Consider the following 56,677-nt stretch of genomic DNA (forward strand, 5'->3'; position numbering starts at 1 on the left):
CGGGCAATGTCTGCGGGAAACGCATCTCTTTGATATGGGCGATACGGCCGGTGTCAAAGCGCCAGAACGGGATGACATAGCGCCCGGCGGTCAGCACCCGGTCCAGCGCCCGCACTGCGGCGGTGAAGTCCTCCGGCTCTGTGGTGGTCAGCATCGCATCTATCATGGCTTCCGCCGCCGGGCTGTTCATGCCCATCAGGTTTCGGCTGCCGGGCTGATCGACCCCCGTGCCGCCCCAGTAAAACCGCTGTTCGTTGCCGGGGCTCAGCGACAGCTCTCTGCGGAACCGAGTGAGATCGAAGTCATAGGCGCTTTCCCGTTCGGCGTATTGGGCATTGTCCACAGTCTCTGCCGTCAGGGTGATGCCCAGCCGTTCCAGCGCGCGGGCGTAGATTTCCGTGACAGTTTTCATTTCACCGTCACCCTGCCGGATCAGCACGCTGAGCGTCAGCGCCGTGCCGTCCCCATTGCGCAGCACCCCATCCGTCACGGTCCATCCGGCCTCTGTCAGCAGGTTCACCGCCTTGCGCAGATTGCCGCGGTTGCGCTTGCTGCCATCGCTTTGGGGCAGGGTGTACCCTTCCAGGGTGCCGGGCAGCAGGCTGTCGGCATAGGGCTCCAGAAACGCGCGGACCTTGCCGCTGGCGGCACCAGGCCGCATTCCCAGCACAGAGCCGGAAAAATAGGAGGTGATCCGCTGCTGTGCGCCGCCTGTCAAAGTGCCGTTGATATATTCAAAATTGAACGCCAGCAGCAGCGCCTCGCGCACCCGCCAGTCATCCAGCGGCGCGCGGCGGGTGTTCATCACCAGACCGGTCATGCCAGAGGGGCGGGAATGCGGGATCTCGCTTTTGACCACATCGCCGCGGCTAACGGCGGGAAAGCCATAGGTGCTGTCCCATTTGTCGGCGTTGAATTCGCGCACCGCGCTCAGCTCTCCGGCCTTGAAGGCCTCAAACAGGACGGTTGCGTCACCAAAGAAGTCGATACGCATCTCGTCAAAATTTCCGGTGCCGCGGCGCAGGGGCAGGTCCTTGCCCCAATAGTCCGGGTTGCGGCTGAGAGTGACAAAACGGCCAGGTTCAAAGGCGCTGACCACATAGGCGCCAGTTCCGATCGGGGCGCCTTCGATCTTATCGCTGCCGAAGTCCTTGCCGTCCCACTGCGCTTTCTGGAGGATCGGGCGCAGGCCTGCAAGCAATGCCAGTTCGCGGTCCTCAACATTGAATGTCAGGCGAATGCGGCGCGGACCGGTTTGTTCGATCTTCTCCACTTTGGTCCAGAACCCGCGGTACCGCGGGTGGCCTTTGGTTCCCAAAGTTTCATAAGACCAAATCACGTCCTCTGCCGTCACCGGGTTGCCGTCAGAGAATCGGGCCTCCTTCCGGAGGGTGAATTCCACCCAGGACCGGTCCTGTGACACCTCAATCGATTCGGCCAAAAGACCGTAAAGCGTGAACGGCTCGTCCCAGGACCTGCCCATCAGACTCTCATAACTCCAGAACCGGAGCTGCCACGGAGTGGTCCCTTTCAGGGCAAACGGATTGAGACTGTCAAAGCCTCCGGTGTTGCCGAACACCACCTTGCCGCCCTTTGGCGCGTCCGGGTTTGCATAGGGTAAAGACACAAAATCCGGTGGCAGCGCAGGTTCGCCGTACATAGCTATGCCATGGGCCGATTCTGCTTGCGCGAAATTCGCGGCAAACATCAAGCTGATTCCAGCTATCACCTTGTGAAGAATCCGGAAATTTTCTTTTTGCAATTTCACAACAATCCCACTCTGCCCTTATTTTCTTGCCTCCGCACGCTACGTGCGCTTTTTCGTCTTTTCAAACTTTTAGCTTGGACGAAAGCCGGAAATTGCTTATAAAGGGGTCACTGCTCGATAGGTTTCTTGCCTGTATGAAACCTGCCTCAATAACTAACGCCCGCCTTGTGCGGGCGTTTTTTTTATGCCTGTTCCTTCGCTGCAGCCGGGCCGGATCAGCGCTGCCGTCGCGGGGCGGCTGTCCGTAGTCTTACGCGTTTCTTTTGCAGTTGCAGCATGGCACAGTGGTGGCAGTTTTTCAGCCATGGGGTAGGACGCGATGACATTGCAAGGCAAGACAGCCGTTATCACCGGATCGAATTCGGGCATTGGCCTGGGGGTTGCACGCGAGCTGGCGCGGGCCGGAGCCAATGTGGTCCTGAATTCCTTTACCGACCGGGACGAGGACCACGCGCTGGCAGCGGAGCTCGCGCGCGAGTTCGGCATCAAGGCCCAGTATGTTCAGGCCGATATGTCCAGAGGCGACGATTGCCGCGCTCTGATCGAGAAGGCCGGAGCCTGCGACATCCTGGTGAACAACGCAGGCATTCAGCATGTGTCGCCGATAGAGTCGTTTCCGCAGGACAAATGGGACGCGATCATCGCCATCAACATGAATTCAAACTTTCATACCATGGCAGCCGCATTGCCCGGGATGCGCGCGGCTGGCTGGGGCCGGATTGTAAATATTGCGTCAGCGCACGGACTGACCGCCTCGCCCTACAAAGCGGCCTATGTGGCGGCCAAACATGGTGTCGTGGGCATGACCAAGACAGTGGCGCTGGAAACCGCGCAAGAGCCGATCACCTGCAATGCGATCTGCCCTGGCTATGTGTTGACGCCGCTGGTGGAAGCGCAGATCCCCGATACCATGGAAAAATACAGCATGGGCCGGGAAGAGGTGATCAAGAAGGTCATGCTGGAGCGTCAGCCGAGCCGGGGCTTCGCCACGGTGGAGCAGCTGGGCGGGACCACGGTGTTCCTGTGCTCGGAGGCGGCAGCGCAGATCACCGGCACCACGATCAGCGTCGATGGTGGCTGGACGGCGCTGTAAGTCCTTGGGGAGAGGGCGGGAGGGGCCGGCCCCTCTTGCCCCTGCCGGGGCAATTCACCCCGGAGTATTTTTGCAAAGGTGAAACAGGCAGGTGGCATTTGGCAGTACGGATTAATCTGGCCCTTCAGGGTGGCGGCGCACATGGGGCTTTTACCTGGGGTGTTCTGGACCGGTTGCTGGAAGAGCAGGAGGTTGAGGTGGTCGGTATCACCGGCACCTCTGCCGGGGCGCTGAACGGGGCCGCGTTTAAGTCTGGAATGGTGCACGGCGGGCGTTCGGGCGCCAAGGCGGCGCTGGACGGTCTGTGGAAACGGATGGGCGCCGTGGGCGACATGCGGTTCAATCATTGGCTGACGCGGTTTGATGCGGTGGCCTGGGCTGGCGCGGTGGAGGCCCTGATGCCGTTCTCGCCGCTGGAAAGCCTGAGCCAGGCAGTTTCCCCCTATCACTATGGTCCGTTCTACAAGAACCCGCTGCGCGAGGTGGTCGAGCAGTTCAACTTTGCCGGGGTCTGTTCGGGGGAAGGTCCGGAGCTGTTCATCTGCGCCACCTGCGTGCGCAGCGGTAAAATCCGCATCTTTGAAGGCGAGGAGATCAGCACCGACGCTATTCTGGCCTCTGCCTGCCTGCCGGAGCTGTTTCAGGCGGTGGAGATCGAAGACCCGGAGACCGGCCGTCTGGAGGCCTATTGGGACGGCGGCTATACCGGCAACCCGGCGCTGTTTCCGTTGTTCCGGGAGGGGCTGCCGGGGGATGTGGTGATCGTCAACATCAACCCGCTGGAGCGCGAAGAAATCCCAAAGACACCGCAGCAGATCCGCAATCGGGTGAATGAGATCAGCTTTAACTCGTCGTTGCTGCGCGAACTGCGGGCGATCAGTTTTGTGCAGCGCCTGCTGACGGATGGCACCCTGGAACGGGGCCGGATGAAGCAGGTGCGGGTGCATATGATTGCCGATGACGACCTGATGACGCAGCTGTCGGCCACCACCAAGCTGATCCCGGTGCCGCAGATCCTGGCGCGGCTGAAACAGGCGGGGCGGGATGCTGCAGAAGGCTTTCTGTCCCGGCAGAGGCAGAACCTTGGTGTGCGCTCTTCGGTCGATCTGCCTGCAATGTTCAGTTAGGCGTCTTCTGTTTCCAGCACCTTTGGTTTTGCGTTGGTTTCCAGCGGCTTGCTGGGATCTTTGGGGTTTGGATAAACCAGCCCGGCTGAAATCACCAATTTGGCGGAATCTTCGACGGACATGTCCAATTCGATCACGTCTTCTTCTGGCACAAACAGCAGGAAACCCGAAGTCGGGTTCGGCGTGGTAGGGAGAAAGACGCTGACCAGCCCTCCGCTGGTTTCAGCGCGCTTGGCGATTTCGCCCTTGGCATGGGTGGAGATGAAGCCGATCGCCCAGATACCCTTGCGCGGGTATTGCACCAGACAGGCCTTTTCAAAGCTGCGCTCAGACTGGGCAAAGACGGTCTCGGAAATCTGTTTGATGCCGGAATAGACCGTGCGCACAACTGGCATCCGTTCCACCAGGCTTTCGGCAAAGCTGATCAGCGAGCGGCCAAGGATGCCTTTGGCGATCCATCCGACAATGATTGTGAACAGCAGGAAGATGATCAGCCCGACACCGCGCAGGTTGATGCCGATATACTGTTCGGGGCGGACGGTGTGCGGCACCAGCGGCAGCACTACGCTGTCGATCCAGCCCATCACCGACCACAGCAGCCAGATGGTCAGGCCCACCGGCGCGATAACGACGATGCCGGTCAGAAAGGAGGCCCGCAGGCTGGCGAGCAGGCCGCGGCGGCGTTGGGGTTCTTCGTCGAATGGCGTGGTCATAGATCCGTTTTCCGGGAATTCCGCCTCGTACCTAGGCACTGTTGTGGGGCGGAGCAATGGTTTCCGCCCCAAAAATCAACTCATTGTGCGAGATTGTTGAGTTCCTGTGCGATCTGTGCCGCCAGTCGGGCATTGTTGCGCACCAGCGCGATGTTGGCGGTAAGCGAGCGGCCTTCGGTCAGCTCGAAAATGCGGGACAGCAGGAAGGGGGTCACATCCTTGCCCGAAACACCCTGCGCGTCCGCTTCGGACTGGGCCTGGGTGATGACGGGGGTCAGTTCTTCTGCGGCGATCTGGGCATCAGCCGGGATCGGATTGGCAATCAATTGACCGCCGGGCAGGCCCATCGCCTGGCGGGTGGCATGGGCGCGGGCGATCTGCGCCGGGGTATCCATCCGCAGCGGCGCCTTCAGCTCTGACTGGGCCGACCAGAATGCCGGAAAGCTGTCTTGACCATAGGCAATGACCGGCACACCCTGAGTTTCCAGAACTTCCAGTGTTTTGGGCAGGTCGAGGATCGCCTTGGCGCCCGCGGCAACAACGGTTACCGGGGTCTGTGCCAGTTCCATCAGGTCGGCGGAGATGTCAAAAGAGGTCTCGGCGCCCTTGTGGACCCCGCCGATGCCGCCGGTGGCAAAGACAGAGATACCGGCCAGCCGCGCCGCGATCATGGTTGCCGCCACGGTGGTTGCACCGGTGCCTTCGGTGGCGATGCAGGCGGGCATGTCCGCGCGCGAGATTTTGGCGACACCTTTGGCCTGACCCAGCGCCTGCAGCTGATCGGGCTCCAGCCCGATATGCAGCACGCCTTTGATCACTGCCATGGTGGCGGGCACAGCGCCGACATTGCGGATGTCCTGCTCCACTTGTGCGGCGACTTCGACATTCTGCGGATAGGGCATGCCGTGGGTGATAATGGTGCTTTCCAGCGCAACGATGGCGCGGCCCTCGGCCTTGGCGGCCTGAACCTCGGAAGAGTACTGAATATCGATCAAAGCGGGGGTTCTCCTGAAACATAGGTTGCCGCGGCCTTGAGAGCAGAGGCCAAAGCAGTCTTGCGGTCTTCGCCCCGTGCCTCGGCAACAATATGGGCGGCCATGAAAGTATCGCCTGCGCCGGTCACCCGGGCGACGGTAACGCGGGGCGGGACAAGCGTGATGCTGCCTTTGGCATCGGCCATGGTGGCGGAAGCGCCGCCATCCGTGACCAGCACCCGGGCGGCACCGCGGTCCAGCATGGCTTGTGCTGCGGTTTCGCTGTCGGTGAACTCTGCCTGGCACAGGATGCCGGCCTCTTCCAGGTTCACATACAACGTGCCGCGGGTGCGGGTCAGGAACGGACGCAGCCGTTCCGCTTTGCCCGGCGATGCCGGGGCAACACGCAGATCGGCCTTGGCAAAGGCCGGGCTGGCGGTGATGTCGTCCAGCAGCGACAGAGTCAGGTTGCCGTCCAGCGCAACCAGGCCCTGATAGGGCGTGTCCTTGGTACCCAATGCGCCATCGGACAGCGGGCGCAGGATCTTGTCCCCGGCGGCCTCCAGTGAATGGGCGTCGGCAATGGCCGCAATCAGCCCGTTGGCGCCTTCCACTGCCATATAGCGGTCCGTGGGCAGGTCTTCGGAACGGTAGATGTGATCAGTGATCAGGCCAAAGTGGCCGCAGGCATGGATCAGCTCGTCGCCCTCGGGGTCCCGGCCCACTGCCGTCAGCAGGGCCGGGTTCATGCCAAAACGCGACAGGGTCATGGCAATGTTCATGGCAACACCGCCGGGCAGCCGGGTGATGCGGCCGGGCATGTCAGACCCGCGCTGCATCTCGCTGGTGCAGCGGCCAATGATGTCCCACAGGACCGATCCGATACACAGGATGGCGGGTGTCTGGGAAAGTGAAGCTTGTGTCATATGGATCTATTGCCGCCTTTAAGAGGCTGCTGCAAGCGGCTTCACCGTGCAGGGACGGCGAATGTCAGAGCAGCCCAAAGACTTTCCCAGGCGTAATCGGCACCCTCTGGGGGCGGGCGCAGAACCACGGCGTCCAACAGGTAATTGTATCCCGGGACCACACTGACAAGGGCCTTCCCTTCTGCATCCGTGGTTTGAACCGTGACGGAAACGGTTCCGTCTGGCGCTTTGGCAAAGACTTCAACCTGTGCGGCCGGCCGCGGATTGCCCTGATAGAGCACCCGGACAGGGAGCCCGGATGTCAGATCATCTCTATATGGGTTGGCCAGAGCAACGATCTCTGTTTCCAGCCCGGTGACGCTGTCTGACCCGTTGCCTGCACCTATTGCCACCAGCGCCTTGGCATAGCGGGTGTATTGCTCCGTGAACCCGGCCTCCGGCAGGCCGCGTGCCTGATGCTGTGCGGGGATGCCAACAAAGGCCTTGTGGTCGACAAAGGCCCGAAACTCTGCCCAGCTGTCATAGGTGATGGTCTGCGGCTGTGTCTGATGGATCAGAACTGCCAGCCCCTCCTGCAGTGCTGCAGCGGTAAAGGCGGGCATATCCCCCATCCGGCCCTTGTATGGAGAGGCAGCGCCGTCCTGCATGACGTCGTAGCGGGCAATGCGGTGGTCCAGATAGGGCTGCTCTGCCCCGTTGAATTCCTGCCCGTTGCGCAGAGTTGCCACCAGCGTTTCACCGGAATCGACTTGATATTTCCCAGGCTCAATCCAAAACTCGTGGGATAACCCCGGAGCGCCCCCAAAAGGCAGCCCGGCGCAGAGCATTGAGCAGAACAGGCGGTATTGCATGGAAATGTCCTTGGCTTTCAGACGCGTCGTCACTTGGCTGCGCGGCCTATTTGCGCTGTTGTTCTGCGCCGTTGCAATAGCTCCGGTACCGGTCCGCGCACATGAGGTCACACCGGCAATTGCCGATTTCAGCGTCAAGGACGGGCAGATCATGCTTGCGTTGCGTCTGAACGTGGAGGCGTTTGTTGCGGGTATCAACCTGGATGGGGTGACGGACACCAATCAGACCACCCGGTCCGCTGACTATGATGAGCTGCGTGCGCTGGAGGCTGGCGAACTGGAACCGATGGTGCGGCTCTTTGCGGAAGACTGGCTGGAGACGTTTTCCATCCATGCCGGCGGGCCGGTTGTATTGACTGTCACAAGGATCGAAATCCCGGCGGTCGGGGATGTAAACCTGCCGCGGGCGTCCTTTCTGGATCTGACCGCAGAGATCCCGCCCGGGGCAGGGAGCCTGCGCATAACCTGGCCAAAAGGTTCCGGCGGTGTGGTGCTGCGGCAGAACGGGGTCGAGGAACCCTATACCGGGTATCTGCAAGGCGGAGAGACGTCCCCTCCGATCCCGCTGAGCGGCGGCGCCGCCAAGACGCCTGTTGAAGCCTTCATGGAGTATATCCCTGTGGGCTTTACCCATATCCTGCCCAAGGGGCTGGACCATATCCTGTTTGTGCTGGGGCTGTTCTTCCTCAGCCCGCGGGTGAAGCCGCTGCTGTTGCAGGTGAGCCTGTTCACGGTGGCCCATACCATCACGCTGGCGCTGGGGGCGCTGGGCATGGTGAATGTGAACCCGGCCATTGTCGAACCGCTCATCGCGCTGTCCATCGTGTTTGTTGCGGCAGAGAATGTCTTTGCCCGCAAGCTGCACAGCTGGCGCAGTTTTGTGATCTTTGGCTTCGGGTTGCTGCACGGGCTGGGCTTTGCCTCCGTGCTGGGAGAATTCGGATTGCCGCCAAGCCAGTTCCTGCCCGCGCTCATCGGGTTCAATGTTGGTGTCGAACTGGGGCAGCTGGCAGTGATTGCGGCCGCCTATTTGGGGGTGCGCCTGTGGTTCGGGCGGCATCCGAAATACCGCGGCCGGGTGGCGATCCCGGCCTCTGTTACCATCGCGATGATTGGCAGTTACTGGTTTGTGGAGCGGGTGTTTCTGTAACGCCCGCTACCGGTCTGGAAGGGAGGGCAGGGACGCTCAGCCCATCGCCCGCATCAAAACCGTCAGTGCGGCCAGCGGGTCCTCTGCGTGCCAGATCTCATCACCGATGCCAAAGAAATCTGTAAAGGGCGCAATGCCGCGCACCAGATCCTCGGTCAAACCTCCCTCGGCGACCACTGGAACCTCGATCATCTGGGACCACCACTGAAACAGATCAGCTTCCGCCTGCGCTCCGTCGCCCAGGCCGGATGTGCCCACCGGGCCGAAACTCACATAATCCGCACCCGCTTCGCCTGCGACGATGCCGTCATGCTGCGAAGCGCCGCAGAAACAGCCGACAATGGCATCCGGCCCCAGCGCTTTGCGGGCGGTGCGCACCGATTTGGACGCATCGGTCAGATGTACGCCGTCCAGCCCCAGCCGTTCCGCCAGGATCTGGTGGTCGGAAATCACCAGCGCCACGTCACGCTCCATGGTGACCTCACGCAGGGCATCACCGGCGCGGCTCAGCGTGTCCTCGTCGCGGCTTGCCAAATCCAGGCGCACGCAGGCCACGTCGATCTCATCAAGCACCCGTGCCAGCTGGCCGGGGAATTTGCCCAGCTCGAAACTCGGCGGGGAGATCAGATAGATCTGCGGCTGCTCGACGGTTTCTTCAGGGCTTCCCATCGTGGTGCTCCATTGTTCAGGCGGTTTGACGGTGTTTAGCCGATTTCCGGCAGGACGCAAGGATTTGCGGCGCAGAAGCCCCGGTAAATGCGGCCCAAAACCGTGCAGGACCTTGCCCCGCAGCCGCGCGGGCAGTACAGCGGTGCCGATTTTGCCGGAGAACACGATGCCCACCGATACGCCCCAGCCCGCCTTTGTCCTTGTCCGCCCGCAGATGGGCGAGAATATCGGCGCCGCTGCGCGGGCGATGTGGAACTTCGGTCTTGACCGGATGCGCATCGTGGCGCCGCGTGATGGCTGGCCGAACCCCAAGGCAGTGGCGATGTCCTCGGGTGCCGGCCGCCTGCTGGATGAGGCGCAGCTGTGCGCGGATGTGCCGGAGGCGCTGGGCGACTGCACCTATGTGTTCGCCACCACCGCCCGCCAGCGCGGGCTGACCAAACCGGTGTACAGCCCCGAACGCGCCATGCAGATCGCAGCCGAGAAGATCGCAGCCGGAGAGAAGGTTGCAGTGATGTTCGGGCCGGAACGTGCGGGGCTGGAAAACGAGGATATTGCCAAGGCCAACGCCATCATCTCGGTGCCGGTGAACCCGCTTTATGCTTCGCTGAACCTCGGCCAATGTGTGCTGCTGACCGGTTATGAATGGATGCGGCAGTCGGGCGACGTGGTGCATGAAACCACGGATCTGGGCCGCAAGGGCGACTGGGCCACTGGCGTCGAGGTCGAGAAACTGGTGGAGCATTACGAGGACCGGCTGGACGCGGCGGGCTTCTTTTTTCCGCCGGAAAAGGCCGACAGCATGAAGACCAACCTGCGCAACCTGTGGTCCCGGATGCGGATGACCCGGTCTGACGTGCAGATGCTGCATGGCATCATGCGGCAGATGGTCCGCTGGAAAGAGCGCGGTGGCGAATAAGCCGCACTGGACCTTTAGATGACCCGCCCCTAGCTTGGCAGCAGAGATAAAGAGGCACGCATGAGCAAGCGCAGCATTTTCGAAGAGGTCGAGGGCGAGAAGACAGACGCGCCCGCAGTGCAGCCGGGTCTGATCGACCGCGGCCGTGGCGGTGCCCGCAAGGCGATCCGTGCCTGGCTGATGGTGCTGTTTGCGCTGGTGGTGGCTATGATTGTGGTGGGCGGGCTGACGCGTCTGACCGACAGCGGCCTGTCGATTACTGAATGGCGCCCGGTGACCGGGGCCATTCCGCCGATGTCTGAGGCCGACTGGCAAGCGGAGTTCGACAAGTACAAAGAAATCGACCAGTGGCGCATCCAGAACCAATGGATGGAACTGGCGGATTTCAAATCGATCTACTGGTGGGAGTGGGGCCACCGTCAGCTGGGCCGTGTCATGGGCGTGGTCTGGGCGCTTGGGTTCTTCGGCTTTCTGGCGGCGCGCAAGATCCCGGCAGGCTGGACCCGCCGGCTGCTGCTGCCCGGTATTCTTGGTGGCGTGCAGGGCGCCATCGGCTGGTGGATGGTGGCTTCTGGCGTGACACAGGGCGAGGGGATGACCACTGTTGCCTCTTACCGTCTTGCCGTCCATCTGGGGCTGGCCTTTGTGATCCTGGGCTTCATTGCCTGGTATATGCTGATGCTGGGCCGGGAAGAGCGCGAGCTGATGCAGGCCCGCCGCGCCAAAGAAGCCAAATTGTTCAGCCTGTCCACCGGTCTCATGCATTTCGCCCTGTTGCAGATCCTGCTGGGGGCGCTGGTGGCGGGTATCGACGCCGGCCGCTCTTACACGGACTGGCCGATGATGGGCGGGCAGATGATCCCGCCGAACCCATTCATGCTGGAGCCTCTCTGGAAGAACTTCTTTGAAAACCCCGGTCTTGTGCAATTCATCCACCGGGTGGCGGGCTATCTGCTGTTTGCCTTTGCCGTGGTGGCCTGGCTGCGCGGGCGCGGCTCTGCCCATGCCCGGACCCGGTTTGCCTTCAACGCGGTTTTTGCGGCACTGTCGGTGCAGGTGCTGCTGGGGATCATCACGGTGATCTACGCCGCACCGCTGCATGTCGCGATTACGCATCAGCTGGCGGCGGTTGGCGTCTGGGTTCTTATCCTGCGCGCCCGCTTTCTGTCTGCCTATCCCATTGCAACCTCGATCAAGGATCACTGACCCATGAGCGCATTTGATGATTTGACGGCTTTCCAGCGCGAAACTCAGGCGCTGGGGCAGATTGCGGGCCGTCTGGGCTGGGATCAGGAAACCATGATGCCGCGCGGGGCGGCGCCGCAGCGGGGGGAGGAAATGGCCGCGATCGAGGCGGTGCTGCACGCCCGCCGCAGCGACCCGCGGGTGGCGGAGTGGCTGGAGCAGGCGGTGGCCCCCAATGAAGCCGGCGCAGCGCAGCTGCGCGAGATCCGCCGCAGCTATGAGCGCACCGCCAAAGTGCCTGCCGATCTGGCCAAAAAGATTGCTCAGGTGACATCTGTGGCGCAGGGCCAATGGGCCGCCGCGCGGGCAGATGAGGACGTTGCCGCCTTTGTTCCGGTGTTGGAGGACGTCGTTGCGCTGAAGCGCGAGGAAGGGCAGGCGCTGGCGGCGGGCGGAGATGTCTATGATGCCATGGTCCAAGACTATGAGCATGGCATGACCGGTGCCGCAATCGCCGAAATGTTCGACGCCATGCGTCCCGGATTGGTGGAGCTGCGGGCAAAGGTGCTGGAGAAACCCGCCCCCAAAGGGCTGACCGGCGCCTTTGACGAAGCCGCGCAGATGAAGCTGACCCGCAAGCTTGCCAAACAGTTCGGTTATGACATGTCGCATGGCCGGGTCGACAAGGCGGTGCACCCGTTCTGTTCCGGAGGGGGGCTGGATGTTCGGATCACCACGCGGACCAGCGAGAGCGATCCGTTCAACTGCTTCTATTCCACCATCCATGAGGTCGGCCACGCGGCCTATGAACAGAACATCAGCCGTGATTACCTGCTGACGCCGCTGGGCAGCGGAGTGTCGATGGGGGTGCATGAAAGCCAGAGCCGGATCTATGAAAACCAGATCGGCCGCAGCCGGGCCTTTACCGGCTGGCTGTTTGAGGAGATGAAGACTGCCTTTGGCGATTTTGGCGTCGCGGATGCGGATGCTTTCTATGCCGCTGTGAATGCGGTGCATAAAGGTTACATCCGGACAGAAGCGGATGAGCTGCAATACAATCTCCATATTATGATGCGGTTCGGTCTGGAGCGCGCGCTGATGAGCGGCGATCTGGCGGTGAAGGACCTGGAAGCAGCCTGGAACGACCGGTTTGAAGCGGATTTTGGCTATGGTGTCGACAAGCCGTCCAATGGCTGTTTGCAGGATGTACACTGGTCGGTTGGCCTGTTCGGCTACTTCCCGACCTACACATTGGGCAATGTTTACGCCGGCTGCCTGTACCAGGCACTGCGCCGGGATGTGTCAGGGCTGGATGCCGATCTGGCTGAGGGTGACACAAGCGGTGCAACCAGCTGGCTAAAGGAAAACCTGCAGCAATACGGTGGTCTTCGCAGCCCGCGCGAGACCATCGTGCATGCCGCCGGCATGGAGCCGAGCCACGCGCCGCTGCTGGCCTATCTCGAAGAGAAGTTCAGCCAGCTTTACGATCTCTGAGTCTACTCTGATACACGGCTAAGGCCTTCTGGCGGCAGCGGAAACCCTGCTGCGCCTGAAATTCCATATCTTAACAGTATTCTCTTATTCCTAGGGGGAGTAAGAGAGTGAACTGAAGCATACCGCCGTTGCCGATCTGATTTTGCCAGTTCCGTGTTGGGTTCCACCCCGGTCTGAGCCATATGCCTGTCAGATCAGCGCCATCCGTTCCGCCCGTTCTGGATCCGGGAAGGGCCGGTAAAGGCCGATGTCTGCAGTGGCGATCAGGGTGGTCACATTTGTGTAGAGGCGTTCGACCTCTTCATCGTGTTCGCCAAGTACCCGGAAGGCACGGTCCAGCTGGGGCATGTCCTGAAATTCAATTTCCAGCAGGAAATCCCGGCAGCTGTCGCTGGCAAGATTCAGTTTGCGGCGCAGCAGGCGCCAGCTTTGGACAACGCCGCGTTCCTGCAGATAAATCATCCATTGATCAACCGCACTGGCAAAGTTGAGCGCCTTGGCCTCGTGATGCAGGTCGATGGAGCAGTGGTACAAGTTCATTTGGGAATCCCCTTCATGAGACATCAGAACTTGCCGTAACAATACCTAAGATCCGTTAGGGGAGCGTTAACAAAGCGAACGCCGCCCCGGCAACGGGACGGCGCGTCAAGTTTTCCAGGAGACGGGGCTTATTCTTCGCCGCCGTCTTCCGCGTCCTCGCCGTTTTCAGCGATCCAGGCGACAGAGACCACTTCCTCTCCCTTGCCGGTGTTGAACACCCGCACGCCGCCAGCCGAGCGCGAGCGGAAGGAGATGCCGTCAATCGGTACACGGATCGACTGGCCCTTGGAGGTGGCCAGCATGATCTGGTCATCCATCTCGACGGGGAAGGAGGCCACAATTTCGCCGCCGCGCATGGCCTTGTCCATGGCCGTTACGCCCATGCCGCCACGGCCGCGCACCGGGTAATCATGCGAGGACGAAAGCTTGCCGGAGCCGCCTGCAGTGATGGTCAGGATCAGCATTTCTGCTGCCGACATCTCCACATATTTCTCCTGGCTGAAGGTATCGCTTGCCGGTACGTTCTCTTCGTCCGATGCATCCTCATCCGTGAGGCCAGCCACGGCACGGCGCATCTTGAGATAGGCAGCACGGTCTTCGGGCGTTGCCTCAAAGTGGCGGATGACGGACATCGAAACAACGTGATCCTCTCCGCTGAGCCTGATACCGCGCACGCCTGTCGATTCACGCGAGTTGAACACGCGCACATCGGTGGAGCGGAAGCGGATCGCCCGGCCGGAATTGGTGAACAGCATCACGTCGTCATCTTCCGAGCAGATGCGCACGTTCACCAGCTTCACGGAGCCGTCCTCGGGCAGTTTCATCGCGATCTTGCCGTTGCGGCGGACGTTGGTGAAATCCGACAGGCGGTTGCGGCGCACATCGCCGCCGGAGGTCGCAAAGACCACCTGCAGGTTTTCCCATTCTTCATCCGGTACGTCGACCGGCATGATGGCGGCGATGGAAACACCTGTGGGGATCGGCAGGATGTTGACGATCGCCTTGCCTTTGCCAGTGCGGCCAGACTGCGGCAGGCGCCAGGTCTTGAGCTTGTAGACCATGCCATCTGTGGTGAAGAACAGCAGCTGGGTATGGGTGTTGGCGACAAAGAGGGTGGTGATCACATCCTCTTCTTTGGTCTGCATGCCTGAAACACCTTTGCCTCCGCGCTTTTGTGCGCGGAAGTCGGCCAGCGGAGTACGTTTGATATAGCCGCCAGAAGTCACGGTCACCACCATGTCCTCGCGCTCGATCAGGTCCTCGTCCTCCATGTCGCCGGACCAGTCGACGATTTCGGTGCGGCGCGGCACGGCGAAATTGTTGCGCACCTCGCGCAGCTCGTCGCCGATAATGCCCATGATCCGTTCGCGCGAAGACAGGATTTCAAGGTATTCCTTGATCTTGCCGGCCAGTTCTTCCAGCTCGTCCGTGACTTCCTTGACACCGATCTGGGTCAGGCGCTGCAGACGCAGCTCCAGGATGGCGCGGGCTTGGGTTTCTGACAGGTTGTAGGTGCCGTCTTCATTCGCCGTGTGGGTCGGATCATCGATCAGCCTGATGTATTCAAGGATCGGCTGGGCGGGCCAGCGGCGGGTCATCAGTTTTTGACGCGCTTCCGCCGCATCCGAGGATTGGCGGATAGTGGTGACGATTTCATCGATGTTGGTAACCGCAACGGCCAAGCCGCACAGAATGTGGCTGCGCTCGCGCGCTTTGCGCAGAAGATGCGCAGTACGCCGTGCAACCACGTCTTCGCGGAAATCGATGAAGGAGGTCAGGAACCGGCGCAGCGTCAGCTGTTCCGGGCGGCCGCCGTTCAGCGCCAGCATGTTGCAGCCGAAATAGGTTTGCATCGGGGTGAAACGGAACAGCTGGTTCAGCACCACCTCGGGGGTTGCGTCGCGTTTGAGTTCCACAACAACCCGCACGCCGTTGCGGTCGGATTCATCCTGCACATGGGCGACGCCTTCGATTTTCTTTTCGCGGACCTGCTCGGCGATCTTCTCGATCATCGCGGCTTTGTTCACCTGATAGGGGATCTCATCCACGACAATGGCATAGCGATCCTTGCGGATCTCCTCGACACGGGTTTTCGAGCGGATCACCACACTGCCGCGGCCTTCGAGATAGGCCTTGCGGGCGCCGGAGCGGCCCAGCATCACGCCGCCGGTAGGAAAGTCGGGGCCGGGGACGTAATCGATCAGCTGTTCGCTGGTCAGGTCGGGGTCTTCGATCAGCGCCAATGTGGCATCAATCACTTCGCCCAGATTGTGCGGCGGGATATTGGTGGCCATGCCAACCGCAATACCGCCGGCACCATTGACCAGCATGTTCGGGAACCGGGCCGGGAGCACGGTCGGCTCGCGGTCCTTGCCGTCGTAGTTGTCCTGGAAATCGACCGTTTCCTTGTCGATGTCCGACAGCAGGAAGGCAGCAGGCTTGTCCATGCGCACTTCGGTGTAGCGCATGGCCGCCGGGTTGTCGCCGTCCATCGAGCCGAAGTTGCCCTGGCCGTCCAAAAGCGGCAGCGACATCGAGAAGTCCTGCGCCATCCGCACCAGCGCGTCATAGATCGCACTGTCGCCGTGCGGGTGATATTTACCCATCACGTCGCCGACCGGGCGGGCCGATTTGCGGTAGGACTTGTCATGGGTGTTGCCGGATTCGTGCATCGCATAGAGAATGCGGCGGTGAACCGGCTTCAGACCGTCCCGCAGGTCCGGGATGGCCCGGCTGACGATGACCGACATCGCATAGTCGAGATACGAGTTGCGCATCTCAGTTTCGATGGAGACGGTCGGCCCGTCATAGGCCGGGCGTTCCGGCAGATTTTCGTCCATGTTTTCAGGAGTTTCCGGCGTATCGCTCACGTTGGCTGCCCGCTCTTTCTTCTGGGTCTATATATTGTGTATGCACCCTATCAGAGACCGTATATGAGGCGCAAGCACGCAGCCTCCGAAAGCCGGATCGCAGCCGTTCACGCATTGATAACGCACTGTTTTTGAGGAAATTAACCAATTGCACCCTAGCATCAACAGAAGGGGGGACGAAAAGGAGGCTAGAGATGGAGACCAGCGAAACCGAGCTGATGCTCAAGGGATACGGGCTGACTACGGCGGAATTCACCTATCACATGCCGGATCATATCCATGTATTGAACACCTTCGTCTGGCAGCAGTACGACCTTGCGCCGGACCACCCGCGGCTGTTTGAATTCATCGAATTCTGGCAGCGCGAGATTGACGGGCCGCTGCATTCGGTGCGGTTCAATCACCGCAAGATGATCGGCCCCGGCGAGTGGCGCAATGTTGTCGGCGAGTTTCAGATCCACTGACCCGGATCAGTGTCTGGCATCGCCAACACGGCCGGTCGCGCCGTTGGCGGTGAAGACCTGCCTGACGACATCCGGCTTTTGTATTCCTCGGCCGTGGGCTGAAGGGTTTGAAAGGGTGAAAGCAGATTTTTTGCAACAGGAGGCGGAAGGACACCTGGTCTGCGCCTGAAGCTGTTTAGCAGTCCGATGCCCAAAAGGTGAAGCCGGGTGGTATTTCTTGGGAAATGGATTGTTGACGCGGATCCAGCGCCAGGAAAGTCGCGTTCCTAAGGCCGCCGAGCCTTCCCAAGTTGCTGCCAGAATACCTGCGAGCAAGAACCGCTTGTCCCATTGTTTTTCATGTGTCGCGGCATTGCGGCGGCAATGAAATTCCATCCGGCCGGGTCATGCTGGCTTTGCCCGGGAAGCTCAGTTTCGTCGGGCACCCTTTGCGGTTGCGGGAAGAGTGGTGCAGCCTTAAAGCTTATGCGTGTTGAGTTTGGTGGCGAGCCCACGGGGCTTCAAATCCGTCAGCGAGTGCTGGGCAGGCAACAACAGGCAAAGAGACAATCAAAAATGCGCACGACAATTGTTAGAAACAACTTTGACAACTTTTTGGGGGCCACAGGGACCATTCGTGAAAGCTGGTATGGTAAGGGCGGGGATGATACGTTCTCCATCTATCACTATAACAGCGAAATCGACTTTCCGTCCCTTCCTGATCTTTCAGACCGCTTTTTCGGCGGTTCAGGTGATGACCTGATTGAGACGCTCTATTTCGATCTCAATGTCGGAAGCGGGCTCAGCAAATACAGCCAACTTAGCTTCGATGGTGGGAAGGGCTACGATACGGTGTCGTCGCACGCTGCAGTTGAGATGGTCGCGGGCTTCAAGCTGGAACTGGATAAAATCGAGACAAATGTCATTTCAGTGGAGCATTGGAAATATGACATCGAGCTGTTTGGCGGCACCGAAGGGGGCAGGTTCACTCTGATTGCCGGGGCGCAAGATGACACGTTGAATATCAGTCAAATGGAACAAGTGGTTGCTGACGGTGTTCGTGTGAAAACGCAGGGCGGTAATGACAATGTCACCTACCACGCCGGAGAGGACCTTAGTAATCTGGAGGTGAACACTGGTAAGGGCAATGATTACTTTGAGTTCACCAGCGCACGGGATGTAACTGCCAACCTGTCGATTGTGACTGGCAAGGGCAAGGACACCGTGGTTATCAACGGGTCCAGCAATTCTTCTCCAGACGGGTTGACCGCTGACATCCGCACTGGCAGCGGGGGTGACAAGATTGTGCTGGAAGGGATGCACGCCGAACGGCTTCGTGCCGGGACGGGCAGCGACGATATCTACATTCTGACCGGCAGTTTTTCGAATGCAGCTGATACGGTGTCCACAGGTGGAGGCCGTGATAGGTTGTTTATTGAACTGGACGACTATTCGACGGTTGCGATTGTTGACGATTTCTCAGCCAGTAAGGACATCTTTGTCTTTGACGCAGCGGAAGCCGTGTCTGCTGTTCCGCGCGATACCGAAGTGACTTTCGATCAGGCAGAATGGCGGGCCTCTGACGAAAGTCTGCTGTTCATGAGCAACGAAGAGAACAGGCTGTACTTCGGCGACAACGTGCTTGTGGAGTTTTCCACTGACGTAGAACTGTCCTCTGCCAATTTCACGACGGATACCTGGGGCCTCTGACGAGGCCCAAAGTCCGTCAAGCTGAGCAGCTGGCCCCTCCAAGAACGCAGAATTTGGCGCAATGGGGGTGGTTCAGCTGCACCGGGCGCTCGGCCTCGGCCAGGGTCGCGCCCAGCTCAAACTCTGGGGCGTAGGGCAGGAGAGTGCAGGCCAGAACGGCAGGGCTGTCCGCGCCTTTGCGCTTTACCACCATACGGGAGGACGCGCACATCACGCTGTCGGGCGTCTTGTCCAGGATATCCCAGCAAGCCGTTGTGATCTCGGGCACTTCCACGGTTTCGTCCATCTCTGGGAACAGCACGGTCTGGCCCGGGTTCTGGGCGTCGATGGCAAAACCGTGTTTGCTGTACAATGCTGCATATCCGGCGCGGGCCTCGGTGTCGTTTTCCCCCCAGACAGTGCGGCCTGCAACGGCCATCTGCAAGCCGTTGTCGCGCAGCCATTGCATGCCTTCGATGGTCTTGGCAAAGCTGCCTGCGCCGCGCTCTTCGTCGTGCAGCGCTTCGCTGTGGTGGTCGACCGAAATGCGCAGCGTCAGCTTGGCGCCGAAGTCGTCACGCAGCGCCAGAAGGCCCGCCTTGACCGTTTTACGCATCATCGGGCGCATCGCGTTGGTGAGGATCAGAACCTCGAATCCGCGCTCAAGCGCGGCGCGGGCCATCGCGATCATCTGAGGATTCATGAAAGGTTCGCCGCCAGTAAATCCGATTTCCCGGATAGGCCAGTTGCGATCCGCGATCTGATCCAGATAGGTTTCAACCTCGGCAGTGGTCAGATAGACCAGAGCGTCATTCGTCGGAGAGCTGAGAATATAGCAGTTGCCGCATTCGATGTTGCAAAGAGTGCCGGTGTTGAACCAAAGCGTTTCAGGGCGGCTGAGCGGAACGGAGGCGCGGTCTTGACCATTCGCCGTCACAAAGGCGTCTTGGAACTTGCCTAAGTTCGCGGCAGATTTTTGCAGGTCTTTCATGCGGATGTCCTTCGGGGCAGTTCCTTTCGTGGCAGGCTACCTTATACTGGGCAGGAAATGAAAGCAGCCGGTCAGGCACATGACAGGGATGTGAGCGGCGGTGGGCCGCGCCTGCCCCGGCGGAGACAGGAAGAACAAAAATGGTTTCGCGTGTGATACCGGTCGACCCGTTTGACCTGGTGATATTTGGCGGCACTGGCGATCTGGCGCAGCGCAAGATTCTGCCAGCGCTGTTCCGCCGCCATTGCGCCGGGCAGCTTTCGGCACAAGAACGGATCATCGGTGCCGCACGGACCAGCCTGACCTGCGAGGAATACCGCATGGTTGTGGCCAAGGCTCTGCGTGCACATGCGGGACCAAAAGCCTGCGGCGGCGGTGCGCTGGAGGCGTTTCTGAAGCGTGTCAGCTATGTTGCCTTGGATGCCCTGGGGGAAGAAGGCTGGCAGGAGTTGAGCCACCAACTGCGCCCGGCAAAGGACGTTCCGGTTCGTGTGTTTTACTTCTCGGTTGGTCCCAGTCTGTTCGGGCCGCTGGCCGAGCGGCTGCAACGGCATGGGCTTGCGAATGCGGAGACACGGATCGTGGTGGAGAAGCCCTTTGGCCACGATCTGGCGACTGCACGGGAGCTGAACCGGACCCTGGCGGGCCATTTCGACGAAGGCCAGATCTACCGGATCGATCATTATCTGGGCAAGGAGACGGTGCAGAATCTGATGGCGGTGCGGTTCGGCAACATGCTGTTCGAACCATTGTGGAACAGTCAGTATGTGGACCACATTCAGATTACCGTGGCGGAAACCGTCGGGGTGGAGGGGCGCGAAGAATATTATGAACGCGCCGGCGCCATGCGCGATATGATGCAAAACCACTTGATGCAGCTTTTGTGCCTGATCGCGATGGAACCCCCCGCGAAATTCGACCCGGACGCGGTGCGGGACGAGAAGCTGAAGGTAATCCGTGCGCTGGACCCGGTGGAACCGCATCACATCGTGCGCGGCCAGTATCAGGCCAATCTGGACCCGGAGGCGCCGCATCCTTCCTACCGAGGGCTGGTCGGCAACCCGCGCAGCACCACAGAGAGCTATGTGGCGCTGAAGGCGCATATCAGCAATTGGCGGTGGGCCGGCACGCCGTTTTATCTGCGCACTGGCAAGAGACTGGTAAACCGGTCCTCTGTGATCAATGTGATGTTCAAGGACGCGCCGCATTCGATTTTCGGGGCCGAGGCCGGACGCCATGCCAACCATCTGAAGATCCGCCTGCAACCGAATGAGGGCATCACGCTAAGCGTGACGATCAAGGAGCCGGGGCAGGGCGGCATGCGGTTGATCGACGTGCCGCTGGATATGAGCTTTGCAGAAGCCTTGGGGCCAGAGGGCGGCGATCCGCCGGACGCATACGAACGGCTGATTATGGATGTTGTGCGCGGCAATCAGACGTTGTTTATGAGGGGCGATGAGGTCGAAGCGGCCTGGGCCTGGACCGATCCGATAATTGAGGGCTGGAAATCCCGCGGCGATGTGCCTAAACCTTACGTTAGCGGTACCGCTGGCCCAGAGGATGCCGATTTGCTGATGCGCCGCGACGGGCGTGAATGGAGGGGGATCAACCCATGACGTTCAACGAGTACGCTGATCAGGACATGCTGGCGATCGAGGTGGCAAATGAAATTGCTGGCGATCTGAAAACACATCTTCTGCATCATGATGCGGCGTCTTTTGCAGTTGCGGGCGGCACCACGCCGGGACTGATCTTTGACGATCTCTGTGCTGCGGATATCGAATGGAGCCGGGTTCATGTCATGGCCACGGATGAACGCTGGGTGGCTGCAGACACAGCCCGGTCCAATGCGGCAATGATCCATGGCAGGCTGTTGCAGAACCGCGCTGCCGAGGCGCAGTTCCTGCCGTTTCATGTGCCGCAGCGAGAGCCGGAAGATGTGCTGGCGGAGCTGGAAAGCCTGGTTGTGCCGGAGCTGCCGCTGTCCGTATTGCTGCTGGGAATGGGCGAAGACATGCATACGGCCTCGCTGTTTCCCGGTGCAGCAGGAATTGACAGAGCGCTGGCAGCGGATGCGCCGCCTTTGGTGGTGATGCGGCCGGACAGCCAGCCAGAAGCACGTATCAGCCTGACAGCGCGGGTGCTGGACGCCGCAATCGCCAAGCATCTGGTGATTTTCGGCGATGCCAAGCGCAGGGCGCTTGAGCAGGCCTTGGCTTTGCCTCCGGAAACTGCCCCTATTCAGGCTGTTTTGTCAGAGACCACAGTCCATTGGGCTCCGTGAACTCAGGAAAGGTAGAAATGTTTGCTGCATTGAAGACGCTGCATTCCGATGTTTGCAGTGACGGCATTATTGATTTGTTCGACAAGGATTCCGGGCGCGCCGCGGCGTTCAGTGTCAGAGCCGATGATCTCTTGTTCGATTACTCCAAGACTTTGATCACCCCGGCAGTAAGAGACGCCCTGATTGCCATGTGCGAAAGCCGCGGCGTCGCAGCCGCGCGCACCGCGATGTTTGATGGCGGCTGCATCAATGAAACCGAGCAGCGTGCGGTGTTGCATACGGCCCTGCGTGATCCGGACGGCCCGGAGCTGCTGGTCGATGGCGCGGATATCCGCGGCCCATTGCGCAAGACACTGGACCGGATGGCAGAATTGGCGCGTCGTATTCGCTCCGGCGCAATGCGGGGGCCGGGTGGCGCCTTTACGGATGTAGTGAACATCGGGATCGGCGGATCTGATCTGGGTCCGGTGATGGCCGCCCTGGCGCTTGCTCCCTATCATGACGGGCCGCGCTGCCATTTCGTGTCCAACGTGGATGGTGCGCATATTCACGATATCCTGCAACGGCTTGATCCTGCGACGACTTTGGTGATTGTCGCATCGAAGACGTTCACCACCATCGAAACGATGACAAATGCAGCGACAGCGCGGGACTGGGTGCAAGCAGGCGGCGGAGACCCGGCGCAGCAGTTTCTGGCGCTGTCGACCTCGGAAGAGGAGACAGCAGCCTTTGGCATTCCGCGCAGGCAGGTGTTTGGATTCGAAGACTGGGTCGGCGGCCGCTATTCGGTCTGGGGGCCGATCGGGCTGAGCCTGATGCTGGCTGTGGGACCGGAAGATTTCCGTGCGTTTCTTGCTGGCGGCAAGGCCATGGATGATCATTTCCGCGATGCCCCCTGGGCGCGAAACATGCCGGTGATGCTGGCGCTGACCGGCATCTGGCACAATCAGGTTTGCGGGTATCCGACCCGTGCTGTGCTGCCCTATGATCAGCGGTTGCGGCGGCTGCCCGCATATCTTCAGCAATTGGAGATGGAATCAAACGGGAAATCCGTGGCGATGGACGGATCGGCGCTGCCCTATGCCTCTGGCCCGGTGGTCTGGGGGGAGCCCGGCACCAACGGCCAGCATGCGTTTTATCAGCTGCTGCATCAGGGCACCTCTGTCATTCCGGCGGAGTTTCTGGTGGCGGCCAAGGGCCATGAGCCGGAACTGGCGCATCACCACAAGCTGTTGGTGGCAAATTGCCTGGCCCAGTCCGAGGCGCTGATGCGTGGCCGCAGCCTGGAGGAAGCCCGCGCGCTGATGCAGGCCAGGGGGTTCGCAGGAGCCGAGCTGGAACGCCAGGCGCGGCACCGTGTGTTTCCGGGCAACCGGCCCTCGACCACGCTGGTCTATCCAAAGCTGACACCCCATGTTCTGGGCCAGATCATCGCCCTGTATGAGCACCGGGTGTTTGTTGAAGGGGTGATCCTGGGCATCAATTCCTTTGATCAATGGGGGGTTGAATTGGGCAAGGAGCTGGCCAACACATTGGCACCGCTGCTGGCTGGTGATTCAAACGCAGAAGGTAAGGATGGCTCTACCCGCGCGCTGCTGGACTTTGTCCGCGGAGCAGCAGGGTGTTGACGCGGACGTAAGGCACAGCAAGGCGGGGACTGTTCCGCCGCCTCGCTGTCCGGGTTAGGGCAGCGTGATACTGCTGGTGATGGTATTGACGAAGTTTCCGCTTGCAGGATCCGTCAGAGAGGAGAAAGTGCCGCCGCCTTTGGCCGCCGCCCAGTGGCCTGTGCCGCCGTTCAGTTTCCAGCTTCCGGTCAGGGCGCCAGAGGCGTCCATGCCTTCGGCATGCCAATGTAGAATTACCTTGTTGCCGGCCGTGTCAGTGAAGGCGCAAATGCCGCCGCCGGTCACCCCGGACGGGGCTGCCTCGACCGCACCGAAACAGGGGCCGGCGGCACCGTTCATCGGGTGTTCAGCGTCTTCCATCTCAACATTGTCATAGGAACTGCTGGTCTGAATCACCATGTGCCCGTCAGTGATTTCTGTGGGCGTATTGGCTGTGACGCCTGTTCCGGTGCCGCCTTGTTCCCAGGTTGTGCCTGCAAAAGCGGTTCCGGTGCAAAAGTGCACAGCACTGCGGCGGTGAAGTGGTGACGTGTCATACTGGTATCCTCCCAAACTGGCCGTCCGAACCAAGCGGACGTGCGCAGCCAGTCTAGCACAAACAGCCGGTATGCGCTTGAGACTGGCAGTCAAACATTGTGCCGGAATTGGGGGCAGCAAGTGTTTGAAAATATGGGGAGGCTGGAGCGGGTAGCGGGAATCGAACCCGCGCCTTAAGCTTGGGAAGCTCGCATGATACCATTTCACCATACCCGCTTGTGCGGGCAGGAGTATGCCGCGGCGCCAGCAAGGTCAAGGGCGCCGCAGCAGAAATTTCAGGGCAGGAGGATCAGCCGCGGCGACGGCGGCGACGGCCACCGGCGGCGTTTTCGCCATCCCCGCCACCTGTGTTGAAATTCACCTGCGGAAGGGTGACCACTGTTTCCAGGATCGGGAAGGGCTCAGCCGAATTCGGGATTGCCGAGGCATTCACGAAATGCTCCTGAAAGCGGGGTTCAACTGCGGTTTCGATCTTCTCGATCCGGCGCACGGTCTCTTCAATCTCGCCGCGGGCTTCGGTATTCAGAAGCGCGATCCGCGCGCCGGTGCCTGCGGCATTGCCGGCAGAGGTGACCTTGTCCAGAACGCAGTCGGGGATCATGCCCAGAACCATCGCGTGTTTGGCAGAGATATGCGCGCCAAAGGCGCCCGCCAGCACCACCCGGTCCACGGTGTCGACGCCAAACTTGTCCATCAAGAGGCGGGCGCCAGAGTAAAGCGCCGCTTTGGCCATCTGGATGGCGCGGATGTCGGGGTTGGTGACAGTGATAGTCGGGCCGCCCTCGGCGGAGCCATCCCACAGCATAAAGGCGTTGGTGCGCCCGTCCTGGATGCAGCGGGCGGAGCCGGTCTGCTCAGCCGAGCCGATGAGGCCGGAAGCGTCCAGCACACCAGCAAGGCGCATTTCGGCAATCGCTTCGATGATGCCAGAGCCGCAGATGCCGGTGATGCCGGTGGTGGCGACCGCCTCGGCAAAGCCGTCTTCATCCGACCAGATTTCCGAACCGATCACGCGGAAGCGGGGTTCCTTGGTCTCGGGGTTGATCTCGACACGTTCGATGGCGCCGGGGGCGGCGCGCTGGCCGCTGGAAATCTGCGCGCCCTCAAACGCCGGTCCGGTGGGGGAGGAGCAGGCGAGGACCTTCTCCTTGTTGCCCAGCAGGATCTCGGCGTTGGTGCCGACATCCACGACCAGAACCAAATCTTCGGATTTATCCGGAGCTTCGGACAATGCCACCGCTGCTGCATCAGCGCCGACGTGGCCTGCGATGCAGGGCAGCAGGTAAACGCGGGCTGCGGGGTGAATGTTCAGATCAAGCTCAGCAGCGCGAAGTGCCAGAGAATTGGAGGTCGCCAGCGCAAAAGGCGCCTGGCCCAGTTCGAACGGATCGATGCCAAGGAACAGGTGGTGCATCACCGGGTTGCAGACAAAAACCGCATCCACGATCAGCGCCTTGTCGATTTCCGCTTCGGAGGCGATTTGAGTGAACAGGGCATTCATGCCTTCGCGCACGGCCTTGGTCATCTCCTGATCGCCGCCCTTGTTCATCATCGAATAGGACACCCGGCTCATCAGGTCTTCGCCAAAGCGGATCTGCGGGTTCATGATACCGGAAGAGGCCACGACCTCACCGGTTTTCAAATCGCAAAGATGCGCGGCGATGGTGGTGGAGCCAAGGTCAACCGCCAGGCCATAAAGTGTTCCCTCATAGAAGCCGGGCCAGATGTGCATGATTTTTGGAGGATGGTTTTCATCGCCCAGATGCACGGCAACAGTGACTTTCCAGCTGCCTTTGCGCAGCGCGGGCTGCAGCACATTCAGGATATGAAGGTCGGTTTCGACGTCTTTCAGGTTCCACTGGCTGTCCAGTGCCTCGATCAGCCGTTCCAAGTCGCCGGTCGGCTTGTGCATGTCGGGTTCTTCGACCTCGACATAGTACAGACGGGTGGACGGGTTCATGGTGATGTCACGGGCTTCGGCGCGTTTGCGGACCACCTGGCGGTGGACCTGGCTTTCCGGCGGCACGTCCACAACGATGTCACCTTGGATGGTTGCCTGGCAGCCAAGGCGGCGGCCGTCGATCAGGCCGCGCTTGTCCTTGTAGCGCTGCTCGACCTTGTTCCACTCGCTCAGGGCGCCTTGCTCAACTGTGACGCCATGTTTCGGGAACTCGCCGTAAGAAGGCGTGATCTGACATTTGGAGCAAATGCCGCGTCCGCCGCAGACCGAGTCGAGGTCGACCCCAAGCTGCCGGGCTGCCGTAAGGATCGGCGTGCCCGCGGGGAAATGCCCGCGTTTGCCGGAGGGGGTAAACACAACGAGGGGTTCGTCAGTCATGCCTGTGGCCTTTTCATTCCGCAATTTAGGCGGAGCATATGGTCTTTTGCGGCAAGCGAAAGGCAATGGGCGGCATTTTCCTGTCTGCTGGCGCCATTTGCTGAAATTAGATGACTGTGGAATGCTGTTTTCGGGCAGGCTTTCCGGTCAGAGGTGCGAAAGGGGCGCAACTTCCTCCAGCCACGCCAGAATCTCTGCGCGGTTTCCATCCAGCTGTGGGGCGGGGCGGCGGACATCCGGGTCGGGCAAACCGCTCATCTTGATCGGGTTCCCTGCGGATAGGGTCTCTGGCTGGCCATCTTTGTTCAGAATATCGACCACCATGTTGCGGGCCAGAAGCTGCGGATCGCGCAGCACTTGGTCAACTGTCTGGATCGGTCCGGTTGGAACACCGGCTTTGCCCAGCAGGTCGATCCAGTGGATCTTGGGGTGATCCAGCGTAACGGCCTCGATCAGGCGTTTAAGAAGGCGGGCGTTTTCACAGCGCGCCGGATTGGTGGCAAAGCGTGGGTCCGCTGCGATCGGCAGCTGCAGGGCATCGCAGAGCCGGGCAAACAGCGCATTGTTTCCGGCGGCTATGACGAACAACCCGTCCGATGCGTGAAAGGTTTCAAAGGGGGTGATCGACGGATGCCGTGCGCCGGACGGCAAGGGCGGTTTTCCGGTAACCGATGTCATGGCAATGGCGTGTTCCAGCAGGGCCAGCTGACTGTCGAGCATAGCCACGTCGACGAAGCGGCCGAGACCTGTTTTCTGCACGTCGAGAAGCGCCGAAAGAATGCCATGCCCAAGAAACATTCCCGCAACGATATCGCCGATCGATGCGCCTACGCGCACTGGTTCACGGTTCTTTTCCCCAGTGATCGACATGACGCCTCCGCGTGCCTGGACCACCATGTCATAGGCTGGCTGTTGCGCGTCGGGGCCGGTGTGGCCAAAGCCCGAGACCGCGCCGTAGATGAGGCGCGGATAACGGGCATGCAGGTCGTCCCAGCCGTAGCCCAACCGCTGCATCACGCCGGGCCGGTAGTTTTCCAACAGGACGTCGGCCTGATCCAGCAGGCGCTCGAAGAGGCGCCGGTCCTCAGGCGATTTCAGATCCAGCGCAATGCTTTTCTTGCCGTGGTTGATCGTGGCGAAATAGGCGCTGCTGCCGTGTTTGAAAGGCGGGAAGGCTCGGGTGTCGTCGCCGGTTCCTGGCCGTTCCACCTTAATCACCCGGGCGCCGAGGTCTGACAGGATCATCGAACAGTAAGGTCCTGCCAGAACATGGGTCAGGTCCAATATGGTGATGTCTTTCAGCGGGGCGGACATGGCAAATTCCTGAAACACTTCTGCAGCTTTGCAAATAGCCGGGTCAGCACAGCGCGCATTGACCCAGATCAGCCGCACGCCAAAGAATTGCTGCGGTGCAGGAATTCTTTCCTGTGGGCTCTTTCCACCTGCAAGGTTCTGTGCCATAGGGTCACCGCCAAACGGGGTTATGCATGAGGATGACCAATGCAGATTCGTGAGGCTCTCACCTTTGATGATGTTCTACTGGTGCCAGGCGCGTCGAGCGTTCTGCCCAACACGGCGGATACACGCACCCGGGTGACCCGGACAGTGTCGCTGAACATCCCTCTGCTCAGCTCGGCCATGGACACGGTGACCGAGGCGCGCATGGCGATTGCAATGGCGCAGGCCGGTGGCATGGGGGTGATCCACAAAAACCTGAATGTCGAAGAGCAGGCGCGCGAAGTGCGCCGGGTCAAGCGGTTTGTTTCCGGGATTGTCTATAACCCGATCACGCTGACCGCAGACCAGACTTTGGCAGATGCCAAGGCGTTGCAGGAACGCTACCGCGTTACCGGTTTCCCGGTTGTGGACGGATCGGGCCGGGTGGTTGGCATCGTCACCAACCGCGACATGCGCTTTGCTTCCGATGACAGCACGCCCGTTTCGGTGATGATGACGTCTGACAATCTGGCCATGCTGCAGGAGCCGGCCGATCTGGAAGAGGCCAAGTCGCTGATGAAGGCCCGCCGTATCGAAAAACTGCTGGTGTCTGATGGCGAGGGCAAGCTGACCGGTTTGCTGACGCTGAAAGACACCGAACAGGCGGTTCTGAACCCCACGGCCTGCAAGGATGAGCTGGGCCGTCTGCGCGTGGCCGCGGCCAGCTCTGTTGGTGACAGCGGCTTTGCCCGTTCCGAGGCGCTGATCGACGCCGGTGTGGACATCGTTGTCGTGGATACGGCACACGGTCACTCTGCCGGTGTGATCGACGCGGTGAAGCGCGTGAAGGCATTGTCCAGCACGGTTCAGGTGATCGCCGGCAATGTGGCAACAGGTGAAGCCACCAAGGCGCTGATCGACGCTGGTGCAGACGCCGTGAAAGTCGGCATCGGCCCGGGATCGATTTGCACCACTCGTATGGTCGCGGGTGTTGGCGTTCCGCAGCTGACTGCCATCATGGACTGTGCGGCAGCAGCGGGCAGCACGCCGGTTATTGCCGATGGCGGCATCAAATTCTCTGGCGATTTTGCCAAGGCGATTGCCGCAGGCGCCTCCTGCGCCATGGTCGGGTCGATGATTGCCGGCACAGATGAGTCTCCGGGCGAGGTGATCCTGTATCAGGGCCGTTCGTTCAAATCCTACCGCGGCATGGGGTCTATGGGCGCCATGGCGCGCGGCTCGGCTGACCGGTATTTCCAGAAGGACGCGGCCAGCGACAAGCTGGTTCCCGAAGGCATCGAGGGCCAGGTTCCCTACAAAGGCGGTGCAAGCGCTGTGATCCACCAATTGGTGGGCGGTCTGCGCGCAGCGATGGGTTACACTGGCTGTGCCACGGTCGATGAGATGCGCAAGAACTGCAATTTTGTTCGCATCACCGGCGCCGGGCTGAAGGAAAGCCACGTGCATGACGTGCAGATCACCCGCGAAGCACCAAACTACCGGGCGGGCTGAGGTTATGATGGCTGTCTGTGAAACCGGGGCAGGGGCATGACCCCCGCCGCCCGCCTGCAGGCGGCCATCGAAATCCTTGATCAGGTGCTGGCTGGGGAACCTGCCGAAAAGGCGCTGACCTCTTGGGGGCGCCGCAGCCGCTTTGCCGGGTCCAAGGACCGCGCGGCGGTGCGCGACCACGTATTCGAGGCAGTGCGCTGCCTTAGATCCCATGCAGCCCTTGGTGGATCTCGCAGTGGCCGGGGGCTGATCCTTGGTGCCCTGCGCGAGGCTGGGCTGGACCCGGACGAATTTTTTACCGGACAGGGCTATGCACCGGCACCGCTGACAGAAGCCGAGCAGGCGCTTCCGGCTGTACCTTTTGGGGCAGAAGCGGTGGATATTCCGGACTGGCTCTGGCCGCAGTTCAGCGCCAGTCTGGGGGAAAACAGCGAAGCCGCCGCGAAGGCGCTGCGCAGCCGAGCGCCTGTGCACTTGCGGGTGAATACAGCGCGGGGAACTATTGAAAATGCACAGAAAGCTTTGGCAGCTGAAGGCATAGAAACGAAGCTTCATTCGGCGGCGCCGACTGCTTTGGAAGTCACCGAAGGGGCGCGGAAGCTGCGCAATGCGAAACCCTATCTGGATGGGCTGGTCGAGCTTCAGGATGCGGCAAGCCAGGCTGTAACAGAGCGGTTGCCGCTGAATGATGGCATGCGGGTTCTGGACTATTGCGCCGGCGGCGGCGGCAAGACGCTTGCCATGGCGGCGCGGGCCAAAATCAGCAGTTTCGCACATGACGCGGACCCGCGGCGGATGAAGGACCTGCCAGAGCGCGCAACACGTGCCAGGGCAGAGGTGGTTCTCCTGCCAACCGAAGATCTGGCGCGAAAAGGGCCGTTTGATCTGGTTCTGTGCGATGTGCCCTGTTCTGGGTCGGGTTCCTGGCGGCGGGCGCCAGAAGGTAAATGGCGCCTGAACGCAGAAGGACTGGCCAACTTGCAGGAGATTCAGGGGGAAATCCTGGGTGAAGCTGCAACACTGACCGCAGATGATGGGGTGCTGGCCTATGCAACCTGTTCCATGCTGGATGTCGAAAACTGTGAGCAGGTCCAGCGGTTTACGGATGAAAACCCGGATTGGAAGGTGTTGGACCAAATGCGCTGGCAAGTGCAGGACGGCACCGATGGATTCTTTGTTGCCTTATTGACGCGCGTGAAAGCGGATTGTTAGGGTTCAGGCGGAAAGCCTATGTGTTTCTTAACGTGGTTTTAACCAAAACCGCTGCGTTATGGCGGCATTGTCTACTGACCATGGAGCGGTAATGTCCGGTCGCCAAGAAACCTCCGTCCCTGAATTGCGCGTTGACACCCCTGAGCACGCCAGGATGGCAGCGACACTTTTGCTGGCAGTAATGCTGATCGCGGGACCGTGGTTGCTGCCGCTGCCAGAGTGGATCGGCCGCGGATTTGTCATGGTGGGGCTGACGCTGGCAGCGGTTGCGGTCATGATGGCGGTGCAAACCCGGATGCGCCTGAATGCGCGTTCCATGGCAGCTGAGCTGCTGACCGGTTTCATCGAAAAGGATGCCACCCCCAGTTTTGTTGCCGACAGCGACGGGATGATCCATGCCTGCAACGGGGCTGCGGTCAAGCGTTTCCAGGATGCCAGCCGTGACACGCTGGCGGGAACTTTGCGCTCCGTATTGGCGAACCCGTCGGCGGTGCTTTACCGGTTGCAAAGCAAGGCCCGGGTGGATGGCGCCGCGCGCGAGGACATTGTCACCCGGCGCGGTCATGTCCGGTTGGCGGTTCACCAGATGAACGGCGGCAGTTTTCTGTGGCGCGTGGAGGACATCCAAGACCGTGGCGGCAATGGCCGCAGCGCGGATTCTATTCCAGTTCCAATGATCACAGTTGGTCGCACCGGTGCTGTTTTGTTCATGAATGAGGCCGCTCGCGCACTGATCGGGGAACGGGTGAAGTCCACAGACCGGCTGTTCCCGGCTCTACCGGTTCTGCCGGGGCAGGTGAACACGCTCAGCACAAAGAAAGGCCCCGTTCAGGTCTTGGTCAGTGAACAGAACCGGACCCAGGGCCGCAGTGAGCTGTTTCTGATGGAAGTGGATGAGAGCAGCTTTGATTCCGCTCAGGCCGGGCTTGAGGCGCTGCCGGTGCCGTTTCTCAAAGTGGCACCGACCGGTGAGATCCTGAGCAGCAACCGAATGGCCTTGCGTCTGCTGGGGGTTGATAACTGTGCCAATCTGAAGCTTGGGCAGCTGATGGAAGGCCTTGGCCGCCCGATGTCCGATTGGCTGCATGACACTGCCGATGGGCTGGCGCCGAACAAATCAGAATTTTTGCGGCTGTCGCGCTCTGACAAGGAAGTGTTTGTCCAGGTCACGCTCACCCGCGTGGTGGAGGACGGGACGCCTCTGTTGATTGCTGTTTTGAATGATGCCACGGAACTGAAAACACTGGAGGCGCAATTTGTTCAAAGCCAGAAGATGCAGGCAATCGGCCAGCTGGCAGGGGGTGTTGCACATGACTTTAACAACCTTTTGACGGCGATTTCAGGCCACTGCGATCTGTTGCTGTTGCGCCATGATCAGGGAGATCAGGATTATGGCGATCTGATCCAGATCCATGAAAACGCCAACCGGGCCGCCTCACTGGTGAGCCAACTGCTGGCGTTCTCGCGCAAGCAGACACTGCAGCCGGAAACACTGGATGTGCGGGATACGCTGTCCGATCTAACCCATCTTCTGAACCGTCTGGTCGGTGAGAAAGTGACGCTGACGCTCAGCCATGACCCGGTGATGAAGGCGATCCGTGCCGACAAGCGGCAGCTGGAACAGGTGCTGATGAACCTGGTGGTGAATGCCCGCGATGCGATGCCTCAGGGCGGGCAAATCCGGGTCGAAACAGAGGTCGTCTCGCTGAACAAGCCGTTGGAACGGAACCGGGCCACTGTGCCTGCCGGGGATTGGGTGACGGTGAAAGTGTCCGACGAGGGTATCGGCATTTCACCCGACAAACTGCAAAAAGTTTTTGAACCGTTTTACACCACCAAGCGTACGGGGGAGGGGACCGGTCTGGGCCTGTCCACTGCCTACGGTATCATCAAGCAGACTGGCGGGTATATTTTCGTCGACTCCGTAAAAGGCCATGGCACCCAGTTCACTTTGTTCTTCCCGGTTTACAAGCAGCAGGCCGAACAGCTGACTTCCGAAAAGCCGGAAGCAACCGCCGACAAGGCCGCGGCGGCGCAGCATGGCGAAGGTGTGGTGCTGCTGGTCGAAGATGAGGCGCCTGTACGGGCTTTTGCGTCCCGCGCGCTCAGGATGCGCGGATACACGGTGCTGGAGGCCGAGTCGGCTGAGGATGCGCTGCGCACGCTTGAGGATCCGGGGCTGATCGTGGATGTGTTTGTGACAGATGTGGTGATGCCGGGCATGGACGGTCCCAGCTGGGTGCGCGAGGCGTTGAAGGAGCGACCAGACACTCGCGTGGTGTTCGTTTCGGGTTACGCCGAGGGGGCCTTTGGCGAGTCGGAGCCGGATGTGCCGAATTCAGTGTTTCTGCCCAAGCCCTTTTCGCTCAACCAGCTCACGGAGACGGTGCACGCCCAGCTTCATTGAACGAAAAAGCCGCCGGTTACGGCAGCGTTTTCATCTGGCTGGTATGGTTTCATACAGTTCAAATTCGGCCGGCCGCTTGCGATGCAGAATTGCCTTGGTGTCGGCACCCAGTGTCAGCTCTGCCGTCGGGCTGACATTTCTGCGGTCCAAGTGTATTTCCTGATTCAGGCGCTGTTCGAGAAACTTTTTCAAAGCCTCTTGGTCCTCGTAGCGGTACAGGTGGTTGACTTTACAGCCGTTAGGCTGGGTTTCCAGAAACTTCGCCTGACTGCCGACATTGGCAAAGGCTGGCGGCTTTCCCTTGCAATATGCATGCAGGAAGTCATCAAAACTGACTCCCTTGGTCGAATTGGGATTGCCGTCCAGGGCCGGGCGCTGACGGTACCGATACCAGCTTCCCAGCCAGCTGACGGGTTCGCGCATGACTGCGGCCACTTCCAGCTCAGCGCCGCACACTTTCTCGAACATCGGTCGGATCCAGCGGTTGTACCGGTAGAGCGGCGCATGTTTCAGTTCCGGAGGATCCGAGATCACCAGATCAGCGCGGTTTCGCAGCGCCGCCTGAAAGGCGGTGGTGCCGGTCTTGGGTACGGAGAGTAGTGCCAGCCGTTCTTTGAAAAATATCATCATTTCGTTAACTGCCCGGTAAATAATCTTGTTGCCGATTAACCATAAACCAATCTTTAACATCTCGATCTTGAAGTGGGTACACCAGAAATCCGTTGCAATGTTCTCTTTTTGATCTCATAAGGAACAAGAGGTGAACAAAGCAGTGATTGCCGCGCGCCCCGGTGTGTGACACATAGAAAAGGACAAGGGACTATGGCGGATCTTTTGACCATGAAAAATAAAGTAAGCGGTGACAAGCAAAAGGCGCTGGATAGCGCGCTTGCACAGATTGAGCGGCAGTTCGGCAAAGGCTCGATCATGAAGCTTGGCGATGGGACGGCCCTGCAGGAGATCGAGGCAAGCTCGACCGGTTCCTTGGGTCTGGACATTGCCTTGGGGATTGGTGGTCTGCCGATGGGGCGGATCGTCGAAATTTACGGCCCCGAAAGCTCGGGCAAGACCACGCTGACGCTGCATTGTATTGCGGAACAGCAGAAAAAAGGCGGTGTCTGCGCCTTTGTCGATGCGGAACACGCGCTGGACCCGCAGTATGCGGCCAAGCTGGGCGTTGATCTGGATGAGCTGCTCATTTCGCAGCCGGACACTGGCGAACAGGCACTGGAAATCACAGATACGCTGGTGCGGTCGGGCGCGGTCAATATGGTCGTCGTCGACTCGGTGGCGGCGCTGACGCCGAAGTCCGAGCTTGAGGGCGACATGGGTGACAGCAACGTTGGCGTGCAGGCCCGCCTGATGAGCCAGGCAATGCGCAAGCTGACCGGTTCGATCAGCCGCTCCAAATGCATGGTGATCTTTATCAACCAGATCCGCATGAAAATCGGCGTGATGTTCGGCTCCCCGGAAACCACCACCGGCGGCAACGCGTTGAAGTTCTATTCTTCGGTTCGTCTGGACATCCGCCGCATCGGCGCGATCAAGGACCGGGACGAGGTTGTTGGCAACTCGACCCGCGTGAAAGTGGTGAAGAATAAGGTGGCGCCGCCCTTCAAACAGGTGGAATTCGACATCATGTACGGCGAAGGCATTTCCAAGATGGGCGAATTGCTGGATCTCGGCGTTGCAGCCGGTGTCGTCAACAAGTCCGGAGCCTGGTTCTCCTATGGGGATGAGCGGATCGGGCAGGGGCGTGAAAACGCCAAGACATTCCTGCGCGACAATGCGGCGATTGCCTATGACATAGAGGACAAGATCCGCGCTGCGCACGGGCTGGAGTTCGACCGCCCGGATGCAGGTGATGCGGACGATATCCTGGAGGCTTGAGCGCCGGGAAATCTGATAATATCGTTGAAAATGGAGGGCGCGGCGCAGGCTGCGTCCTTTTTACTGCGGCCATGCCGTTTCCCGCTGTGGACAGCACCCCGGCTGACCGGTAAACCTGCCCGGAACGCTTAGAAAAAGCCCGTAAGAGATCCCGCACATGCCGTCGCTCAACGATATCCGCTCTACCTTCCTGAATTACTTTGACAAACAGGGTCACCAAGTTGTGGACTCCAGCCCGCTGGTGCCCCGCAACGATCCAACCCTGATGTTCACCAACTCAGGGATGGTTCAGTTCAAGAACTGTTTCACCGGCGTAGAGACCCGCGACTACAAACGCGCGACCTCCTCGCAGAAATGCGTCCGCGCCGGCGGCAAGCACAACGACCTCGACAATGTGGGCTATACCGCACGCCACCACACGTTCTTCGAGATGCTGGGGAACTTCTCCTTTGGCGATTACTTCAAGCATGAGGCGATCCCCTTTGCCTGGGAGCTGATCACCAAGGAATTTGATATTCCGAAGGACCGGCTGTACACCACCGTCTATCACACCGACGACGAAGCCTTTGAATTCTGGAAGAAGATGGGGGTGCCGGAAGACCGGATCATCCGTATCGCCACCTCTGACAATTTCTGGCAGATGGGCGACACTGGCCCCTGCGGCCCCTGCACCGAAATCTTCTATGACCATGGCGACCACATCTGGGGCGGCCCTCCGGGTTCGCCCGAGGAAGATGGCGACCGCTTTATCGAAATCTGGAACCTCGTTTTCATGCAGAATGAGAAGTTCGCGGATGGTTCGATGGTCGATCTGGAAATGCAGTCGATCGACACCGGCATGGGGCTGGAGCGAATTGCGGCGTTGCTGCAGGGCACCCATGACAACTATGAAACCGATCTTTTCAAATCGCTGATCGAAGCCTCAGCAGATGTCACGAATACCGATCCGTTCGGCGAGCAGAACGTGCATCACCGGGTGATCGCCGACCATCTGCGGTCCTGCTGTTTCCTGGTTGCGGAAGGCGTGCTGCCGTCGAATGAGGGCCGCGGCTATGTGCTGCGCCGCATCATGCGCCGTGCGATGCGCCATGCCTCGCTGCTGGGCGCCAAGGATCCGGTCATGCACAAGCTTGTGCCGTCGCTGGTCCAGAAAATGGGTGCTGCCTATCCGGAGCTTGGCCAGGGCCAGGCGCTGATCGAAGAGACCTTTGAGCAGGAGGAAACCCGTTTCCTCAAGACTTTGGACCGGGGTCTGAAGCTGCTGGATGACGCCTCTGCCGATCTGAGCAAGGGAGACGTGCTGCCGGGTGAGACCGCATTCAAACTTTATGACACTTATGGGTTCCCGCTCGATCTGACGCAGGATGCCCTGCGCACCAAGGAAATCGACGTCGACACCGATGGTTTCGACGCGGCGATGAAAGAGCAAAAGGAAAAGTCCCGCGCAGGTGGGATTGGCCTGGGTGAAGCCGCGGATGTGAAAGTCTACTTTGACATTCTGGATGCAGCCGGTCCGACAGAATTCCTGGGGTATGAAACAGAAAAAGCAGAGGGCCAGATCGCGGCCATCGTCAAGGATGGCGCGCAGGTGCAATCCGCTGCCAAGGGGGAGATCGTTCAGATCATCCTGAACCAGACACCGTTCTATGGCGAAAGCGGCGGTCAGGTGGGTGACAGCGGTGTGCTGACCGTGGAAGGCGGTGCTGCGCGTGTGACGGACACCAAGAAAGTGGAAGGACTGTTCCTGCACATCGCCGAAGTGACTGAGGGCGAGCTTGCCGTTGGCCTGGGTGCGGCGATGGAAGTGGACCATGACCGCCGCAGCCAGATCCGGGCCAACCATTCGGCAACCCACTTGCTGCACGAAGCGCTGCGCAATGCGCTGGGTGAGCATGTGGCCCAGAAGGGTTCGTTGAACGCAGACGACCGTCTGCGCTTTGACTTCAGCCACAACAAGGCGATGAGCTCTGACGAGCTGACGAAGGTTGGCAAAGAAGTTAATGATTTCATTCGCCAAAACACAGCAGTATCCACGCGGATCATGACTCCGGATGACGCCCGTGATTTGGGTGCGCAGGCGCTGTTTGGCGAAAAATATGGTGATGAGGTCCGTGTGGTTTCCATGGGTCGGGCAACCACCGGCAAGGGCCACGACGGCGAAACCTATTCGATTGAACTGTGCGGCGGTACCCACGTCAAGCAGACCGGTGACATTGGCACCTTTGTCATCCTGGGTGACAGCGCCTCATCGGCTGGTGTGCGCCGGATCGAAGCTTTGACCGGAGCGGCTGCTTTCGAATATCTGGAACGTGAAGCGGGCCGTATGGCTGAGATCGCAGCGGTGCTGAAAGCGCAGCCTTCCGAAGTCATGGACCGCCTGAAAGCGATGATGGATGAGCGCAAGTCGCTGCAGAATGAGATTTCAAATCTCAAGCAGCAGGTTGCCATGGGTGGCTCCGGCGGCGGCGCTGAAGCAAAAGAGGTGAATGGCCGGAAATTCCTGGCTCAGGCGCTTCAGGGCGTTTCGGGCAAGGATTTGCGTGGTCTCATTGATGCGCACAAACAGAACATCGGTTCTGGCGTGGTTCTTCTGATTGCCGAGGATGACGGAAAGGTGGCCGTGGCTGCAGGCGTCACCGATGATCTTACCGGCGTGATTTCTGCTGTCGACATTCTGAAGGCTGCAGTGCCTGCGGTGGGCGGCAAGGGCGGCGGTGGCCGTCCTGATATGGCTCAGGGAGGCGGCAAGGATTTTGCCGGCGCACAAGAGGCAATCGACGCAGCTGAAGCCTTGTTGGCCGGATAAGCAGGGCCTGATGGCTCACATCATAGTTTTGCAGACGCCCGCGGTTTTGAATAACTGCGGGCGTTTTTATGTGGTTGGACCATGTGGTCAAAAAAATGGATCGACGCGGGAGAGCATTTCCCTATGCTGAGGCAAAACCCAAGGCAGATGACCGGAGGATCCCCAATGCCCGCACTTTGGATTGCACATGTCACCGTCACAGATGAGGAGGCCTATGGCAAATATGCCAAGCTGGCAGGTCCGGCTGTCGCCAAGGCTGGCGGCGAGTTCATCGCCCGTGGCGGCCGTTATGTGCAGTTGGAAGGCAAAGAACGTCCACGCAATGTGGTGGCCAGGTTCCCTAGCCTGGAAGCTGCCGTCGCCTGCTATCACAGCCCCGAATATCAAGAGGCATTGGATCATGCGCGAGGGGCATCAGAGCGTGAACTGATGGTTGTTGAAACTGAGGAATAGGAAATCAGGTGGCTCCAGATAATCACCTATAGGTTGAGGGTGCCGACTTTCTGCGGCAACGTAAATGCTGGTGATTTCCGTCGGAACTTTTTTGGTTTTCTGCCGAAAAATCAAATTTTTTCGCCTTGTTGAATTAAGGGGCTGATCAGATTTCACTTCTAAGTTGCTCAATGCAGTCACAAGGCTGCTTGCAACTAGGAGTTTAGACATGATCACCCCTATCAGCGGTATCGGCGCTCAGTTGATGCCAACGCCTCTCCAAACAATCACTGCCGGGCAAGCCACGGGTCCTGCAGGCGCAAGTCCTGGCCAGACGACCGGGGCAAGCGGAGGCGCAGAGCGTGGCCTCGACGGAGGTCCCGGAGGCCGTGTCGGTGACAGCGGCGGTGGGCAAGGTGCAGGCGGAGCAGCAGGATCCGTGAACACTTCGGCGGCAGATATACTTGCCGCGCTGCTGGAAGAATTGGAAGAAGCGGCATTGGCCGAAGAAGAGTACCAGGAACAGCTCAAAGCTGGGCTTGAGGAAGCAGGTGTTGATCCAACCCAGTCGATAGTTGATCTCAAGCTTTAAGCCTCTTCCCGCTATCCACCACTTAAAAAAGAAAAGGACCTCCGCAGAGGTCCTTTTGTCAGATTTGAATTTGATCGGCGGTGGCTAATTCAACCGTTTTCGCGGGCCATCCGCTTGCGCTCATGCGGATCCAGATAGCGTTTGCGCAGGCGCACGTTGTTCGGTGTCACTTCCACCAGTTCGTCGTCGTTGATATAGGCAATCGATTCTTCCAGCGACAGTGTCACCGGGGTCGTCAGACGCACCGCGTCGTCGGTGCCCGACGCGCGCACGTTGGTCAGCTTCTTGCCTTTCAGCGGGTTCACTTCCAGGTCGTTCTCGCGAGAATGCTCACCGATGATCATACCGGTGTAGACGTCAGCCTGAGCACCGATCATCATTTTGCCGCGATCTTCGAGGTTCCACAGGGCAAACGCAACCGACGTGCCGTTCTCCATCGAGATCAGCACACCTGCGCGGCGGCCCGGGATTGCGCCTTTGTGCGGCGCCCAGCCATGGAACACGCGGTTCAGAACGCCGGTGCCGCGGGTATCGGTGAGGAATTCACCGTGATAACCGATCAGCCCGCGCGAGGGCACATGTGCAATGATGCGGGTCTTGCCGGCACCTGCCTGCTTCATCTCGACCAGGTCACCCTTGCGTGCGCCGGTCAGCTTTTCAATCACCGCGCCAGAGTATTCGTCATCCACGTCGATGGTGGCTTCTTCGATCGGTTCCATGCGGACACCGTCGACTTCTTTCATGATCACCTGCGGGCGGGAGATCGACAGCTCGAACCCTTCGCGGCGCATGTTTTCGATCAGAACGCCCATCTGCAATTCGCCACGCCCGGACACCTCAAAGGCCTCTCCGCCGGGGGTATCTGCAATTTTGATCGCGACGTTGGATTCTGCTTCTTTCATCAGACGGTCGCGGATCACACGGGACTGGACTTTTTTGCCATCGCGGCCAGCAAGCGGGCTGTCGTTGATGCCAAAGGTCACGGTGATGGTCGGCGGGTCGATCGGCTGCGCATCCAGCGGCTCATCTACGGCCAGGGCGCAGATGGTGTCGGCCACGGTTGCCTTGGACATGCCGGCGATGGAGACAATGTCGCCTGCCTGTGCTTCTTCGATGTCCTGCTGGGCCAGGCCGCGGAATGCCTGGATGCGGGTTACCCGGAACTGTTCGATCTTTTGGCCGATGCGCGTCAGCGCCTGAACCGTTGCGCCGACCTTCAGGGTGCCGGTCTCAACGCGGCCGGTCAGCAGACGGCCCACAAAGGGGTCGCTGCCCAGAGTGGTGGCCAGCATGCGGAAATCGTCGTCCTGCTTCTTGACCTGCTTGGGCTCGGGAACGTGGTTCACAATCAGGTTGAACAGCGCCTGAAGATCCTTGCGGGGGCCGTCCAGCTCATTGTCGGCCCAGCCATTACGGCCAGAGGCATACATATGCGGGAAATCCAGCTGATCTTCGTTGGCGTCCAGCGAAGCAAAGAGGTCAAAGCATTCGTCCAGCGCGCGGTCCGGCTCGGCGTCGGGCTTGTCGACCTTGTTCAGCACCACGATCGGACGCAGGCCCAGGGCCAGCGCCTTGGAGGTCACGAATTTGGTCTGCGGCATCGGGCCTTCGGCCGCGTCCACCAGCAGAACGACACCGTCAACCATCGACAGGATCCGTTCCACTTCGCCGCCAAAGTCGGCGTGGCCGGGGGTGTCGACGATGTTGATCCGGGTGCCGTTCCACTCGACCGAAGTCGGCTTGGCAAAAATGGTGATGCCGCGCTCGCGTTCCAGATCGTTGCTGTCCATGGCGCGTTCCGCCACAGCCTGGTTTTCGCGGAAGGCGCCGGATTGTTTCAGCAGCTCGTCGACCAGGGTAGTTTTGCCGTGGTCAACGTGAGCAATGATCGCAATGTTGCGCAAGTCCATGACGTTCGCCTTTGTAAGGAAGTTGCGCCGCGCATAGCCCGAACCCCGCGCAAAGGCCAGAGGAAAACCGCCCCGATGCCCTGCAAATGCGGATCAGTGGCCTGAGCTTTTAGAAAACAGGTGGATTATGATGATCCCGGACATGATCAATGCCATGCCAATGACGGCAGGGAGGTCCAGTTTTTGCCCGAACACAAAGAAGGCAATCACCGCAATCATCAGGATGCCAAGACCTGACCAGATCGCATAGACGATGCCGACCGGCATGAATTTCAGCGTCAGTCCCATCATATAGAAGGAGAAGGCGTAGGCGACCAGCACGATCAGGGACGGTCCCAGCTTGCTGAATTGCTGGCTGGCTTGCAAGGCTGTGGTGCCGATGGTCTCTGCAGCCACCGCAAGGATCAGATAGAAGTAGTGAACGGGCATCTGTGCCTCCCTCATCCGTGCTGCGCTTGACCGTGGGGCCGTTCTTTCCGCCTATCTGATCTTGGTGCTGCGAGAAAGTCCCGCAGCGTCATGGGCTGGTCTGTTTCTGCAGACTGCATCATATGAACACGTGCCTGTGCGCAGATGCGATGGACTATGTTTTTCCATTTTTTAGGAATCTGTTCCATATTTTTGTTGCTGCCGAGGATTTCTTTTGCAGCTTGGTGCGCAAAGGGAGCCGCTATTATGTGCCGATGGGCCGCCTATACTGGAACCGATATCTTTTTGGAGGATATCATTTCCAAGCCGGAGCATTCGTTGATTGTGCAAAGCCAGCAGGCGGCGGAAGCCAAGACAGTCACAAATGGCGACGGATTTGGCGTTGCCTGGTATGGGCACCGGGATCAGCCGGGACTGTACCGGGATGTCTATCCGGCCTGGTCGGACTGTAATCTGCGTGCGGTGGCCAATCAGGTTCAATCCGGTTTGTTCCTGGCCCATGTTCGTGCTTCGACGGGCTCTGCCATCAGCCGCAATAACTGTCATCCTTTTACCGCGGGGCGGTGGAGCTTTATGCATAATGGGCAAGTCGGCGGGTTTGAGAATTTTCGCCGCCACGCCGATATGTGCATTCCGGATGAACTGTATGAGTTCCGCCGCGGCGCCACCGACAGCGAGGTTCTGTTTCTGCTCGCCTTGTCTGAAGGTTTGGATGCAGATCCCAAAGCCGCCTTGGAACGAGCCGTGGCGCGGATGGAGGCCTTGTCCCATGTCCGTGGAACGACACCGCATATGCGGCTGTCTGTGGCGATGTCGGATGGCGAACGGCTGTTTGCCGCACGCTACTCTTCTGACAGGATCGCACCGACTGTCTATTTTCGCTGGAGCGAATGCATGACTGGCTGGGCGGTGGTGTCAGAGCCGCTGGAACAGCGCGGCCACGCCTGGAATGAGCTGAAGCCGGGCGAATTTTTGACTTTGACCAAGGATCGGGCGGAAACCCAATCCTTCTGCCCTGAGCTGCCGTAGAGAATTCCGGGCGTCAAAGGCGCCCGGTTTCCCGGAACCAGGGTTCAATTCGTGCCCGCACATAGGTCCAGACATCGGGCGCGCCGCGGTTCACTTTGTCGCCGACCCGGGTGTCGAGCTGCGGCAGGCTGACGTTGTAATCCACCCAGCTGCCGCCGCCGTTCAGAAGGTTCAGCAGAACTGGCTGCACCCGGTCAATCGACTTGGAAAAGACAGCATCCGGGCTTTCGGCGGCTTCAAACTCCTCCCAGATGGCAAGCATCGGCTTGCCTTGCTCTTGCGGGAGCAGCCCGAACAGCCGAATGGCAGCAGCTGTTTCAGCCTCGGCCTTTGCCTGCAAAACTTCTGGGCCGGTCACCCCGTGAATCGGAGTGTCGCCGGCATCCACCTCCACCAGGTCGTGCAGCAGAAGCATCTGGAGAACCCGGTCAACATCAATTTCTGCGACGCTGTGTTCGGCCAGAACCCAAGCATAGAGCATGATGTGCCAGCTGTGTTCGGCGGAGTTTTCATGGCGCGAGCCATCGCCGAGCTTGGACGCCCGGATGACCAGCTTCAGCTGGTCCGCTTCATTCAGGAAGCCCAGCCGTGCCGTCAGCGGGCCGCAGTCAAAGCCGCTGTCTTTGCCCAAAAGCGAAAGGGCGTGGTGAAAGGCTTGTGGAAAATCCTGTTCCAGCGTGGCTGCCCGTCCGCCGTTCAGATTCTGCCGAACCACCTCCACGTGCCAGTCCAGCGGTTTCGCGCCATAGAGCGTTTGAAAAATCGGCTGGCAGTGATCTACCTGCTTTGCAAACCGGGCATCCGGGCTTTCGGCCTTTTCAAATTCCTGCCACAGGGCGAGGAACTCAGCTTCCTGATCTGCAGGCAGCAGAGCAAACAGGCGCTTGGCTGCAGTCTGTTCGGATATCGCGACGGCTTCCCAGTCAACGTCATCCGTAATCGGATGATCCCCTGTATCGATCTCAACCAGATCGTGTAGCAGCAGCATCCGGATTGCACGGAAGACGTTCACCTCTGGCCCGGCAAAGGGCGCCAGCACCAGAGCGTACAGTGCTAAGTGCCAGCTGTGCTCGGCCGAGTTTTCGCAGCGGCTGCAGTCAAGTACCAAATTTTGCCGTTCAACGCCGCGAAGCTTGTCGGCCTCCAGCAAGAAAGCGAACTGAGCATCCAGCCGGGCGCTCATATCTCACCCTTTTCTTCAGCTTGGGCCTGCAGTGCGGCAACTTTGTTGTTCAGGAAATCGCGCGCCTTGCGTTCAGCAAGACGCACGCGCATTTCTGTCAGAAATGCCTCTTCCAGAGATTGGGAGGCGGCCCCCAAAACCTGGCCCACCTCCACATAAAGACGCTCCTCTCCGGATGCGTCCTGAACCTTTAGCGTATCGATTGCCAGTTTCTGGGCCAGCGTTTCGACGGTGCCGCTCATCAGCGGGTGTTCTCTGTCAGTCGGCGTTTCACATAGTCAGAGACATCGCCGATCATCGTGTCCATATGCGGATCCTGGAAGAAATGGTCCGCACCCTCAATCTCATTGTGAGTGATGGTGATGCCCTTTTGCTCATGCAGTTTGCCGACCAAGCTGGCGGTATCTGCCGGCGGCGCGACACGGTCCGCAGTACCGTTGATGATCAGCCCAGAAGACGGGCAGGGCGCCAGGAAGGAGAAGTCATACATATTGGCAGGCGGCGCAACCGAGATGAAGCCGGTGATTTCCGGGCGGCGCATCAAAAGCTGCATGCCGATCCAGGCACCAAAGGAGAAACCCGCAACCCAGCAATGCTTGGAGTTGGAGTTCATCGACTGCAGATAATCCAGCGCCGAGGCGGCATCGGACAGCTCGCCCACGCCCTGATCGTATTCGCCCTGGCTGCGGCCGACACCGCGGAAATTGAACCGCAGTACCGTAAAGCCCATGTTGTAGAACGCATAGTGGAGGTTATAGACCACCTTGTTGTTCATGGTGCCTCCGAACTGCGGATGCGGATGCAACACAATTGCGATGGGGGCGTCTTTTTCTTTTTGCGGGTGATAGCGGCCTTCGAGGCGGCCTTCGGGTCCAGGAAAGATGACCTCGGGCATGGGCGGTTAAAATCCTACTCTCGTTGCGGGTCTGCTGTCAGAAAACTTGACGGGTTCCGTCAGGCATCTTAGAACAGTTCTAATCAAGGGCGCTGGCCAAGCCACACACCGTCAGGGTGAGATACGCACAGTCTGTGGCAAGGTCAATGTTTTCGCACTCGCGCCCTGGTTTCGAGGGGTAAATTATGAAGCTTTCCACCAAAGGGCGCTATGCGATGGTTGCGCTGGCGGACATTGCACTGCAACCAAAGGACGCTTTGGTGCCGCTGGGAGATATTTCCAAGCGCCAGGATATCTCGCTGCCGTATTTGGAGCAGCTGTTTGTGAAGCTGCGCCGCGCCGGGCTGGTCGAGTCGGTGCGTGGGCCCGGCGGCGGATATCGCCTGGCGATGACGCCATCTGAGGTGCGGGTGGTGGATGTGCTGTCCGCCGTGGATGAAACGGTTGACGCCATGCACAAGGGGGCAGGGGCGTCGGGTGCCCTATCCGGCAGCCGCGCGCAATCCTTGACCAACCGCCTGTGGGAGGGGCTGAGCGCGCATGTTTATGTGTTCCTGCACCAGACCCGCCTGTCGGATGTGATCAAGAATGATCTGGCACCTTGTCCGGCTGTGCCGAATTTGTTTGCGGTGGTGGACGACTGAAAGTGTCCCCGGATTTCTCCCAATATCCCGCTATTTGCGGGTTGGATGGAATTGATCTGTCCCTGCAAGGCCAGGAAGCCTTCGACGCCTTTGGTGCGCTGGCGCCCAGGCTTGGGTCTGTGGAGTCTGTGAACCGGCATCTTGTCAAGGGAAGCGATCAGGCCGAGCAGAGCGCAAGGATAGAACGGCTGGCCTTTGCCGGCATGACGGCTGGTGAAGTTTACATTTTTCTGTACCGGGCGACTGCCACGGCCCGGGAAGCTTGGGAGCGGTCGCGTCATTTCTGGGGCCGGATATACAACGTCCTGACCGGTCCGGCGAAGGCTCACATCGACGTGCCTGGTCATCTACTCATTCGGATGTTTGAGGACACTGCCGGACAGGCGCCGCATTTCCTGCAGCCTGGCTACAATTACCAGCTTCGTCTGGACTATGCCGAGGCCTTTGCAGACGTGTACAAAACGCATTATGACGCGGAAGTTGCCCGTGAAAAGATGACTCTATGAAACGTGTTTACCTCGATCACAATGCCACCGCTCTCCTGCGGCCTGAGGCGAAGGCCGCAATGAGTGCGGCAATGGAGGTTTGCGGCAACCCGTCTTCGGTGCATGCCGAAGGCCGGGCCGCCAAAGCCGTGGTTGAGAAGGCGCGGGCCCAGATCGCTGCGGCCTTTGGGGCAGATGGGGCGGATATCGTCTTTACGTCGGGCTCCACCGAAGGGGCCGCACTGGCGCTTGCCGGACGCGGGTTGCATGCAGCCCCAGTGGAGCATGATGCCGTGCGCGCTTGGATCGCCGAAGATCTGGATGTGACAGCAGAAGGGGCGGTTTGCATCCGTGATCCCGGGCAATCCACGTTGCAGCTGGCCAATTCTGAGACCGGCATTTTACAGGCTTTGCCTGATGGGCTGGCGGTCACAGATGCGACCCAGGCTTTTGGCAAGCTGCCGGTTGCATTCAACTGGCTGGGCGCTCAAATGGCGCTGATTTCTGCGCATAAATTTGGCGGCCCCAAGGGGATCGGCGCCGTGATGATGAAGCGCGGCACTGATCTGCCAGCCCAGATCAAGGGCGGTGGGCAGGAAATGGGCCGCCGGTCTGGTACCGAAAATGTGATTGGAATCGCGGGTTTCGGCGCTGCAGCTGAAGTTGCTGCAAAAGATCTGGCAAATGGTGTCTGGGACAGGGTTGCAGAACTTAGAAATATTCTAGAAAAGGCGCTTGTGTCTGGCGCAACCCATACTATTTTTGTCGGGAAGGATCAAAAGCGGCTGCCGAACACCCTGTGTTTTGCGACACCGGGCTGGAAGGGGGAAACCCAGGTCATGCAGATGGACCTCGGCGGTTTTGCGATCAGTGCAGGCAGCGCCTGTTCCAGCGGCAAGGTGCGCGCCAGCGCGGTGTTGACCGCAATGGGATATGACGAGGCCACAGCCCAAGGCGCGGTGCGCGTGTCGCTGGGGCCTCAGACAACGGAAGAAGACGTGCTGCGCTTTGCTGAGGCGTGGCTGCAAAAAGAAAAGAAACATCGCGCCCGTGCGGCGTGAGTGAGGAGAAGACAATGGCCGCTTTGGACCAGACCCAAGTCAAGGAAGGTGTTGACCAGGAGACCGTGGATGCGGTGCGCGAGGTCGGCGGTGCTTATAAATACGGCTGGGAAACCGATATCGAGATGGAATACGCGCCCAAAGGCGTGAACACCGATATCGTCAAACTGATTTCGGACAAGAACGAAGAGCCTGAATGGATGACCGAATGGCGCCTGCAGGCCTTTGAACGCTGGGAAAAGATGGACGAGCCCGACTGGGCGATGGTCAGCTATCCGGAAATCGACTTTCAGGATCAGTATTACTATGCCCGCCCGAAATCGATGGAAGTGAAGCCCAAGTCGCTGGATGAGGTCGACCCCAAGCTTCTGGCTACTTACGAAAAGCTGGGCATCCCGTTGAAAGAACAGATGATTCTTGCGGGGATCGAAGGCGCGGGCGTAACTCCGGAAGAGGGCCGCAAGGTTGCTGTAGATGCGGTGTTCGACTCCGTATCCGTTGGCACCACCTTCCAGAAGGAACTGAAAGAGGCGGGCGTGATCTTCTGCTCGATCTCCGAGGCAATCCGCGAGCATCCCGAACTGGTGAAGAAATACCTGGGCACTGTGGTTCCAGTGTCTGACAATTTCTATGCGACGCTGAATTCGGCCGTGTTCTCGGATGGCTCATTTGTCTACGTGCCGCCGGGCGTGCGCTGCCCGATGGAGCTGTCCACCTATTTCCGCATCAATGCGGAAAACACCGGCCAGTTCGAACGTACTTTGATCATCGCCGATAAAGGCAGCTATGTCAGCTACTTGGAAGGCTGTACTGCACCGCAGCGCGACACCGCGCAGCTGCATGCCGCCGTGGTCGAGATCATCATCGAAGAAGACGCCGAGGTGAAATACTCCACCGTCCAGAACTGGTATCCGGGCGATGAGAACGGCAAGGGTGGCATTTACAACTTTGTGACCAAGCGCGCCGATTGCCGCGGTGACCGGTCCAAGGTGATGTGGACCCAGGTGGAAACCGGCTCTGCCGTGACCTGGAAATACCCCTCCTGCATCCTGCGCGGCGAGGAAAGCCAGGGAGAGTTTTATTCGATCGCCATCGCCAACAACATGCAGCAGGCCGACACCGGCACCAAGATGGTGCACTTGGGCAAAAACACCAAGTCGCGCATCGTCTCCAAAGGTATCAGCGCGGGCAAGGCGCAGAACACCTACCGTGGTCTGGTGTCGATGCACCCCAAGGCCAAGAATTCGCGCAACTACACCCAGTGCGACAGCTTGCTGATCGGTGACAAATGCGGCGCGCACACGGTTCCCTATATCGAGGTCAAGAACAACTCCTCCCGCGTGGAGCATGAGGCGACCACGTCCAAGGTCGATGATGACCAGCTGTTCTACTGCCGCCAGCGCGGCATGGACGAGGAAGAGGCGGTGGCCCTGGTAGTGAACGGTTTCTGCAAGGACGTGCTGCAGGCGCTGCCGATGGAGTTCGCCATGGAAGCCCAGCAACTGGTCGCGATCTCGCTGGAAGGGTCTGTGGGCTGATGGACCGCGCCGGACAGCAGAAACCAGCACGAGCAAGGAGGCAGCGCAAGGGCAGGATTCCCGCACTTTGCCATTCTCCTTTTAGGGGATTAATTCACTCCCATCGTGTGGCTTTGATTGTGCGTGAGGCAGCGCTTGGACCAGAATTTTCAGGAACGGCTTTGCCGGATCTCGTCGGAGCACCAGCGCCAGCAAGGTCTGAAACCGGCACGTCCCGGGCGACTGGCGCGAACGGTGGAGAATTCTGGGTATCCAATCCGACTGCTTCTGGCCGTTGCCTCCGGACTGCTGTCTGTTCTTCTGGCAAGATATATCCGGTTCCACCTTGTGGGCGTTCCCGAAGGACAGGCGCTTTTCGGTCTCGGAACCGATCTGGTGCTGGCCTTGGCGAGTTGCTGGGCCGTAACGCAGTTTTTCAAGTTCGACGCAGCCGAGTTCAAGGCAGCGCAGGCCATCGGCGTCACGGTGATGGCATTTTGCATGCACAACCTTGCGCATTGGGTGCCCGTGCCAATGGAGACGCTGTTTTCAAAGGATTGGGTGGTGCAGCAACAGAAGCTTGCGCCTCCGAACTCGCTGTACGTGTTTGGCTTCACTTTCCAAATTGGAGAGCCGGAGCCAAGTGCGGCGGCCAAACCGCCGGTCGTTTATCGAAACTGATATCTCGCTTTACTGCATTCGAGGCGGGACTAAGGAAATCGGAAAGAGGCTGCGGCGCCACTGCAGCTGTGCGCCAAGTCCATGCGACTGACGTTGCAGTCCTCTATGCCAGAGAGGCTGAACGATGATCGTCACAACCACACCAAATGTCGAAGGCTACCAGATTGCCGAATACAAGGGCATCGTGGTGGGTGAGGCGATCATGGGCGCCAATGTGGTGCGCGATGTCTTTGCCTCGATCACTGACATCGTCGGCGGTCGCTCTGGCGCCTATGAAAGCAAGCTGCAGGACGCGCGCGAAACCGCGCTGGCAGAGCTGGAAGACCGCGCCCGGGACAAGGGCGCAAATGCCGTCGTTGGTGTTGATCTGGATTACGAAGTGGTCGGGCAGTCCATGCTGATGGTCTCGGCCAGCGGCACCGCTGTGGTGCTGGGATAGAAATGAAACGGCCCCGCAGGGGCCATGGGAATATCGCGGGCCGCAGGCCTGCACGACATATGAGACGAGGAAAAAATGCTCGAAATCAAGAACCTGAAAGTTAAACTTGAAGATGAAGAAAAGCAGATCCTGAAAGGTCTGGACCTGAAGGTCGAGGCTGGCAAGGTGCACGCCATCATGGGGCCGAACGGCTCGGGCAAGTCGACCCTGTCTTATGTGCTGTCAGGCCGTGACGGGTATGAGGTCACCGAAGGCTCGGCCTCTCTGAATGGCGAAGATATTCTGGAGCTGGAGCCGGAAGAGCGCGCCGCGGCGGGCATGTTCCTGGCATTCCAGTACCCGGTGGAAATCCCCGGCGTTGGCAACATGACCTTCCTGCGCACGGCTGTGAACGCACAGCGCAAGGCTCGCGGCGAAGAGGAACTGTCAGCCTCTGACTTCCTGAAAGAAGTGCGCGCCAAGGCAAAAACGCTGAAGATCGACGCCGATATGCTGAAGCGCCCGGTCAACGTGGGCTTCTCTGGCGGTGAGAAAAAGCGCAACGAGATCCTGCAGATGGCGATGCTGGAGCCGAAGCTGTGCATTCTGGACGAGACCGACTCTGGTCTTGACGTGGATGCGATGAAACTGGTGGCCGAAGGTGTGAATGCCCTGCGCGATGAAAATCGTGGCTTCTTGGTGATCACCCATTACCAGCGCCTGCTGGATCACATCAAACCGGACGTGGTGCATATTCTGGCGGGCGGCCGCATTGTCAAAACTGGCGGCCCTGAGCTGGCGCTGGAAGTGGAAAACAACGGCTACGCCGGCATCCTGGCCGAGGTGGACGCGTAATGGCACTGGCTGAAGCAAAGCAAACCGCAACCGAGGCGCGGCTGGCCGGTATGGCGTTGCCTGACGGTGGTTGCCTCAAGGCGGCGCGCCAGGCGGCGTTGTCGCGGGTCCAGACCATGGGGCTGCCCAGCCGCCGGGATGAGTACTGGAAGTACACCCGTCCTGACACGCTGACCGCAGCAGAGCCGCCCAAGGCCGCTGTGTTTGAAACCGGTGAATCCCCGATGTTCGACGGGTTTGACCGGCTGAAAGTGGTCTTTGTGGATGGTGTCTTTGACGCCGAAGCTTCCGATGATCTGTCGCTGAACGGGATTTCCATCGAGCGTATCGCGGATATCTGCGAGAAAGACATCCATTGGGCCAAAGACTTGTACGGTGTTCTTGAAGCGCGCGGGCAGACGCCTGTTCAGCGCCCGCTGGCAGCGTTGAATACCGCCTTTGCCACCGATGGTGTGGTGATCCATGTGACCGGAACGCCATCCAAGCCGGTGAACTTGATCTACCGTCACGCGAAAGACGCATCGGATGCGATCCTGCACCATGTGGTGAAGGTCGACAGCGGCGCCTCTGCAACGATCCTGGAAAACGGTCCGGCAGCGGCGCGCTTCAACAAATGCATGGAGATCGACGTGGCTGACGGCGGTGCGCTGCATCTGGTGCGCGCGCAGGGCCGCGACCATGAGCGCCGCGCGGCAACGCATCTGTTCGCCCGTCTCGGCACCGAGTCCGTCTTCAAGTCCTTCACGTTGACAGTGAACGGCGTGCTGACCCGCGACGAGGCCGTGATCGAACTGACCGGCGACGACGCGGTTGCGCATATCGCGGGCGCATGCGTTGGTGACGGCGATTTCCACCATGACGACACCGTGTTCGTCACCCATGACGCTGTGAACTGCGAAAGCCGTCAGGTTTTCAAAAAGGTTCTGCGCAATGGGGCAACCGGTGTCTTTCAGGGCAAGATCCTGGTGAAGGAAGGCGCGCAAAAGACTGACGGATATCAGATTTCCCAGTCGCTGCTGCTGGACGATGACAGCCAGTTCCTGGCCAAGCCAGAGCTGGAAATCTATGCCGATGACGTCGCCTGTTCGCATGGTTCCACATCGGGTGCGATCGATGAGGAAGGCCTGTTCTATCTGCGCTCGCGCGGGGTGCCCAAGGCAGAGGCGATCGATCTGATGACGCTGGCCTTTCTGGCTGAGGCCGTTGAGGAAGTCGAAGACGACGATGTTGCAGCGGCCATCATCGACCGTCTCGAAGGCTGGCTGGCCCGGCGCCACTGATGTCTGTCACCACGGATATCCCGGCGACCTATATGGGGCCGCGCAAGGTGTTTGCGCGGCTTCTGAACATGGGCGCCCGTGAGGATCGGTTGCTGATTTTCCTGATCAGCGGCTGTGTTCTGACGTTTATTGCCCAGATGCCCAAATTGGCGCGCGAGGCGTATTTGACGGGGCAAGAGCTGAATATACTGCTGGGCGGCTCCTTGCTGGCATTGGTTTTCATTGCGCCGCTGCTGCTTTATGTGCTTGCGCTGCTGGCGCATTGGGTTGCCCGTGCTGCAGGCGGCAAGGCGGATGCTTACTGTGCGCGTCTGGCGCTGTTCTGGGCATTTCTGGCTTCCAGCCCGCTGATGCTGCTGAACGGTCTGGTGGCCGGATTCATCGGGCCGGGTTCGGCGCTGAACCTTGTGGGCGTGCTTTGGTGCGCGGTGTTCGTCTGGTTCTGGGTGTCTGGCATGATCCAAGGATACTGGGCCAGATCATGAACGCGCTTGCTGCCTTTGCCCTGCTGACGATCAAGTCGCCGCGGGATGCTGCGCAACATATTCTGGCGCAGCAGTGGCCGCGGGAAGCGTTGTGGACGGGTTTCCTGCTGTCTGTGGTTCTGAACACATGTGTTTACACTGCACAGAAAATCCTGTTCCCACTGCCGCCAGAGGTTCTTTTGCCGCGGTTTGCGCCAGGAGCCTATTTTGCCATCGTTCTGGTTCTGCAGCTTTGCTTCATTGCCATGCTGTCCACATCCGGGCGCTGGCTGGGCGGGCAGGGAAGCTTGCCGTCTATGCTGGCGTTGGTCACTTGGTTGCAATTGCTGCAAGCTGCCTTGAATGGTGCCATTGTGCTGGCGTTTTTGGTGATGCCCACCCTTGCTGCGCTCTTGAATATTGCGGCCAATATCATTGTGTTCTTCATCCTCTTGCATTTCGTCAATGCAGCGCACAGGTTCAGCTCTGTATGGCGGTCGTTGGGTGTGGTTCTGATGGCGAGCCTGATCCTGGTTTTTGCCCTTCTTTTCATTGTGGGTCTGATTGGCCCAGCCAATCTGGGACTTCCTGACAATGTATGACCTGGAAAAAATCCGCGCTGACTTTCCGATCCTCTCGCGTGAGGTGAATGGCAAGCCGCTGACCTATCTGGACAACGGTGCGTCGGCGCAAAAGCCGCAGGTTGTGATCGACGCTGTAACCAAGGCCTATGCTGAGGAATACTCTAACGTTCACCGTGGTTTGCACTTTCTTTCTAACCTTGCAACTGAGAAGTACGAAGCAGTTCGCGGGATCGTTGCACAATTTCTGAATGCAGGTGACGAGAACACAATCGTTCTGAACTCCGGCACCACCGAAGGCATCAATCTGGTTGCCTACGGCTGGGCCATGCCCCGGTTTGAAGCGGGCGATGAAATTGTTCTGTCGGTGATGGAGCATCACGCCAATATCGTGCCCTGGCACTTCCTGCGCGAACGCCAGGGGGTGGTGCTGAAATGGGTCGATGTGGCTGATGACGGCAGCCTTGATCCGCAGAAAGTGATCGACGCGATCACCCCCAAGACCAAGCTGGTTTCGGTCACCCAGTGTTCCAACGTTCTGGGCACTGTTGTCGACGTCAAGGCGATCACCCAGGGCGCCCACGCCAAGGGTGTGCCGGTAATGGTGGACGGGTCACAAGGCGCCGTGCATATGCCAGTCGATGTGCAGGACATCGGCTGCGATTTCTATGCGATCACCGGTCACAAACTGTATGGTCCCTCCGGATCCGGTGCGATTTACATCAAGCCGGAACGCATGGCTGAGATGCGCCCCTTCATTGGCGGTGGCGACATGATCAAGGAGGTCTCCAAGGCGGAGGTCATTTACAACGATCCGCCGATGAAGTTCGAGGCCGGTACACCAGGCATCGTGCAGACCATCGGTTTGGGTGTGGCGCTGGAGTATATGATGGCGCTTGGCATGGACAACATTGCCAAGCACGAGGAGGCTTTGCGCGACTATGCTCTGGCGCGGCTGACAGGTCTAAACTGGATTAACGTGCAGGGTCAGGCGCCTGGAAAGGCTGCGATTTTCAGCTTTACCATGGATGGTGCAGCACATGCTCATGACATCTCCACCATCCTCGACAAAAAGGGTGTGGCGGTGCGTGCAGGCCACCACTGTGCGGGGCCGTTGATGGATCATCTTGGCGTCTCTGCCACCTGCCGCGCATCCTTTGGCCTTTACAATACCAAGGATGAGGTCGACACGCTGATCGACGCGCTGGAACTGGCGCATGAATTGTTTGCCTGAACTTGGCTGATGATTAACCAAAAAACGGCGCCGAGTAGGGCGCCGTTTTGATTTCCAATCTCTTTTGCGCGTCGCACCAGAAGGTCACAACCTTCCTGGGCTTCAGATCATCCAGGGCAACGCAGCCAGGATAACAAAAGACTTGTTTACCTGCGGATATCTTTGACACTTTACTCAGTCGCGCGGGTCAGCGGCACGTCCTGCCAGGGCAGCGCGCGCTTGAAGCTGGGCTCAAGGATATACGCGTATGCATTCATGCCGTGGCGGCCATATGCTTGTCCACCATCCGCTGCACCATCGGCGCAAAGTGCCAATAGTTCGGCGTCTCCATGTCCGCGCGCTTGCCGGCTTCATCCAGATAGCGCACCGCGATGATTTGCCTGAGGTTCGGGTTCTTTTCCATCTCTGCGACCTCTTCGGCAGTCATCGGACCGCCCTGCAGGTTCAGAGAGTGGATGGAAGCCTCTGATAAACGGTCAAAATATTCCGGTTTGGTGGCGCAGAGATAGCGTTTGGCCGCCACGTGATACCGCACGCAGTCGGTGATGACCGACGGGAAGAACTGCTCCAGAACCTCGGCGCCGGCTTCCTCGTGAAAGCGATCCTGAGTGTCGTCCATGCTGAATGTGCCGAACTCGCTGGTGAAATGGCCGATATCGTGGAGAAGCGCCCCAACGATGATCTCTTCCGGCTGGTTGTTCTGTTCGGCAATGGTGGCGCCCTGCAGCATGTGCTCGGTCATGGTGACCGGTTCGCCCAGGTATTCTTCGTCACCGCGCCGGTCAAAGATGTCACCGATGAAGGCGACAATATTGTCTTGGGTCAGCTTGCTGAAGTCCGGCTTGCTCATGATTCAGGCCTCCAACTGGGCGTTCAGAACGTTCAGGGTCGACAGCAGCCCATCCTTGTCGGCGTAGCACCCCTGCAGCCAGCGCGAGCCGGAACCCGAATACCCCAGGCGTGCATGCATCACGCGGGTGTTGTCGACAATGAAGCTTTCGCCGGGCTCCAGCTTGAAGGACACGCCCATGTCAGGATCGTCGATGAACTCTCCCAGGCGGCGGTAGGCGGCGTAATAGGCCTCCATCTTCTCGAACGGGATATCGACAAAGGGAGCCGAGGAGCGATTGTTGAAGCGCATGCCGACCAGCTCGCCGTCGGGGGACAGTTCGATCATCGGGCGGCGGGCGCGCAGGTGCACACCATCGGAGCCCTTGTATTCGAACCGGGCCGGGTAGCCTGCGAGCAGGGCAAAGCCTTCGGGGTTCTCTGCTTTCAGCCGTTCAGCTGCGCGGAAGCCATCAACGACGATGCTCTCGCCGCCTTCGGCAGAGTTCTCCAGGCAGTACAGGATCTGCAGGCTGGGAACCGGATCCCGGTAGGGGTTGTCGGTATGCGCCTGCAGGCCCAGACCGGTATAGGCGAGGTTGGTCGGATTCACTTCGGTGCGGACCTCGAAGTATCTGCCATAGTTCGTTTCCCGGACAAAGCCGAACATTTCAGCGTTTTCGATCAATGCGCCTTCGGCAACTGGGCCGTTCACCAGCTTGGCAAAGCCGAGGCGGGCAATGGCATCCAGCCAGTCTCGTTTGACTTTGGGGTCGGATTGAACCTTGTTCCAATCGAATGTCGGCGCTGGCTGGCTGCTGTTCCAGGTTTCAATGCCCGGTGCCAATCGGCCAAACTCTGATGTTCGATCAACGTCATAGGCGTGTGACTTCAACCAGTCACCGGGGTATGTGACGGTCTTGCCTTCGGGGGCGAACGTCACGGTCAGCGCGCCGTTTTCTGTCAAGGCTGTGCTGATTTTAGTGTCCGCCGGAATATCGCCGATGGTGATCAGCCGCTGGCCATTGCCGGGTGAGCGGGTCGCAGAGTCCAGCGCGTTGTCACGCAGCCAGATCGCGTGGAAACGGCATTCTTGGCCGTCATCAAATGTCAGGGTCAGATATCTGCCGGATGCATCGGCGGTTACGGAACGGGGCATGAGGGTCTCTCCGGTTGGCCTGGTTCTTACTTGCCTTGCTAGCGTCGCTGAGCCATCAAGAGAACGACGGAAAACGGTGTTTGAGAGTTAGGTTTTCTAATGGCTAGGAAAGTCACCAAACAGGGGCTGCCGCCGCTCGATTGGCTCAAAGTGTTCGAGGCCGCTGGCCGCCACGGCAGTTTTACCGCCGCCGCAGAGGAATTCGGTGCAACACAGGCCGCGGTCAGCCAGCGGATCCGCAATCTGGAGGCGTGGCTGGGGCGCCAGCTGTTTATTCGTTCAGCCCGCGGTGTATCGCTGACTGTGGATGGGGAAAGCTACTTGCCACTGGTGCATGATTCCCTGCGCGCGTTGGAGCAGGGCACCGAAAATCTGTTTGGGCAAAGCATCCGGGAACTGCGGATTGCAGCCCAGCCGTCTCATCTGGAACTGCTTTTGCTCCCACGCCTTGCAGCATTTTCACAAAGCCACCCCGAACTGCGGCTGGTGACGGAAACTGTGCCCAAGAGGCTGGACTTTGAAACCGCCGACGGGGCTGTGCATATTCGCTACGGGCGCGGCAGCTGGCCAGGGCGCGGCAGTGTTTTGATTGCGGATGAAGTGCTGCAGCCAATGGCGGCGCCGGAACATGCCGAGGATTGGCGCCAGTTGCCGGCCATCGAGCTGCGTGGCGAACGGCCGGGCTGGGCGGAATGGGCGCGGGCGACCGGAGAGGATGAACCTGTGGCCGGGCCAGTATCCGTCGATTCCATGGCCCATGCGCTGAGGGCCGCGCGGATGGGAATGGGGGTCGTTTTAGGGTCCCGGGCTTTGGCTGCAAACTTGTTTCGAGCGGGGCAATTGGTCTGCTTGCCTGCTCCTGAGCTGTCCACGATTGACGGCTATTGGCTGACCTGGCCACCCAGCCTTGGCAAGTCTCCTCGGCAGAAGGCGCTTTTGGAGAAGCTGGCGGATGCGTTGAGACAACATATGCCTTAAAGGCTAAGTTGTTGAAATATTGTGAAAATGGCGCACCTGAGAGGATTCGAACCTCTGGCCTCTGCCTTCGGAGGGCAGCGCTCTATCCAGCTGAGCTACAGGTGCGTTGTTAGCCGGGGTATACCCGCGCTTTGCAGCCTCTGCAACGGGAAAAACTGCCTGCTTCCAATTTCCTGACAGGGGGCAATACCGTTGAAATGGGGCTGTGCCGTAAAATAAAAAAGCCTGCACGCAACGTACAGGCTTGCATTCATGCAAAGGAAGGAGGGGTCATCCGCGCCACGACCGCACAACTCCGCAATCCATATGCACAAAATTCGAGCGATGATACTTGCCAACACCGCCGGCATGGCAAGCCTCGGCTGCTTGTGCCATTTGCGATACAGAGCGGGACGCAAGACGAAGGTCGGCGGCCTGGCCGCGCATATGCAGCGAGTTCTTTGCGACGCCGCGAGAGCGGTTGCGCAGCATGGCGTTGGTTTTGGGGCTGCGATAGCCGGAGAGCAGCAAGTAAGGCTCATTCACGTCCAGCAGATTGTGCGAAGCAGCCATAATGTCGATGGTGCGCA

General features: G+C 59.6%; 53 protein-coding genes and 2 tRNA genes (2 of these 55 running past the window's edge). 31 read left to right on the top strand and 24 right to left on the bottom strand.

The genetic code is table 11. The annotated features are described in order from the left end of the window. Positions 1-1,708 carry the 5' portion of an extracellular solute-binding protein gene (locus ACP151_RS03425; protein ID WP_424977455.1) on the bottom strand. Its footprint begins 56 nt before the window's first position, so the window shows 1,708 of its 1,764 coding nt (coding positions 1-1,708); its start codon is at positions 1,706-1,708; its stop codon lies beyond the left edge, outside the window. Between the two features lie 379 nt (positions 1,709-2,087). Here ACP151_RS03425 and ACP151_RS03430 point away from each other — a divergent pair, with 379 nt between their 5' ends. Continuing rightward, entirely contained in the window at positions 2,088-2,861 is a 774-nt protein-coding gene (locus ACP151_RS03430; protein ID WP_424977456.1) for a 3-hydroxybutyrate dehydrogenase, read from the top strand. Positions 2,862-2,959: 98 nt separating this feature from the next. Then, entirely contained in the window at positions 2,960-3,988 is a 1,029-nt protein-coding gene (locus ACP151_RS03435; RefSeq protein ID WP_424977457.1) for a patatin-like phospholipase family protein, read from the top strand. Here the strand turns inward: ACP151_RS03435 and ACP151_RS03440 are convergent. The 4 genes from ACP151_RS03440 to ACP151_RS03455 form a co-directional block, all read right to left on the bottom strand. After that, complete coding sequence (locus tag ACP151_RS03440; RefSeq protein WP_424977458.1) at positions 3,985-4,701, bottom strand: DUF502 domain-containing protein; 717 nt, start codon at positions 4,699-4,701, stop codon at positions 3,985-3,987. The genes ACP151_RS03435 and ACP151_RS03440 overlap by 4 nt on opposite strands. 80 nt (positions 4,702-4,781) lie before the next feature. Then, entirely contained in the window at positions 4,782-5,696 is a 915-nt protein-coding gene (locus ACP151_RS03445; protein WP_424977459.1) for a pseudouridine-5'-phosphate glycosidase, read from the bottom strand. Next, entirely contained in the window at positions 5,693-6,601 is a 909-nt protein-coding gene (locus tag ACP151_RS03450; protein ID WP_424977460.1) for a PfkB family carbohydrate kinase, read from the bottom strand. The genes ACP151_RS03445 and ACP151_RS03450 overlap by 4 nt, the downstream gene beginning before the upstream one ends. 41 nt (positions 6,602-6,642) lie before the next feature. Then, positions 6,643-7,452: a DUF4198 domain-containing protein gene (locus ACP151_RS03455; RefSeq protein ID WP_424977461.1), complete on the bottom strand. Its 810-nt coding sequence runs from the start codon at positions 7,450-7,452 to the stop codon at positions 6,643-6,645. Here ACP151_RS03455 and ACP151_RS03460 point away from each other — a divergent pair. Next, complete coding sequence (locus ACP151_RS03460; RefSeq protein WP_424977462.1) at positions 7,451-8,602, top strand: HupE/UreJ family protein; 1,152 nt, start codon at positions 7,451-7,453, stop codon at positions 8,600-8,602. The genes ACP151_RS03455 and ACP151_RS03460 overlap by 2 nt on opposite strands. A 36-nt stretch (positions 8,603-8,638) precedes the next feature. Here the strand turns inward: ACP151_RS03460 and ACP151_RS03465 are convergent, their stop codons facing one another. Further along, positions 8,639-9,271: a thiamine phosphate synthase gene (locus tag ACP151_RS03465; RefSeq protein ID WP_424977463.1), complete on the bottom strand. Its 633-nt coding sequence runs from the start codon at positions 9,269-9,271 to the stop codon at positions 8,639-8,641. A 166-nt stretch (positions 9,272-9,437) separates the two neighbouring features. On the opposite strand from ACP151_RS03465, the gene ACP151_RS03470 reads away from it, so the two are divergent. From ACP151_RS03470 to ACP151_RS03480, 3 genes are read left to right on the top strand one after another with little or no spacing between them, the layout of a single operon-like run. Then, positions 9,438-10,190, top strand: coding sequence for an RNA methyltransferase (locus ACP151_RS03470; RefSeq protein WP_424977464.1), 753 nt, complete (start codon positions 9,438-9,440; stop codon positions 10,188-10,190). A gap of 60 nt (positions 10,191-10,250) precedes the next feature. Beyond that, positions 10,251-11,396 carry a heme A synthase gene (gene ctaA, locus ACP151_RS03475; RefSeq protein ID WP_424977465.1) on the top strand — a complete coding sequence of 382 codons (1,146 nt, stop codon included), beginning with the start codon at positions 10,251-10,253 and terminating at the stop codon, positions 11,394-11,396. A gap of 3 nt (positions 11,397-11,399) precedes the next feature. Beyond that, on the top strand, positions 11,400-12,869 hold the full coding sequence (locus tag ACP151_RS03480) for a carboxypeptidase M32 (RefSeq protein WP_424977466.1): 1,470 nt from the start codon (positions 11,400-11,402) through the stop codon (positions 12,867-12,869). A gap of 189 nt (positions 12,870-13,058) precedes the next feature. On the opposite strand, the gene ACP151_RS03485 is transcribed toward ACP151_RS03480, so the two are convergent. Next, complete coding sequence (locus ACP151_RS03485) at positions 13,059-13,409, bottom strand: DUF6614 family protein (RefSeq protein WP_424977467.1); 351 nt, start codon at positions 13,407-13,409, stop codon at positions 13,059-13,061. A 128-nt stretch (positions 13,410-13,537) separates the two neighbouring features. Next, on the bottom strand, positions 13,538-16,249 hold the full coding sequence (gyrA, locus tag ACP151_RS03490; protein ID WP_424977468.1) for a DNA gyrase subunit A: 2,712 nt from the start codon (positions 16,247-16,249) through the stop codon (positions 13,538-13,540). Between the two features lie 224 nt (positions 16,250-16,473). Here gyrA and ACP151_RS03495 point away from each other — a divergent pair, with 224 nt between their 5' ends. After that, positions 16,474-16,743: an usg protein gene (locus ACP151_RS03495; RefSeq protein ID WP_424977469.1), complete on the top strand. Its 270-nt coding sequence runs from the start codon at positions 16,474-16,476 to the stop codon at positions 16,741-16,743. Positions 16,744-16,749: 6 nt separating this feature from the next. Here the strand turns inward: ACP151_RS03495 and ACP151_RS03500 are convergent, their stop codons facing one another. Further along, positions 16,750-17,118, bottom strand: a complete 369-nt coding sequence (locus tag ACP151_RS03500; protein ID WP_424977470.1) for a hypothetical protein — start codon at positions 17,116-17,118, stop codon at positions 16,750-16,752. A 90-nt stretch (positions 17,119-17,208) separates the two neighbouring features. Between ACP151_RS03500 and ACP151_RS03505 the strand changes: the two genes are divergently transcribed. Beyond that, the gene (locus ACP151_RS03505) at positions 17,209-18,432 is read left to right on the top strand and encodes a hypothetical protein (protein WP_424977471.1); all 1,224 of its coding nucleotides are present in this window, start codon (positions 17,209-17,211) and stop codon (positions 18,430-18,432) included. 16 nt (positions 18,433-18,448) lie between these two features. Here the strand turns inward: ACP151_RS03505 and ACP151_RS03510 are convergent, their stop codons facing one another. Beyond that, the gene (locus tag ACP151_RS03510) at positions 18,449-19,402 is read right to left on the bottom strand and encodes a radical SAM protein (protein ID WP_424977472.1); all 954 of its coding nucleotides are present in this window, start codon (positions 19,400-19,402) and stop codon (positions 18,449-18,451) included. Between the two features lie 140 nt (positions 19,403-19,542). Here ACP151_RS03510 and zwf point away from each other — a divergent pair, with 140 nt between their 5' ends. Genes zwf through pgi form a run of 3 tightly spaced genes read left to right on the top strand, consistent with a single transcriptional unit; the run spans position 19,543 to position 23,314 of the window. Next, positions 19,543-21,018, top strand: coding sequence for a glucose-6-phosphate dehydrogenase (gene zwf, locus ACP151_RS03515; protein ID WP_424977473.1), 1,476 nt, complete (start codon positions 19,543-19,545; stop codon positions 21,016-21,018). After that, complete coding sequence (gene pgl, locus ACP151_RS03520; RefSeq protein WP_424977474.1) at positions 21,015-21,686, top strand: 6-phosphogluconolactonase; 672 nt, start codon at positions 21,015-21,017, stop codon at positions 21,684-21,686. Before zwf ends, pgl begins: the two co-directional genes overlap by 4 nt. A gap of 17 nt (positions 21,687-21,703) precedes the next feature. Then, on the top strand, positions 21,704-23,314 hold the full coding sequence (gene pgi, locus ACP151_RS03525) for a glucose-6-phosphate isomerase (RefSeq protein WP_424977475.1): 1,611 nt from the start codon (positions 21,704-21,706) through the stop codon (positions 23,312-23,314). Between the two features lie 54 nt (positions 23,315-23,368). Here the strand turns inward: pgi and ACP151_RS03530 are convergent, their stop codons facing one another. The 4 genes from ACP151_RS03530 to ACP151_RS03545 form a co-directional block, all read right to left on the bottom strand. Next, positions 23,369-23,713, bottom strand: coding sequence for a hypothetical protein (locus ACP151_RS03530; protein ID WP_424977476.1), 345 nt, complete (start codon positions 23,711-23,713; stop codon positions 23,369-23,371). Between the two features lie 280 nt (positions 23,714-23,993). After that, positions 23,994-24,067: transfer RNA gene (locus ACP151_RS03535), tRNA-Gly, on the bottom strand. 73 nt (positions 24,068-24,140) lie between these two features. Continuing rightward, on the bottom strand, positions 24,141-26,189 hold the full coding sequence (locus ACP151_RS03540) for an ASKHA domain-containing protein (protein WP_424977477.1): 2,049 nt from the start codon (positions 26,187-26,189) through the stop codon (positions 24,141-24,143). A 147-nt stretch (positions 26,190-26,336) separates the two neighbouring features. After that, entirely contained in the window at positions 26,337-27,503 is a 1,167-nt protein-coding gene (locus ACP151_RS03545) for a CaiB/BaiF CoA transferase family protein (protein ID WP_424977598.1), read from the bottom strand. Positions 27,504-27,689: 186 nt separating this feature from the next. On the opposite strand from ACP151_RS03545, the gene guaB reads away from it, so the two are divergent. From guaB to ACP151_RS03560, 3 genes are all read left to right on the top strand, one after another. Beyond that, positions 27,690-29,138: an IMP dehydrogenase gene (gene guaB, locus ACP151_RS03550; RefSeq protein ID WP_424977478.1), complete on the top strand. Its 1,449-nt coding sequence runs from the start codon at positions 27,690-27,692 to the stop codon at positions 29,136-29,138. Between the two features lie 36 nt (positions 29,139-29,174). Beyond that, the gene (locus ACP151_RS03555; protein WP_424977479.1) at positions 29,175-30,350 is read left to right on the top strand and encodes an RsmB/NOP family class I SAM-dependent RNA methyltransferase; all 1,176 of its coding nucleotides are present in this window, start codon (positions 29,175-29,177) and stop codon (positions 30,348-30,350) included. 91 nt (positions 30,351-30,441) lie between these two features. Then, positions 30,442-32,757 (top strand): ATP-binding protein, encoded by a 2,316-nt coding sequence (locus tag ACP151_RS03560; protein WP_424977480.1) that lies wholly within the window; start codon positions 30,442-30,444, stop codon positions 32,755-32,757. A gap of 30 nt (positions 32,758-32,787) precedes the next feature. On the opposite strand, the gene ACP151_RS03565 is transcribed toward ACP151_RS03560, so the two are convergent. Further along, positions 32,788-33,387, bottom strand: a complete 600-nt coding sequence (locus tag ACP151_RS03565; protein WP_424977599.1) for a gamma-glutamyl kinase — start codon at positions 33,385-33,387, stop codon at positions 32,788-32,790. Positions 33,388-33,579: 192 nt separating this feature from the next. On the opposite strand from ACP151_RS03565, the gene recA reads away from it, so the two are divergent. The 4 genes from recA (at position 33,580) to ACP151_RS03585 (ending at position 38,477) form a co-directional block, all read left to right on the top strand. After that, positions 33,580-34,647, top strand: a complete 1,068-nt coding sequence (gene recA / locus ACP151_RS03570) for a recombinase RecA (RefSeq protein WP_424977481.1) — start codon at positions 33,580-33,582, stop codon at positions 34,645-34,647. 157 nt (positions 34,648-34,804) lie between these two features. After that, positions 34,805-37,453, top strand: coding sequence for an alanine--tRNA ligase (gene alaS, locus ACP151_RS03575; RefSeq protein ID WP_424977482.1), 2,649 nt, complete (start codon positions 34,805-34,807; stop codon positions 37,451-37,453). Between the two features lie 165 nt (positions 37,454-37,618). Continuing rightward, a complete protein-coding gene (locus ACP151_RS03580; RefSeq protein ID WP_424977483.1) occupies positions 37,619-37,906 on the top strand; it encodes a DUF1330 domain-containing protein in 288 nt (95 codons plus the stop codon). 208 nt (positions 37,907-38,114) lie between these two features. Beyond that, positions 38,115-38,477, top strand: coding sequence for a hypothetical protein (locus ACP151_RS03585; protein ID WP_424977484.1), 363 nt, complete (start codon positions 38,115-38,117; stop codon positions 38,475-38,477). A gap of 89 nt (positions 38,478-38,566) precedes the next feature. Here the strand turns inward: ACP151_RS03585 and typA are convergent, their stop codons facing one another. Then, complete coding sequence (typA, locus tag ACP151_RS03590) at positions 38,567-40,387, bottom strand: translational GTPase TypA (protein ID WP_424977486.1); 1,821 nt, start codon at positions 40,385-40,387, stop codon at positions 38,567-38,569. Positions 40,388-40,480: 93 nt separating this feature from the next. Further along, positions 40,481-40,816, bottom strand: a complete 336-nt coding sequence (locus tag ACP151_RS03595; protein WP_424977487.1) for a DMT family transporter — start codon at positions 40,814-40,816, stop codon at positions 40,481-40,483. A gap of 246 nt (positions 40,817-41,062) precedes the next feature. On the opposite strand from ACP151_RS03595, the gene ACP151_RS03600 reads away from it, so the two are divergent. Further along, the gene (locus ACP151_RS03600; protein ID WP_424977488.1) at positions 41,063-41,845 is read left to right on the top strand and encodes a class II glutamine amidotransferase; all 783 of its coding nucleotides are present in this window, start codon (positions 41,063-41,065) and stop codon (positions 41,843-41,845) included. 13 nt (positions 41,846-41,858) lie between these two features. Here ACP151_RS03600 and ACP151_RS03605 read toward each other — a convergent pair whose 3' ends face one another. The 3 genes from ACP151_RS03605 to ACP151_RS03615 are packed head-to-tail and all read right to left on the bottom strand — an operon-like array spanning position 41,859 to position 43,923. Continuing rightward, positions 41,859-43,028: an HD domain-containing protein gene (locus tag ACP151_RS03605; protein WP_424977489.1), complete on the bottom strand. Its 1,170-nt coding sequence runs from the start codon at positions 43,026-43,028 to the stop codon at positions 41,859-41,861. Beyond that, the gene (locus tag ACP151_RS03610; RefSeq protein WP_424977490.1) at positions 43,025-43,270 is read right to left on the bottom strand and encodes a hypothetical protein; all 246 of its coding nucleotides are present in this window, start codon (positions 43,268-43,270) and stop codon (positions 43,025-43,027) included. The genes ACP151_RS03605 and ACP151_RS03610 overlap by 4 nt, the downstream gene beginning before the upstream one ends. Then, the gene (locus tag ACP151_RS03615) at positions 43,270-43,923 is read right to left on the bottom strand and encodes an alpha/beta hydrolase (RefSeq protein WP_424977491.1); all 654 of its coding nucleotides are present in this window, start codon (positions 43,921-43,923) and stop codon (positions 43,270-43,272) included. The genes ACP151_RS03610 and ACP151_RS03615 overlap by 1 nt, the downstream gene beginning before the upstream one ends. 185 nt (positions 43,924-44,108) lie before the next feature. Here ACP151_RS03615 and ACP151_RS03620 point away from each other — a divergent pair, with 185 nt between their 5' ends. The 11 genes from ACP151_RS03620 (at position 44,109) to ACP151_RS03670 (ending at position 53,143) form a co-directional block, all read left to right on the top strand. Continuing rightward, the gene (locus tag ACP151_RS03620) at positions 44,109-44,567 is read left to right on the top strand and encodes an Rrf2 family transcriptional regulator (RefSeq protein ID WP_424977492.1); all 459 of its coding nucleotides are present in this window, start codon (positions 44,109-44,111) and stop codon (positions 44,565-44,567) included. A gap of 2 nt (positions 44,568-44,569) precedes the next feature. Then, positions 44,570-45,073, top strand: a complete 504-nt coding sequence (locus ACP151_RS03625; protein WP_424977493.1) for a hypothetical protein — start codon at positions 44,570-44,572, stop codon at positions 45,071-45,073. Then, positions 45,070-46,113, top strand: a complete 1,044-nt coding sequence (locus ACP151_RS03630; RefSeq protein WP_424977494.1) for a cysteine desulfurase family protein — start codon at positions 45,070-45,072, stop codon at positions 46,111-46,113. The genes ACP151_RS03625 and ACP151_RS03630 overlap by 4 nt, the downstream gene beginning before the upstream one ends. A 14-nt stretch (positions 46,114-46,127) precedes the next feature. Then, the gene (gene sufB, locus ACP151_RS03635) at positions 46,128-47,651 is read left to right on the top strand and encodes a Fe-S cluster assembly protein SufB (RefSeq protein ID WP_424977495.1); all 1,524 of its coding nucleotides are present in this window, start codon (positions 46,128-46,130) and stop codon (positions 47,649-47,651) included. A gap of 135 nt (positions 47,652-47,786) precedes the next feature. Continuing rightward, a complete protein-coding gene (locus ACP151_RS03640; protein ID WP_424977496.1) occupies positions 47,787-48,311 on the top strand; it encodes a hypothetical protein in 525 nt (174 codons plus the stop codon). A 124-nt stretch (positions 48,312-48,435) separates the two neighbouring features. Next, on the top strand, positions 48,436-48,750 hold the full coding sequence (locus ACP151_RS03645) for a heavy metal-binding domain-containing protein (protein ID WP_024089904.1): 315 nt from the start codon (positions 48,436-48,438) through the stop codon (positions 48,748-48,750). A 75-nt stretch (positions 48,751-48,825) separates the two neighbouring features. Further along, the gene (gene sufC / locus ACP151_RS03650) at positions 48,826-49,584 is read left to right on the top strand and encodes a Fe-S cluster assembly ATPase SufC (protein WP_424977497.1); all 759 of its coding nucleotides are present in this window, start codon (positions 48,826-48,828) and stop codon (positions 49,582-49,584) included. Further along, a complete protein-coding gene (locus ACP151_RS03655; protein WP_424977498.1) occupies positions 49,584-50,864 on the top strand; it encodes a SufB/SufD family protein in 1,281 nt (426 codons plus the stop codon). The genes sufC and ACP151_RS03655 overlap by 1 nt, the downstream gene beginning before the upstream one ends. Beyond that, positions 50,864-51,349 (top strand): YIP1 family protein, encoded by a 486-nt coding sequence (locus tag ACP151_RS03660; protein WP_424977499.1) that lies wholly within the window; start codon positions 50,864-50,866, stop codon positions 51,347-51,349. Before ACP151_RS03655 ends, ACP151_RS03660 begins: the two co-directional genes overlap by 1 nt. Then, a complete protein-coding gene (locus tag ACP151_RS03665; RefSeq protein ID WP_424977500.1) occupies positions 51,346-51,930 on the top strand; it encodes a YIP1 family protein in 585 nt (194 codons plus the stop codon). The genes ACP151_RS03660 and ACP151_RS03665 overlap by 4 nt, the downstream gene beginning before the upstream one ends. Further along, the gene (locus ACP151_RS03670; protein WP_424977600.1) at positions 51,923-53,143 is read left to right on the top strand and encodes a cysteine desulfurase; all 1,221 of its coding nucleotides are present in this window, start codon (positions 51,923-51,925) and stop codon (positions 53,141-53,143) included. The genes ACP151_RS03665 and ACP151_RS03670 overlap by 8 nt, the downstream gene beginning before the upstream one ends. Before the next feature lie 253 nt (positions 53,144-53,396). Here ACP151_RS03670 and tmpB read toward each other — a convergent pair whose 3' ends face one another. Both tmpB and tmpA read right to left on the bottom strand, forming a co-directional pair. Beyond that, entirely contained in the window at positions 53,397-53,993 is a 597-nt protein-coding gene (tmpB, locus tag ACP151_RS03675; RefSeq protein ID WP_424977501.1) for a (R)-1-hydroxy-2-trimethylaminoethylphosphonate oxygenase, read from the bottom strand. A gap of 3 nt (positions 53,994-53,996) precedes the next feature. Beyond that, a complete protein-coding gene (gene tmpA / locus ACP151_RS03680) occupies positions 53,997-55,130 on the bottom strand; it encodes a 2-trimethylaminoethylphosphonate dioxygenase (protein WP_424977502.1) in 1,134 nt (377 codons plus the stop codon). A gap of 99 nt (positions 55,131-55,229) precedes the next feature. On the opposite strand from tmpA, the gene ACP151_RS03685 reads away from it, so the two are divergent. Beyond that, positions 55,230-56,108, top strand: a complete 879-nt coding sequence (locus ACP151_RS03685; protein WP_424977504.1) for a LysR family transcriptional regulator — start codon at positions 55,230-55,232, stop codon at positions 56,106-56,108. 28 nt (positions 56,109-56,136) lie between these two features. On the opposite strand, the gene ACP151_RS03690 is transcribed toward ACP151_RS03685, so the two are convergent. Both ACP151_RS03690 and ACP151_RS03695 read right to left on the bottom strand, forming a co-directional pair. Continuing rightward, positions 56,137-56,213 (bottom strand) — tRNA-Arg (locus ACP151_RS03690). Positions 56,214-56,378: 165 nt separating this feature from the next. Further along, positions 56,379-56,677, bottom strand: partial view of a YcbK family protein gene (locus tag ACP151_RS03695; RefSeq protein WP_424977505.1) — the 3' portion only. The gene runs 271 nt beyond the window's last position; 299 of the gene's 570 nt are visible here — the last part of the coding sequence; the start codon falls outside the window, past its right edge; it ends in the stop codon at positions 56,379-56,381.

Source organism: Leisingera sp. S232 (assembly GCF_049800895.1).
Lineage (GTDB): Bacteria > Pseudomonadota > Alphaproteobacteria > Rhodobacterales > Rhodobacteraceae > Leisingera.

Bases quoted from the DNA above. Each gene is read 5' to 3' on its own strand.
- ACP151_RS03430 (WP_424977456.1), top strand. From the start codon at position 2,088: ATGACATTGCAAGGCAAGACAGCCGTTATCACCGGATCGAATTCGGGC.
- ACP151_RS03440 (WP_424977458.1), bottom strand. From the start codon at position 4,701: ATGACCACGCCATTCGACGAAGAACCCCAACGCCGCCGCGGCCTGCTC.
- ACP151_RS03450 (WP_424977460.1), bottom strand. From the start codon at position 6,601: ATGACACAAGCTTCACTTTCCCAGACACCCGCCATCCTGTGTATCGGA.
- ACP151_RS03460 (WP_424977462.1), top strand. From the start codon at position 7,451: ATGGAAATGTCCTTGGCTTTCAGACGCGTCGTCACTTGGCTGCGCGGC.
- ACP151_RS03455 (WP_424977461.1), bottom strand. From the start codon at position 7,452: ATGCAATACCGCCTGTTCTGCTCAATGCTCTGCGCCGGGCTGCCTTTT.
- ACP151_RS03465 (WP_424977463.1), bottom strand. From the start codon at position 9,271: ATGGGAAGCCCTGAAGAAACCGTCGAGCAGCCGCAGATCTATCTGATC.
- ACP151_RS03470 (WP_424977464.1), top strand. From the start codon at position 9,438: ATGCCCACCGATACGCCCCAGCCCGCCTTTGTCCTTGTCCGCCCGCAG.
- ctaA (WP_424977465.1), top strand. From the start codon at position 10,251: ATGAGCAAGCGCAGCATTTTCGAAGAGGTCGAGGGCGAGAAGACAGAC.
- ACP151_RS03480 (WP_424977466.1), top strand. From the start codon at position 11,400: ATGAGCGCATTTGATGATTTGACGGCTTTCCAGCGCGAAACTCAGGCG.
- ACP151_RS03485 (WP_424977467.1), bottom strand. From the start codon at position 13,409: ATGAACTTGTACCACTGCTCCATCGACCTGCATCACGAGGCCAAGGCG.
- gyrA (WP_424977468.1), bottom strand. From the start codon at position 16,249: ATGGACGAAAATCTGCCGGAACGCCCGGCCTATGACGGGCCGACCGTC.
- ACP151_RS03495 (WP_424977469.1), top strand. From the start codon at position 16,474: ATGGAGACCAGCGAAACCGAGCTGATGCTCAAGGGATACGGGCTGACT.
- ACP151_RS03500 (WP_424977470.1), bottom strand. From the start codon at position 17,118: ATGGAATTTCATTGCCGCCGCAATGCCGCGACACATGAAAAACAATGG.
- ACP151_RS03505 (WP_424977471.1), top strand. From the start codon at position 17,209: ATGCGTGTTGAGTTTGGTGGCGAGCCCACGGGGCTTCAAATCCGTCAG.
- ACP151_RS03510 (WP_424977472.1), bottom strand. From the start codon at position 19,402: ATGAAAGACCTGCAAAAATCTGCCGCGAACTTAGGCAAGTTCCAAGAC.
- zwf (WP_424977473.1), top strand. From the start codon at position 19,543: ATGGTTTCGCGTGTGATACCGGTCGACCCGTTTGACCTGGTGATATTT.
- pgl (WP_424977474.1), top strand. From the start codon at position 21,015: ATGACGTTCAACGAGTACGCTGATCAGGACATGCTGGCGATCGAGGTG.
- pgi (WP_424977475.1), top strand. From the start codon at position 21,704: ATGTTTGCTGCATTGAAGACGCTGCATTCCGATGTTTGCAGTGACGGC.
- ACP151_RS03530 (WP_424977476.1), bottom strand. From the start codon at position 23,713: ATGGTGATTCAGACCAGCAGTTCCTATGACAATGTTGAGATGGAAGAC.
- ACP151_RS03540 (WP_424977477.1), bottom strand. From the start codon at position 26,189: ATGACTGACGAACCCCTCGTTGTGTTTACCCCCTCCGGCAAACGCGGG.
- ACP151_RS03545 (WP_424977598.1), bottom strand. From the start codon at position 27,503: ATGTCCGCCCCGCTGAAAGACATCACCATATTGGACCTGACCCATGTT.
- guaB (WP_424977478.1), top strand. From the start codon at position 27,690: ATGCAGATTCGTGAGGCTCTCACCTTTGATGATGTTCTACTGGTGCCA.
- ACP151_RS03555 (WP_424977479.1), top strand. From the start codon at position 29,175: ATGACCCCCGCCGCCCGCCTGCAGGCGGCCATCGAAATCCTTGATCAG.
- ACP151_RS03560 (WP_424977480.1), top strand. From the start codon at position 30,442: ATGTCCGGTCGCCAAGAAACCTCCGTCCCTGAATTGCGCGTTGACACC.
- ACP151_RS03565 (WP_424977599.1), bottom strand. From the start codon at position 33,387: ATGATGATATTTTTCAAAGAACGGCTGGCACTACTCTCCGTACCCAAG.
- recA (WP_424977481.1), top strand. From the start codon at position 33,580: ATGGCGGATCTTTTGACCATGAAAAATAAAGTAAGCGGTGACAAGCAA.
- alaS (WP_424977482.1), top strand. From the start codon at position 34,805: ATGCCGTCGCTCAACGATATCCGCTCTACCTTCCTGAATTACTTTGAC.
- ACP151_RS03580 (WP_424977483.1), top strand. From the start codon at position 37,619: ATGCCCGCACTTTGGATTGCACATGTCACCGTCACAGATGAGGAGGCC.
- ACP151_RS03585 (WP_424977484.1), top strand. From the start codon at position 38,115: ATGATCACCCCTATCAGCGGTATCGGCGCTCAGTTGATGCCAACGCCT.
- typA (WP_424977486.1), bottom strand. From the start codon at position 40,387: ATGGACTTGCGCAACATTGCGATCATTGCTCACGTTGACCACGGCAAA.
- ACP151_RS03595 (WP_424977487.1), bottom strand. From the start codon at position 40,816: ATGCCCGTTCACTACTTCTATCTGATCCTTGCGGTGGCTGCAGAGACC.
- ACP151_RS03600 (WP_424977488.1), top strand. From the start codon at position 41,063: ATGTGCCGATGGGCCGCCTATACTGGAACCGATATCTTTTTGGAGGAT.
- ACP151_RS03605 (WP_424977489.1), bottom strand. From the start codon at position 43,028: ATGAGCGCCCGGCTGGATGCTCAGTTCGCTTTCTTGCTGGAGGCCGAC.
- ACP151_RS03610 (WP_424977490.1), bottom strand. From the start codon at position 43,270: ATGAGCGGCACCGTCGAAACGCTGGCCCAGAAACTGGCAATCGATACG.
- ACP151_RS03615 (WP_424977491.1), bottom strand. From the start codon at position 43,923: ATGCCCGAGGTCATCTTTCCTGGACCCGAAGGCCGCCTCGAAGGCCGC.
- ACP151_RS03620 (WP_424977492.1), top strand. From the start codon at position 44,109: ATGAAGCTTTCCACCAAAGGGCGCTATGCGATGGTTGCGCTGGCGGAC.
- ACP151_RS03630 (WP_424977494.1), top strand. From the start codon at position 45,070: ATGAAACGTGTTTACCTCGATCACAATGCCACCGCTCTCCTGCGGCCT.
- sufB (WP_424977495.1), top strand. From the start codon at position 46,128: ATGGCCGCTTTGGACCAGACCCAAGTCAAGGAAGGTGTTGACCAGGAG.
- ACP151_RS03645 (WP_024089904.1), top strand. From the start codon at position 48,436: ATGATCGTCACAACCACACCAAATGTCGAAGGCTACCAGATTGCCGAA.
- sufC (WP_424977497.1), top strand. From the start codon at position 48,826: ATGCTCGAAATCAAGAACCTGAAAGTTAAACTTGAAGATGAAGAAAAG.
- ACP151_RS03655 (WP_424977498.1), top strand. From the start codon at position 49,584: ATGGCACTGGCTGAAGCAAAGCAAACCGCAACCGAGGCGCGGCTGGCC.
- ACP151_RS03660 (WP_424977499.1), top strand. From the start codon at position 50,864: ATGTCTGTCACCACGGATATCCCGGCGACCTATATGGGGCCGCGCAAG.
- ACP151_RS03665 (WP_424977500.1), top strand. From the start codon at position 51,346: ATGAACGCGCTTGCTGCCTTTGCCCTGCTGACGATCAAGTCGCCGCGG.
- ACP151_RS03670 (WP_424977600.1), top strand. From the start codon at position 51,923: ATGTATGACCTGGAAAAAATCCGCGCTGACTTTCCGATCCTCTCGCGT.
- tmpB (WP_424977501.1), bottom strand. From the start codon at position 53,993: ATGAGCAAGCCGGACTTCAGCAAGCTGACCCAAGACAATATTGTCGCC.
- tmpA (WP_424977502.1), bottom strand. From the start codon at position 55,130: ATGCCCCGTTCCGTAACCGCCGATGCATCCGGCAGATATCTGACCCTG.
- ACP151_RS03685 (WP_424977504.1), top strand. From the start codon at position 55,230: ATGGCTAGGAAAGTCACCAAACAGGGGCTGCCGCCGCTCGATTGGCTC.